46 protein-coding genes (2 of these 46 running past the window's edge) are annotated in these 57671 nt (G+C 72.3%); 24 read left to right on the forward strand and 22 right to left on the reverse strand.

What is annotated here, in order from left to right; genetic code table 11:
• On the forward strand, positions 1-39 hold the 3' portion of the coding sequence (locus tag B0I32_RS30095; protein ID WP_106245525.1) for a LysR family transcriptional regulator. It extends 873 nt beyond the left edge of the window; the window shows 39 of its 912 coding nt (coding positions 874-912); its start codon lies off the left edge, out of view; its stop codon occupies positions 37-39.
• A gap of 81 nt (positions 40-120) precedes the next feature.
• The gene (locus B0I32_RS30100; RefSeq protein ID WP_106245526.1) at positions 121-729 is read left to right on the forward strand and encodes an NAD(P)-dependent oxidoreductase; all 609 of its coding nucleotides are present in this window, start codon (positions 121-123) and stop codon (positions 727-729) included.
• Here the strand turns inward: B0I32_RS30100 and B0I32_RS30105 are convergent.
• From B0I32_RS30105 to B0I32_RS30115, 3 genes are all read right to left on the reverse strand, one after another.
• A complete protein-coding gene (locus B0I32_RS30105; RefSeq protein ID WP_106245527.1) occupies positions 726-1619 on the reverse strand; it encodes a LysR substrate-binding domain-containing protein in 894 nt (297 codons plus the stop codon). The genes B0I32_RS30100 and B0I32_RS30105 overlap by 4 nt on opposite strands.
• A gap of 46 nt (positions 1620-1665) precedes the next feature.
• Complete coding sequence (locus B0I32_RS30110) at positions 1666-2625, reverse strand: ornithine cyclodeaminase family protein (RefSeq protein WP_106245872.1); 960 nt, start codon at positions 2623-2625, stop codon at positions 1666-1668.
• Between the two features lie 128 nt (positions 2626-2753).
• Positions 2754-3347, reverse strand: a complete 594-nt coding sequence (locus tag B0I32_RS30115) for a TetR/AcrR family transcriptional regulator (protein ID WP_106245528.1) — start codon at positions 3345-3347, stop codon at positions 2754-2756.
• A 77-nt stretch (positions 3348-3424) separates the two neighbouring features.
• Between B0I32_RS30115 and B0I32_RS30120 the strand changes: the two genes are divergently transcribed.
• Complete coding sequence (locus B0I32_RS30120; RefSeq protein WP_106245530.1) at positions 3425-4918, forward strand: carboxylesterase/lipase family protein; 1494 nt, start codon at positions 3425-3427, stop codon at positions 4916-4918.
• Here the strand turns inward: B0I32_RS30120 and B0I32_RS30125 are convergent.
• Positions 4915-5628, reverse strand: coding sequence for a GntR family transcriptional regulator (locus B0I32_RS30125; RefSeq protein ID WP_106245532.1), 714 nt, complete (start codon positions 5626-5628; stop codon positions 4915-4917). The genes B0I32_RS30120 and B0I32_RS30125 overlap by 4 nt on opposite strands.
• Before the next feature lie 195 nt (positions 5629-5823).
• Here B0I32_RS30125 and B0I32_RS30130 point away from each other — a divergent pair, with 195 nt between their 5' ends.
• The 6 genes from B0I32_RS30130 to B0I32_RS30155 are packed head-to-tail and all read left to right on the forward strand — an operon-like array spanning position 5824 to position 12354.
• Positions 5824-6861, forward strand: a complete 1038-nt coding sequence (locus B0I32_RS30130) for an autoinducer 2 ABC transporter substrate-binding protein (protein ID WP_106245533.1) — start codon at positions 5824-5826, stop codon at positions 6859-6861.
• Between the two features lie 7 nt (positions 6862-6868).
• Positions 6869-8365 carry a sugar ABC transporter ATP-binding protein gene (locus tag B0I32_RS30135; protein ID WP_106245535.1) on the forward strand — a complete coding sequence of 499 codons (1497 nt, stop codon included), beginning with the start codon at positions 6869-6871 and terminating at the stop codon, positions 8363-8365.
• Positions 8362-9348 carry an ABC transporter permease gene (locus B0I32_RS30140; protein WP_106245537.1) on the forward strand — a complete coding sequence of 329 codons (987 nt, stop codon included), beginning with the start codon at positions 8362-8364 and terminating at the stop codon, positions 9346-9348. Before B0I32_RS30135 ends, B0I32_RS30140 begins: the two co-directional genes overlap by 4 nt.
• Positions 9345-10328, forward strand: coding sequence for an ABC transporter permease (locus B0I32_RS30145; RefSeq protein ID WP_106245539.1), 984 nt, complete (start codon positions 9345-9347; stop codon positions 10326-10328). The genes B0I32_RS30140 and B0I32_RS30145 overlap by 4 nt, the downstream gene beginning before the upstream one ends.
• On the forward strand, positions 10325-11299 hold the full coding sequence (locus B0I32_RS30150) for a carbohydrate kinase family protein (RefSeq protein WP_106245541.1): 975 nt from the start codon (positions 10325-10327) through the stop codon (positions 11297-11299). The genes B0I32_RS30145 and B0I32_RS30150 overlap by 4 nt, the downstream gene beginning before the upstream one ends.
• A complete protein-coding gene (locus B0I32_RS30155; protein ID WP_106245542.1) occupies positions 11299-12354 on the forward strand; it encodes an ADP-ribosylglycohydrolase family protein in 1056 nt (351 codons plus the stop codon). Before B0I32_RS30150 ends, B0I32_RS30155 begins: the two co-directional genes overlap by 1 nt.
• Here B0I32_RS30155 and B0I32_RS30160 read toward each other — a convergent pair.
• Genes B0I32_RS30160 through B0I32_RS30175 form a run of 4 tightly spaced genes read right to left on the reverse strand, consistent with a single transcriptional unit; the run spans position 12341 to position 16831 of the window.
• Positions 12341-13711, reverse strand: a complete 1371-nt coding sequence (locus B0I32_RS30160; RefSeq protein ID WP_106245544.1) for a glycoside hydrolase family 5 protein — start codon at positions 13709-13711, stop codon at positions 12341-12343. The genes B0I32_RS30155 and B0I32_RS30160 overlap by 14 nt on opposite strands.
• Positions 13712-13719: 8 nt before the next feature.
• Positions 13720-14517 carry a carbohydrate ABC transporter permease gene (locus tag B0I32_RS30165; RefSeq protein WP_219912071.1) on the reverse strand — a complete coding sequence of 266 codons (798 nt, stop codon included), beginning with the start codon at positions 14515-14517 and terminating at the stop codon, positions 13720-13722.
• On the reverse strand, positions 14501-15439 hold the full coding sequence (locus B0I32_RS30170; protein WP_106245546.1) for a carbohydrate ABC transporter permease: 939 nt from the start codon (positions 15437-15439) through the stop codon (positions 14501-14503). Before B0I32_RS30170 ends, B0I32_RS30165 begins: the two co-directional genes overlap by 17 nt.
• 15 nt (positions 15440-15454) lie before the next feature.
• Complete coding sequence (locus B0I32_RS30175; protein WP_106245547.1) at positions 15455-16831, reverse strand: ABC transporter substrate-binding protein; 1377 nt, start codon at positions 16829-16831, stop codon at positions 15455-15457.
• Positions 16832-17264: 433 nt separating this feature from the next.
• Here B0I32_RS30175 and B0I32_RS30180 point away from each other — a divergent pair, with 433 nt between their 5' ends.
• Positions 17265-18374 (forward strand): LacI family DNA-binding transcriptional regulator, encoded by a 1110-nt coding sequence (locus B0I32_RS30180; RefSeq protein ID WP_245956115.1) that lies wholly within the window; start codon positions 17265-17267, stop codon positions 18372-18374.
• A 74-nt stretch (positions 18375-18448) separates the two neighbouring features.
• Here B0I32_RS30180 and B0I32_RS30185 read toward each other — a convergent pair whose 3' ends face one another.
• Positions 18449-19321 (reverse strand): NAD-dependent epimerase/dehydratase family protein, encoded by an 873-nt coding sequence (locus B0I32_RS30185; RefSeq protein WP_219912072.1) that lies wholly within the window; start codon positions 19319-19321, stop codon positions 18449-18451.
• 303 nt (positions 19322-19624) lie between these two features.
• On the opposite strand from B0I32_RS30185, the gene B0I32_RS30190 reads away from it, so the two are divergent.
• Together B0I32_RS30190 and B0I32_RS30195 are read left to right on the forward strand one after the other, a co-directional pair.
• Entirely contained in the window at positions 19625-20644 is a 1020-nt protein-coding gene (locus B0I32_RS30190) for an NAD-dependent epimerase/dehydratase family protein (protein WP_106245550.1), read from the forward strand.
• A 30-nt stretch (positions 20645-20674) separates the two neighbouring features.
• Complete coding sequence (locus B0I32_RS30195) at positions 20675-22996, forward strand: beta-glucosidase (RefSeq protein ID WP_106245552.1); 2322 nt, start codon at positions 20675-20677, stop codon at positions 22994-22996.
• Positions 22997-23047: 51 nt separating this feature from the next.
• Here B0I32_RS30195 and B0I32_RS30200 read toward each other — a convergent pair whose 3' ends face one another.
• The 4 genes from B0I32_RS30200 to B0I32_RS30215 form a co-directional block, all read right to left on the reverse strand.
• Complete coding sequence (locus B0I32_RS30200; RefSeq protein ID WP_219912073.1) at positions 23048-24061, reverse strand: Gfo/Idh/MocA family protein; 1014 nt, start codon at positions 24059-24061, stop codon at positions 23048-23050.
• Complete coding sequence (locus B0I32_RS30205) at positions 24049-24987, reverse strand: aldo/keto reductase (protein WP_106245553.1); 939 nt, start codon at positions 24985-24987, stop codon at positions 24049-24051. The genes B0I32_RS30200 and B0I32_RS30205 overlap by 13 nt, the downstream gene beginning before the upstream one ends.
• A 101-nt stretch (positions 24988-25088) precedes the next feature.
• Positions 25089-26246 (reverse strand): mandelate racemase/muconate lactonizing enzyme family protein, encoded by a 1158-nt coding sequence (locus tag B0I32_RS30210; RefSeq protein WP_106245555.1) that lies wholly within the window; start codon positions 26244-26246, stop codon positions 25089-25091.
• A gap of 29 nt (positions 26247-26275) precedes the next feature.
• The gene (locus B0I32_RS30215; RefSeq protein WP_106245557.1) at positions 26276-27073 is read right to left on the reverse strand and encodes an RraA family protein; all 798 of its coding nucleotides are present in this window, start codon (positions 27071-27073) and stop codon (positions 26276-26278) included.
• Positions 27074-27443: 370 nt separating this feature from the next.
• Here B0I32_RS30215 and B0I32_RS30220 point away from each other — a divergent pair, with 370 nt between their 5' ends.
• Genes B0I32_RS30220 through B0I32_RS30235 form a run of 4 tightly spaced genes read left to right on the forward strand, consistent with a single transcriptional unit; the run spans position 27444 to position 32968 of the window.
• Positions 27444-29033 (forward strand): ABC transporter substrate-binding protein, encoded by a 1590-nt coding sequence (locus B0I32_RS30220; RefSeq protein WP_106245559.1) that lies wholly within the window; start codon positions 27444-27446, stop codon positions 29031-29033.
• A gap of 5 nt (positions 29034-29038) precedes the next feature.
• Entirely contained in the window at positions 29039-30076 is a 1038-nt protein-coding gene (locus B0I32_RS30225) for an ABC transporter permease (protein WP_106245561.1), read from the forward strand.
• Between the two features lie 2 nt (positions 30077-30078).
• Positions 30079-31980 (forward strand): dipeptide/oligopeptide/nickel ABC transporter permease/ATP-binding protein, encoded by a 1902-nt coding sequence (locus B0I32_RS30230; protein ID WP_106245563.1) that lies wholly within the window; start codon positions 30079-30081, stop codon positions 31978-31980.
• 43 nt (positions 31981-32023) lie between these two features.
• Positions 32024-32968: an ABC transporter ATP-binding protein gene (locus tag B0I32_RS30235; protein WP_106245565.1), complete on the forward strand. Its 945-nt coding sequence runs from the start codon at positions 32024-32026 to the stop codon at positions 32966-32968.
• 4 nt (positions 32969-32972) lie between these two features.
• On the opposite strand, the gene B0I32_RS30240 is transcribed toward B0I32_RS30235, so the two are convergent.
• The 3 genes from B0I32_RS30240 to B0I32_RS30250 form a co-directional block, all read right to left on the reverse strand.
• Positions 32973-34007: a LacI family DNA-binding transcriptional regulator gene (locus tag B0I32_RS30240; RefSeq protein ID WP_106245878.1), complete on the reverse strand. Its 1035-nt coding sequence runs from the start codon at positions 34005-34007 to the stop codon at positions 32973-32975.
• Between the two features lie 162 nt (positions 34008-34169).
• Complete coding sequence (locus B0I32_RS30245) at positions 34170-34979, reverse strand: SDR family NAD(P)-dependent oxidoreductase (RefSeq protein ID WP_106245567.1); 810 nt, start codon at positions 34977-34979, stop codon at positions 34170-34172.
• Positions 34976-36082 (reverse strand): alcohol dehydrogenase catalytic domain-containing protein, encoded by a 1107-nt coding sequence (locus B0I32_RS30250; RefSeq protein ID WP_181307933.1) that lies wholly within the window; start codon positions 36080-36082, stop codon positions 34976-34978. Before B0I32_RS30250 ends, B0I32_RS30245 begins: the two co-directional genes overlap by 4 nt.
• Before the next feature lie 411 nt (positions 36083-36493).
• On the opposite strand from B0I32_RS30250, the gene B0I32_RS30255 reads away from it, so the two are divergent.
• From B0I32_RS30255 to B0I32_RS30275, 5 genes are all read left to right on the forward strand, one after another.
• Positions 36494-37873 (forward strand): MGH1-like glycoside hydrolase domain-containing protein, encoded by a 1380-nt coding sequence (locus B0I32_RS30255; protein ID WP_146178360.1) that lies wholly within the window; start codon positions 36494-36496, stop codon positions 37871-37873.
• 143 nt (positions 37874-38016) lie between these two features.
• A complete protein-coding gene (locus B0I32_RS30260) occupies positions 38017-39342 on the forward strand; it encodes a purine-cytosine permease family protein (RefSeq protein ID WP_106245571.1) in 1326 nt (441 codons plus the stop codon).
• A 36-nt stretch (positions 39343-39378) separates the two neighbouring features.
• Positions 39379-40974 (forward strand): hydantoinase/oxoprolinase N-terminal domain-containing protein, encoded by a 1596-nt coding sequence (locus B0I32_RS30265; protein WP_106245573.1) that lies wholly within the window; start codon positions 39379-39381, stop codon positions 40972-40974.
• A complete protein-coding gene (locus B0I32_RS30270; protein WP_106245575.1) occupies positions 40959-42077 on the forward strand; it encodes an S-methyl thiohydantoin desulfurase family protein in 1119 nt (372 codons plus the stop codon). The genes B0I32_RS30265 and B0I32_RS30270 overlap by 16 nt, the downstream gene beginning before the upstream one ends.
• A gap of 17 nt (positions 42078-42094) precedes the next feature.
• Positions 42095-42313, forward strand: coding sequence for a cold-shock protein (locus B0I32_RS30275; protein ID WP_106245577.1), 219 nt, complete (start codon positions 42095-42097; stop codon positions 42311-42313).
• A gap of 12 nt (positions 42314-42325) precedes the next feature.
• On the opposite strand, the gene B0I32_RS30280 is transcribed toward B0I32_RS30275, so the two are convergent.
• The 4 genes from B0I32_RS30280 to B0I32_RS30295 all read right to left on the reverse strand — a co-directional run bounded on the left by B0I32_RS30280 (position 42326) and on the right by B0I32_RS30295 (position 48344).
• Positions 42326-43585 carry a cytochrome P450 gene (locus B0I32_RS30280; RefSeq protein ID WP_106245579.1) on the reverse strand — a complete coding sequence of 420 codons (1260 nt, stop codon included), beginning with the start codon at positions 43583-43585 and terminating at the stop codon, positions 42326-42328.
• Positions 43586-43644: 59 nt separating this feature from the next.
• Entirely contained in the window at positions 43645-44865 is a 1221-nt protein-coding gene (locus B0I32_RS30285) for a site-2 protease family protein (RefSeq protein ID WP_245956116.1), read from the reverse strand.
• Positions 44866-45032: 167 nt separating this feature from the next.
• Positions 45033-47642 carry a rifamycin-inactivating phosphotransferase gene (gene rph, locus B0I32_RS30290; protein ID WP_245956117.1) on the reverse strand — a complete coding sequence of 870 codons (2610 nt, stop codon included), beginning with the start codon at positions 47640-47642 and terminating at the stop codon, positions 45033-45035.
• A gap of 126 nt (positions 47643-47768) precedes the next feature.
• Complete coding sequence (locus B0I32_RS30295) at positions 47769-48344, reverse strand: hypothetical protein (protein WP_146178361.1); 576 nt, start codon at positions 48342-48344, stop codon at positions 47769-47771.
• Between the two features lie 237 nt (positions 48345-48581).
• Here B0I32_RS30295 and B0I32_RS30300 point away from each other — a divergent pair, with 237 nt between their 5' ends.
• The 3 genes from B0I32_RS30300 (at position 48582) to B0I32_RS30310 (ending at position 52705) form a co-directional block, all read left to right on the forward strand.
• Entirely contained in the window at positions 48582-50180 is a 1599-nt protein-coding gene (locus tag B0I32_RS30300; RefSeq protein ID WP_106245883.1) for an ATP-binding protein, read from the forward strand.
• A 414-nt stretch (positions 50181-50594) separates the two neighbouring features.
• Complete coding sequence (locus tag B0I32_RS30305) at positions 50595-52133, forward strand: pectate lyase family protein (protein WP_106245584.1); 1539 nt, start codon at positions 50595-50597, stop codon at positions 52131-52133.
• A gap of 134 nt (positions 52134-52267) precedes the next feature.
• A complete protein-coding gene (locus B0I32_RS30310) occupies positions 52268-52705 on the forward strand; it encodes a hypothetical protein (protein ID WP_106245586.1) in 438 nt (145 codons plus the stop codon).
• Positions 52706-52743: 38 nt separating this feature from the next.
• On the opposite strand, the gene B0I32_RS30315 is transcribed toward B0I32_RS30310, so the two are convergent.
• Together B0I32_RS30315 and B0I32_RS30320 are read right to left on the reverse strand one after the other, a co-directional pair.
• Positions 52744-54975 carry a tetratricopeptide repeat protein gene (locus B0I32_RS30315; protein ID WP_106245588.1) on the reverse strand — a complete coding sequence of 744 codons (2232 nt, stop codon included), beginning with the start codon at positions 54973-54975 and terminating at the stop codon, positions 52744-52746.
• A gap of 69 nt (positions 54976-55044) precedes the next feature.
• On the reverse strand, positions 55045-57671 hold the 3' portion of the coding sequence (locus B0I32_RS30320; RefSeq protein WP_146178362.1) for an nSTAND1 domain-containing NTPase. It continues 1033 nt past the right edge of the window; the window shows 2627 of its 3660 coding nt (coding positions 1034-3660); the start codon falls outside the window, past its right edge; it ends in the stop codon at positions 55045-55047.

Here is a 57671-nt window from a genome sequence, read left to right on the forward strand (position 1 = left end):
ATCAGCCACATCATGGCCGCCCTCGCCGGCCTGGAGTGACATGCGGATTGCGCTGCGGTAAATCATCCGTTGTGATACTTGCACTTGCCGTTATCCGGGCGGGTGCCTAGCGTTCCCGGCATGCATCTCACCGTTCTCGCGGCCTCGGGCCGTACCGGACTCGCCCTCACCCGGCAGGCGCTGCGGCGCGGCCACACCGTCACGGCGATCGCGCGCGATCCCGCGCGCATCGACCTGCCCGGCTCCCCCGGCCTGACCAAGGTGGCCGGCGACGTGCACGATCCGGCGAGCATCGCCGCGATCGTCGGCGCGGACTCCGTCGTCCTGTCCGCACTCGGCACCGACCAGGCGGGCGTCCTCCTGGCCGGCGCCAAGGCGGTCCTCGCCGCCGGGCCGCGCCGCGTCATCTGGCTCGGCGCCTACGGCACCGGCGAATCCGCCGCCGCGGCGGGAGCGGGCGCGAGCGTCCTCGTGCGGTTGCTGGGCGACCGGCTCGCGGACAAGGTCGCGGCCGACGGCGCCGTCCTCGCGGCCGGGGGCACGGTCTTCCACGCCGGGGTGCTCGGCGACGGGCCGGAGGATCCCGGCAGGCGCACGGTCGGCCTGGACGCCGCGCCGCCGTTCGACCTCGGCGCGAAGGTCAGCCGCGAGAGCGTCGCCGCGGCCATGCTGGACGAGGCCGAGTCGCCCCGCTTCCCCGGGGCCGTGGCCCTGCCGCTGCCCGGTTAGACGATCTCGGCCAGGCAGGCCCGTACCTGGTCGCGCAGCCAGGCGTGGGCGGGGTCGGAGTCGTAGCGCTGGTGCCAGTCGCAGCTGATCACCGCCGCCGGGAACTCGACCGGCAGCGGCCGGGTGACCAGCCCGAACGCCTCGACGTACGGACGGCTGAGCAGGTTCGTGCAGGTGACCAGCACCTCGCCGCCACGGGCCATCAGCAGGGCCACGGGCAGGCTCGCCACGGCCGCGACCACCTGGCGGCGCAGGCCCTGGGCGGCCAGCACGTCGTCGATCGGCGCGGTGAGGCGGCCCCGCCGGGAGACCACCACGTGCGGCCGCGCCGCGTACCCGCCCAGGTCGAGGCCGCCCGCGCACGGGTGGTCCTGGCGCATCGCCACGACGAGCGGATCGTGCCCGAGCGTCTCCGACCGGAACTCGGGCTGGCCGGGCCGGCCGCCGCCGAGCTCCAGGTCGACGCGCCCGTGCCGCAGGTCGTCGGTGTCGGCGGAGTGCTCGCCCAGGAATCGGAGCCGTACGGCGGGGGCCCGCTCCTGGATCCTGGCGACCAGCGCGGGCACGAGCGGGGCGGCGAGCGCGTCGTGGCACTGGATCGTGAAGGTGCGCTCCAGCGTGGCCGGGTCCGGCCGGCGGGCCGGCGCGAGCACGTCGTGCGCCTGCCTGACCAGCCGGTGCACGTCCTCCCTGATCGCCAGCGCGTACGGGGTGGGGGTCATGGTGTGGCCGGTGCGGACGAGGAGGTCGTCGCCGGTGACCTTGCGCAGCCGGCCGAGCGTACGGCTGACCGCGGGCGACGACAGCCCCAGCCGCCCGGCCGCCCCCATCACGCTGCCCTCTTCGAGCAGGGCGTCGAGCACGGTGAGCAGGTTCAGATCCACGTGCATGCCAGTGATTCCCCTCCCGGCGGCGGACGTCGGTGATCGGCCGGGCTCAGGACCCGCCGAGGAAGTCGACCGTGCGGCCGAGGTCGCGGCGTTCGGCTTCGCGGTAGGCCAGCCAGGCGAGGGCGAGGTCCTGCCAGGGCAGGCCCACCGGACCGTACACCGTGAGCTGTTCGGGGCCGGTGCGGCCCGGGTGGTCGGCGCGCAGGATCTCGCCGAGGGTGGCGTGCGCCGCCTCCGCCGGCAGGCCGGTCGCGGCGAGGACGCCCATGGCGGCGGCGAGCGGCCGGTCGTCCACCGCGAGCACCCCCGCGGCCTCCAGAACGGGGCGCGCCAGCTCCTGCTTGCCCGGTTCGTCCACACCCAGCGTGGTCAGGTGCCGGCCGGGGCGGACGTCGGCGAGGGTCAGCAGCGGGGTGCGGGACCAGGTGGCGAGCACCACGACGGAGGCGTGCGCGGCGACCTCGGCCGCCGATGCCGCGACGCGGCCGCCGTGCCGGTCGCGGAAGGCCGCGGCCCGCTCAGGGGACACGTCGTGAATGATCAGATCGCGTACGGGACGCAGCCGCCGCAGTCCGGTCACCACGAGGTCCGCCTGGGCCCCCGCACCGACGACTCCCACGACGTCACCCGCATCGTCGCTGCTCCGGGCGGCCAGCGCGTCGGTGCCGAGGGCGGCCGCCAGGCCCGTGCGCCACGCCGTGACGGTGGCGCTGTCGAGCAGGGCGAGCAGTTCGCCGTCCTGGCCACCGTGCAGGCAGATGACGCCGCGCAGCGCCGGGCTGGCCGCCGGGAACTTCGCGTTGACCTTCACCGTGTACGCGTCGATCCCGGGCAGCAGACCGGGGATCAGCGCGGTGGCCGTACCGGGGAACGGCAGCTCCGCCCGGATCCTCTGCCCGGCGAACGCCCCGCCGCCGTCCTGGACGAAACCGTCGCGCAGGGCCGCGAGACAGGCGTCAGGATCGAGCAGGGTGAGCAGGTCGCCACGGGTGAGGATTCTGGTCATGCCGGCCATGATGACAGGCGCGGTCCTTCCGGAGGATCGTCGCCCCCGTCAGGGCGAAGCAGCCGGTCGGAGTACGCGTCGGCCGCCGGTCGGCGAAGCAGCCGGTCGGAGCGAACGCCGGCCGCCCGTCAGCGGAACAGCCGTTCCAGGTGCGCGTCGATGGCGGTGAGCGCGTCGCCTGGCTCGATCACCCCCAGTTCGAGCAGCGGCGTCAGGCCGGTGAGGGCGAGGAGCAGGTTGGTCTCGGTGGCGGGATCCCGATCGGGGCCGATGTGCCCGTCGGCGATCGCCTGCCGGACCAGCTCCTCGACGAGCGCGCGTCCCCGGACGAGGCCGCGGCGGGCCTGCTCGCGCACGGCCTCGTCGTGCAGCGCCTCAAGGACGTAGGCGGCGCTCATCCGGCTGGTCGCGCGGGCGTCGGCGTGCAGGGGGAGCATCTCCGCGAGCGTCACGCGCAGCACGTCACGCGGGTGCGGACGGTCGCCGAGCCGGGTGAGGCCCTGGCCGACGCGCAGCGAGGTCTGCTCGGAGGCGAAGTCCATGGCGAAGGAGAGCATGGCGCTCCGCGAGGCGAAGTAGTGCTGCAACTGCCCGAGGGAGATGCCCGCCTCCTGCGCCACCACGCGCATGGTCAGCTGGCTGACGCCGCGCCGCTCCACCACCCGCCACAGGGCGCGGGCGATCGTCTCGCGGCGGTCGCGGTGATCCACCTGTTTCGGCATGCCCGGCCCTCCCGGATGTCTTTCCCATACAACTGACATAATACAGTTGACCTATAACCGGACGGAAGGGGATCGTCATGCCGGAACAGCCGAAGGTGCGCACCACGGAAGGTGTGGTGCAGGGGCTCTGGCGAGAGGGACACGCCGTGTTCCGCGGCATCCCCTACGCCCGGCCCCCGGTGGGAGAGCTGCGTTTCCAGGCCCCCGCCCCGCCGCCGCGCTGGGAGGGGACGAGGCAGGCGACGGAGTTCGGTCCTCCGGTGCCGCTGTCCCTGCCGATCGACACGGGCCCGCCGCAGGGCACGGACTGGCTGACGCTCAATGTGGGCACCCCGGATCCGGGCGCGGCGGGTCTGCCGGTGCTGGTGTGGCTGCCCGTGGGCGGCTACGTGTCGGCGGCGTCGAACGACCCGATGTTCGACCCGGCGGCGCTGGCCGAGGCGGGGCTCGTCGTGGTGAGCGTCAACTGCCGCGTGGGCGCGGAGGGTTTCGCGTTCCTCGACGACGCGCCGCCCAACCGCGGGTTCCTCGACCAGATCGCGGCGCTGGAGTGGGTGCGGCGCAACATCGCCGCGTTCGGCGGCGATCCCGGCCGGGTCACCGTGGGCGGGACGTCCGCGGGGGCGGGGTCGGTCGCCGCCCTGCTCACGATGAAGCCGGCCCGCGGCCTGTTCCGGCGCGCCATCGCCCACTCCGTACCGGGGCTGCACAGTACGCCCGCGCTGGCCCGGGAGATCACCGCCGCGTTCGCGGAGCGGGCCGGCGCGCCGGCCCCCACCGCGGCGGCCCTGCGTGACGTCGAACCCTGGCGGCTGGCCACGGAGCTCACCGCCTTCAACGCCGGCCTCCACGCCTACCGGGAGCGCTGGGGCCGGCTCACCGAGTCCGGCACCGCCCTGTGCCCGGTCGTCGACGGGGAGATCCTCCAGGAGACGCCGTGGTCCGCGCTGACCGGCGCGCGGGCGAGTGGGATCGAGTTGCTCGCCGGCCACGCACGGGACGAGTTCCGGCTGTTCAGCGTCATGAGCGGACGCCGGGGCACGTTCACCGGGCAGCACGCCCGCGACGCGCTGGACCTGCTCGCCCCGCGACCGCACGGCGCGGATGCCTACCGTGCCGGGTTCCCGCAGGCCGGTCCGGAGGAACTGGTGGAGACGGTGTACGCGGACGCCCTGTTCCGCATGCCGTCGCAGGGGCTGGCCGAGGCGAACACCGCGGCCGGCGGCACCTCCTACCTGTTCGAACTGTGCTGGACCGCCCCCGCCCAAGGTGGGGCCTTGGGCGCCTGCCACAGCCTCGACATCCCCTTGGCGTTCGGCACGCTGGACAGTCCCGTCGGCGCACAACTCCTCGGCGGCGAAGCCACCCCCGAGGCCGTCGCGGTCTCCGGCGAGCTCAAGGGAGCATGGGTCCGCTTCGTCACCACCGGTGACGCGGGATGGGCGGCCTACCGGCCGGACCTGCGGCTCACCCGTGTCCTGGACGTCGAGCCGGACACGCGGCCCTACCCCGAAGAGGCGTCCCGCCGGATCTGGGCGGGCCACCATCCCGACCCCTTCGATCTCCCCTAAGCGCGCAGTTTGACCACGTAGCGGTAGCGGTCGCCCCGGGCCGCCGAGCGGGTGTACTCGACCGGCCGGCCCGCCCGGTCGTACGTCCACCGCCTGATCACGATGAGCGGGCTGCCGACCGGGACGCCGAGCACGCCCGCCTCCCGCTCGTCGGCGGCCTCGGCGTGGATGCTCTCGGTGGCCTCGGCGACCCTGGTGTCGAGGTCCTCGGCGAGGGAGGCGTACAGGGACTGGCGCTCCGACAGCACCTCGGGGTCGATGCGGGAGCCGATCCGGTCGGGCAGCCAGGAGTCGAGCAGCGCGAAGGGAGAGCCGGAGCCCGTGCGCACCCGGCGGACCAGCCACACGGCCTCGGAGGGGAGGAAGCCGAGGATCTCCAGCGGCGGGGCGGGGTCGCGGCGGATCTCGACCCCGGTGATGCCCGGCTCGAGGCCCAGGTCACGCAGCAGGGTGGTGAAGCTGCGCAGGCTGCCGAGCGAGTGGCTGATGCCGATCTCCACGTTGACGTAGCTGCCCGAGCCGCGGCGCCGGGTGATGAGGTTGGCCGCGGCCAGGCGGTCGAGCGCCACTCTGACGGTGTTCCTGCTGACGCCGTACTCGTCGGTGAGCGCCTCCTCGGACGGCAGCCGCTCGCCTGGTTTGTACCGGCCGTCCAGGATCTGCGTGCGCAGAGAATCGGCGACGATCTCGTGCGCATGGCGCTTGGTCATGCGGGTCTCCCCTCGCTCACAAAGCCGGCGCAGACCGAAGTATCAGTAACAGTCGACCAACACAACTTATACCTACAGGAATCAGATTAGTACCTACAACTCTTGACATTGTTAGGTACTGATTTCTAGCCTGGGGCCCACAGGCGGCACGGGGCGCGCCTTCGTGACCAGTCAGTCGTCTCGTGAGGATGCGATATGCGAAACATCAAGGCCGGGATCGTGGCCACCCTGACAGCGTTCGCGCTGGCGGCCTGCTCGACGGTGGGCGGCTCGGCGAGCCCGAGCGCCGCTCCGGACGGCGGCGGTGGCGGCGACGGCGACGGGGGCAAGAAGGTCGCCTTCGTCTCCCAGGTGGAGGGGGTCCCCTACTTCTCCGCCTTCAAGCAGGGCGCCACGGAGACGGCGAAGTCGCTCGGCATGTCGTACACGCAGGCGGGTCCCGCCACCGCGGACGCGACCGAGCAGGTCCGCATCTTCAACAGCCTGGTCCAGCAGGGCTACGCCGCGATCGCGGTCTCCCCGCTCGACCCCCGCTCGATGAACCCCGCCATCGCGGCGGCGCGGAAGAAGGGCATCGTGGTCATCACCTCCGACGCCGACGCGCCCGACAGTGAGCGCCAGGTCTTCGTGCAGCAGGCCACCGACGCCGCGCTCGGCGCGACCGTCATGGACCAGATCGCCGCGAAGATGGGCGGCCAGGGCGAGTACGGCATCGTCTCCGGCGCCGCCGACACGCAGACGTTCAACAGCTGGGTGGCCGAGGCGCGCAAGCGGCAGGAGGCCGCGTACCCGAAGATGCAGCTCGTGGGCGGGGTGCGCTACACCACCGACACCGCGCAGGCGCTGAAGGAGGCGCAGGACCTCATGACCGCCAACCCCGACCTCAAGGGCCTCATCGCGGTGCCCTCGACGGCGGTGCCCGGCGTGGCGCAGGCCGTCCAGAACGCCGGCAAGGCCGGGCAGATCGCCGTCTCCGGCTTCGGCTCGCCCAAGACCGCGCGCACGTACGTCGAGTCGGGCGCGATGACCTCCACGGTCCTGTGGGACGTGCCGCAGCTCGGCATCCTGACCGTCTGGGCGATGAAGCAGCTCCTGGACGGCAAGCAGATCGCCGCGGACAACACCGTGCCGGGGCTCAAGCAGCCGGTGAAGTACGACGCCGGCGACAAGACTCTGGTGCTGGGCCCGCCGATGGTCTTCACCAAGTCGAACATCGCGCAGTTCGACTACTAGGAGCGACGTGCGGACGATCCTCTCGGTGACCGGGCTCTCCAAGAGCTTCGGAGCCACCGCCGCGCTCACCGACGTCGGCTTCACGCTGGCGGCCGGCGAGCGGCTGGCCCTGCTCGGCGAGAACGGCGCCGGCAAGTCCACCCTGATCAAGCTCATCGCCGGCGTGCACCGGCCGGACGCCGGTGAGATGACGCTCGACGGCGAGCCGCACCGGCCCGCCTCGCCCGGCGCCGCGCTGGCCGCCGGCGTCAGCGTCGTCTACCAGGAGCCGTCGTTCTTCCCGCGGCTTTCCGTGCTGGAGAACCTCTTCGTCGGCCGCGAGCCGCGCGACCGCCTGACCCAGGTCGACTGGGGCGAGATGCGCACGCGCGGCGTGGAGCTGTTCGGGCGGCTCGGCCTGCCCGTGGAGCTGCTGAACCGGCGGATGGACGCGCTCAGCCTGGCCGAGCAGCAGCTCGCCCTGATCGCCAGGGCCGTGGACGTGGACGCCAAGGTGCTGATCCTGGACGAGCCCACCTCGATCCTGACCGACGCCGAGGCCCGGCGGCTCTTCCGCGTGGTCCAGCGGCTCTCGGAGGCGGGCGTGGCCATCCTCTACATCACCCACCGCTTCGAGGAGCTGGAGCACGTCGCGGACCGGTTCATCGTGCTCAAGGACGGCCGCCTGGCCGGCGACCTGCCCGCCGCCGCGGCCGACCACGACCGGATCCTGGAGATGATGTCCGGCCGCCCGGTCAACGCCACGATCAGCCGGTCGGTCGCCGACCCCGGTGCCGTGGTGCTGGAGGCGGACGGGATCACGGTGCCGGGCTCGCTGTCCGGCGTCGGCCTGACCGTGCGCGAGAGCGAGGTCGTCGGCCTGTACGGGCTCGTCGGCGCCGGGCGCACGGAGCTGGCCCTGACCGTCTTCGGCATGCTGCGCCCCACGGCCGGATCGATGCGGGTGCGCGGCGAGCCGTACGCGCCGAAGAGCCCGCGCGACGCCATGGCGCGCGGCATCGCCTACCTGCCCGAGGACAGGAAGACGCAGGGCCTCTTCCCCGGCATGGACACGATGAGCAACCTCACCGCCGTCCTGCTGCCCGCCCTGCTGGGACGCTTCGGCGTCATCCGGCGGGCCAAGGAGCGCGAGCTCGCCTCCACATGGGTGCGCTCGCTGCGGATCAAGGCCCCGACGCTCGACTTCCCCGTCACCGGCCTGTCCGGCGGGCACCAGCAGAAGGTGCTCTTCGCCCGGCAGCTCGTCACCGGCCCGGAGATCCTCATCCTCGACGAGCCGACCCGCGGCATCGACGTGGCCACCAAGACCGACATCCAGCAGCGGCTGGTGGAGGTCGCCCGCGAGGGCACGGCGGTGCTGGTCATCTCCAGCGACCTGCCGGAGCTGCTGGCCGTCTCCGACCGCGTCTACGTCATGCGCGAGGGCCGGATGGCCGCCGAGCTGCACGGCGACGACCTGACCGAGGACGCCGTGCTGCGCGCCACGATGGGGGTGAACCGGTGAGCGCCGTGTCCGCCGTGACGGCCCCGTCGCCGCGCCTGCTGACCCTGCTGCGCGACGCGCTGCTGCCGATCCTCCTCGTCGCCGAGGTGATCTTCTTCGGCCTGGCCGCCCCCGACTTCCTGTCCGCCTCCAACCTCGCGAACGTGGTGATCAACTCGGCCGACCTGGCCCTGCTGGCGGCCGGGATGACGCTGGTCGTGCTGCTGGCCGGGATCGACGTGTCGGTCGGCCCGATGCTGGGCGTGGTCGCCTGGGTCGGCGCCTCACTGTTCGTGGCCGGCCTGCCGCCGCTGCTCGTGGTGCTGGCCTCGGTGCTGCTCGGCGGGCTGCTCGGCGCGGTCAACGCCGGGCTGATCGTCGGCGGGCGGATCTCCCCCATCATCGCCACGCTGGGCACCGCCGCCGTCTTCAAGACCGTGCTGTTCGTCCTGTGGAACAGCACCGACGTCTTCGCCGGGCCCGTCGTGCCGGTGCTCGGTCCCGCGCGGGCGGGCGGCTTCCCGCTGGTCGGCGTGGTCGTCCTGGTGGTGTTCGGGATCTTCGCGTACGTCCTGCGTCACCGCGTGTTCGGCCGGCGGCTGTTCGCCATCGGCAACGACGCCGAGGGCGCGCGGCTGCTGGGCGTGCCCGTCGGCCGCACCTCGTTCGTGGCGTACGTGCTGGTGGGAGCCCTCGTCGGCATCGCGGCCCTGATCTACGTGGGCCGGGTCGGCGTGGTGCAGGCCACCGCCGGGCAGGAGCTGACCCTGCCCGCCATCGCCGCCGTGGTCGTCGGCGGCACCAGCATCCTGGGCGGCGAGGGCGGCGTGCTGCGCACCCTCGGCGGCCTGGTCTTCATCGCGCTGCTGCAGAACGGAGTCGTCCTCATGGGCGTGCCTCCGCTGTGGAACGGGGTGCTGGTCGGCCTGGCCGTCGCCCTCGCGGTGGCCTTCGACGTCCTGACCAGACGCACCCTCGACAAGCGGATCGGAGCGCGGAAATGACAACGACAGCCGTGGCCAGGCGCTCGCTGCGCGACCGGCTGAGCGACCGCCGGGTGTTCCTCGCGGTGCTCGTCGTCGCGCTCGGCGCCCTGATGAGCGTGCTGTCGCCGTACTTCCTCCAGGTGGGCAACCTCCTGGCGATGACGCAGTACGGCGCGGTCATCGGCCTGCTGGCCCTCGGCCAGGCGCTCGTCATCCTGGGCGGCAGGGGCGGCATCGACCTGTCCGTGGGGTCGGTGCTGAGCCTGTCGGGCATCGTCATGGGGCTGCTCGCGCAGAACGCCGGGCTCAGCCCGTGGGTGGCCGCGCTGGTCACCGTCGTCTTCGGCGGCCTGCTCGGCTCGGTGAACGGCTTCATGATCGCCCGGCTCGGGTTGCCGCCGCTCATCGTCACGCTGAGCACGCTCTTCCTGTACGGTGCCCTCGCGCAGGTGCTGACCGGCGGCGGCCAGCTCGGCGGGTTCGACGGAGGCGGCTTCCCCGCGCTGGGGCAGAGCGCGATCCTCGGCGTCCCCACCCAGGTGCTCCTGGTCCTGGCGCCGATGTACGCGCTGGCCATCTGGGCGCAGAACCGCACGGCGTTCGGCCGCCGCCTGCACCAGGCCGGCACCAGCGACCGGGCCGCGGGGCTGGCCGGGATCGACGTGCGGCGGCTGCGGTTCCGGCTCTACGTCCTGTCGGGCGCGCTGGCCGCGCTCGGCGCCGTGGTGACCAACGCCTGGCTGCTCACCGCCAGGCCCAGCGCGGGCACCGGCATGGAGCTGCAGGCGATCACCATCGCGGTGCTCGGCGGCATCGACATCTTCGGCGGCCGGGGGCACCTCAGCGGGGTCCTGCTGGCGCTCGCCGTCGTGGTCGTGCTGTCGTGGGGGCTGCAGCTGGCGCAGGTCGGCAACTCCGTGCAGACCGGCATCCTCGGCCTGGTCCTCGTCGGCGCGGCCCTGCTGAACAACCTGATCGGCAGGAAGGCCGCCGGATGACGACCCAGAACGACCGGCCCGCGGACGACCGGCGCGTGGACGTGCTGGCCGTCGGTGATGCCAGTGTCGACTACTTCGTGCATGTGCCGCACATCGCGGTGGCCGACGACAAGGCGATCGGCCGGCTGGCCGGCGTGCACGGCGGCGGCATGAGCGCCAACCTGGCCGCCGCGGCGAGCTTCGCCGGGGCCAGGGCGGCGCTGGCCACGGCGGTGGGCGCGGACGACCTCGGCCGGCAGGCCCTCGACCGGCTCGCGGCCCAGGGCGTGGACGTCTCCGCCAGCGTCACCGTACCCGGCGGGCACACCTGGTTCTGCGTGATCCAGCTCGACCCCAGCGGCGAGAAGTCCCTGGTCGGCGCGGTGACCGAGGTGAAGATCCCGGCCGTGGGCCAGATCTCCGACGAGCTGCTGCGCACGGCGCGGCTGGTCGCGCCGCTGGCGGACGACCTCGACTGGGCCATCGCCCTGGCCGGACGGGCCGGGGCGGGCGGCGCGAAGGTGGCCGTGGACCTGGAGCCCGACGCGGTCGCCGGCCGGCTCGACCAGGTGCGGGAGCTGGCCCGGCTCAGCGACCTCGTCTTCTGCAACCAGCGCACCGCCGACGTGCTGGCCGGCGGCGACCCCGCGCGCTGCGCCGCGCTGCTGCTCGCGGCCGGCGCCGGCGCCGTCGTGGTGACCAGGGGGCGGGCCGGCGCCCTCTGCTTCGCCCCCGGGCAGAGCTGGTCGGCGCGCGGGCCGGAGATCGAGGTCGTGGACACCACCGGCGCGGGCGACACGCTGGCCGGGGCGTTCACCGGGTCCTGGATCCGCGGGCGGTCCCTGGCCGACAGCCTGCGCGCCGGGGTCGCCGCGGCCTCGCTCTGCGTCGGGCGGCTCGGCTCACGCGCCTATCTCGATGCCGGGACCGGCATCGATTCTCTCGTGCGGAACGTCACTCTCGACGCCGCTCCTCCCCTGCAAGGATTCTGATGATCACTCTTCTGGACCGCATCCACGGCAGCCTGGCCGCCGCCTGCATCGCCGACGCCCTCGGCGCCCCCACCGAGGAACGCTCCATCCCCGAGATCCGGCGGCTGTTCGGGCACCGGGTGGAGAGCTTCCACGCGCCGCTGCCCGACGCGCCGTACGCGGTCGGGCGCGGGCCGGCCCAGATCACCGACGACTCCAGCCAGATGCTGCTGCTGGCCGAGGCGTTCATCGCGCACGACGGGGACGTCACGCCCGAGGTCATGGCCGACCTGCTCATCGGCTGGTCCGGCAATCCCGACTACTTCCCCCACTTCGCCGGCCCCACCACCCGCCGGGCGATCGAGCGGCTCAAGGCCGGCGAGGATCCCTGGGAGGTCGGCCGGTCGGGCCGCATCATGAGCGAGGGCGCCAGCAACGGCGGCGCCATGCGGGTCGCCCCCGCCGGCCTGGTGCACCCCGGCGACATCGAGGGCGCGGTGCGCGCCGCGCACCTGACGTGCGTGCCCAGCCACCACACGAACATCGGCGTCGCCGGCGCCGCGGCCATCGCCGCCGCCACCGCCGCGGCGTGCGTGGACGGCGCCGACCTGTTCCAGGTCGTCCGGGCCGCGCGGCACGGCGCGGAGCTCGGCGAGCGGCTGGGCTCCGAGCAGGGCCGGCACGTCCCCGGACCGTCGGTCGCCGAGCGGATCGACCTCGCGGTCACGCTCGCGGTGCAGTCGCGCGACCTGGACGACGCCATCGAACGGATCGCCGCCGTCATCGGCACCGGGCTGCCCGCGGCCGAGGCGTGCCCGGCCGCCATCGGTTTGCTCGTGGCGGCCGGCGGCGACCCGTTCCAGACCGCGGTCGCGGCGGCCACCGCCGGCGGCGACTCCGACACGGTGGGCTGCATGGCGGCGGCCGTCGCGGGCGCGCTCAACGGCGTCGCCGCGCTGCCCGCCGAGACCGTCGCCCGGGTCGAGCAGGCCAACGGGCTGGACCTGGCCGGCGTGGCGGCCCGCCTGACGGCGGTCGCCCGCCCGGTGCCCGCGGGCCTGGTCAGCCGGTCCTGAGCTGGTCGAGGAGCGGGGTGCGGACGTCGCAGTTGGCGAGGGCGAACGAGTCGGCGAGGGCGATCAGGTCGTCGTCGCCGAGCCCGCGGAACAGCTCGGCGTACTCGTACGCCAGCGGCTGGGCGACCGCGATGTTCAGGATGAGCGTCCTGACCCAGTCGAAACGGCCCCACGGGTAGGGATCGAAGCCGGGGACCTCGCGGGCGATCAGCTCCTGGAACGGCTCGGTCACCTCGGCGACGCCCCGGCCGTCGCTGCCCCACTGGTCGGCGCCCAGGCGGTTCTTCTTCGCCACGAAGTCCCCGAACCTGGTCAGGTACGCCGAGTCCGGCCGGACCATGACCACGCCCTGCCGGCCGAGGTCCTTGTACATCCAGATGGACCAGCCGGCCCCGTCCCGGCGGTAGATGTCGAGCTGGTCGTCGAGGAGCCGCCGGCGCATGGCGTCCACCCGCTCGTCACCGGTGTAGATGGGACCGAACTCCCCCACCCAGACCGGCGTCCCGGTCCGGCGGCAGTACGCGGTGCGGTCGGCGTACTTGGCCTCCAGCGCCGCCCTGTCGTAGTGCCGGCCGTCGGTGACACCCGGGTAGTCCCCGCCGCGGCCCAGGCCGGGGGCGGCGTAGTCGTGGCAGACGTAGACGGTGTTCTCCCACGGCTCGGCGAAGACGTCGAACTCCGTCGAGTACGTGTTGCCGTCGAGGAACAGTATGTGGCGGTCGTCCACCTTCCTGATGGCCTCGACCAGGCGGCGGTAGAAGGGCCCGACCACCTCCCGCGACTCGTCCGCCGGCTCGTTGATCGGGTTGTACCCGGCCACCCACGGGTTGTCCTTGTAGTGGTCGGCGATGTGCTCCCACATGGCCACCACCCGGTCCTGGAAGTGCGGGTGCTCCCAGAACGCGGCCCGGTGCGTGGGGTTGTCGGAGTGCCAGTGGTGGTTCTGCCCGCCCGGCAGCGCGTGCAGGTCGATGACCGAGTAGACGCCGTGCCGCGCGCACGCCTCGACGGCCCGGTCGAGGTGCCGGAACCCGTCCTCCTTGAACACGAACGGCGCGCGGTCGTCCTCGAAGTGGTGGTAGTTGACCGGGATCCGGACGCAGTTCAGGCCGGCCCCGGCCAGCAGTTCCGCGTCGGCGTCGGCGAAGAACGCGCTCAGCAGCCGGTCGAAGAAGAGCTCGTAGCGCTCCTCGCCGAGCACGGCGCGGACGGTGGCGCGCATCAGCGACTCGTTGCCGGAATAGCCGGTGATGAAGTTCTCCATGTTGAGCCAGCCGCCCACGGCGACGCCGCGCAGGCGTACGGTGGCGCCGCTCTCGTCGACGAACCGGCGGCCCTCGGTGCGCAGAAACGTCATGCCCTCTCCTACTTCAACGCGCCGGCCGCCAGGCCGCGCTCGAACAGTCCCTGCAGGCAGAGATAGGCCGCGATCTCGGGGATCGCGGTGATCACCGCGCTGGCCAGGACCTTGGTCTGGTCGTTGCTGAACTGGCTGACGAAGAACTGCGGCAGCAGCGTGATCGTCTGCTTGGCCGGGTCCTGGATGAGGACCAGCGGCAGCAGGTACGAGTTCCACGCCCCGATCAGCGTCAGCACGACGATCGCCGCGCCGATCGGCCGCGTCATCGGCAGCACGATGTAACGGAAGGCCGTGAAGACGCCGGCGCCGTCGACCCGCGCCGCGTCGAACAGCGAGTCGGGCACCCCGTCGATGAACTTGCGGGTGAGCAGCACGGCGAAGGGGATCTGCAGCGCCGCCAGCGGCAGCACGACCGCCCAGTACGTGTCGTACACGCCGAGGGCCAGGGTGGTCGCGAACAGCGGGGTGAGCAGGACGACCTCGGGCAGCGTGAGCGCGGCCAGGATCAGCCAGAAGTAGACCTCCTTGGCGCGGATGCGCAGCTTGGAGAAGCCGAACGCGGCCAGCATGGTCAGCACGTACACGATCACGATCGTCGAGACGGCGATGATCGCGCTGTTCCTGAAGAACGTCCCGACCGCGCCGACCGAGAACACCGCCTGGTAGTTGCCCAGCCCCTCGCCCGCCAGCGACCCCTGGACCATGGCGACCAGGGGGAACACGTACGGGATGATCATCAGGGTGGCGACGAGCTGGAGCAGCAGCCGCGTCGAGCGGCGACGGGCCTCAAACACCGGGCTCACGGTCCTTCCTGTTGGCACGGGCGGCGACGGCGATCGCGCCGAGCAGCGCCAGGACGAGCAGCATCACCGACAGGGCCGCCCCGTAGCCGACGTGCGCCTGCGGGATGCTCACCCGGTAGATGTAGGTGCCGAGGAACTCGGTGCTGTAGTTGGGCCCGCCGATCGTCACCAGGTACGGCACGTCGAACGTCTTGAGCGCCCCGATCACGCCGAGCATGGCGAGGGCCACCGTCGTCCCCCTGACGCCGGGCCAGACGATGCTGACCAGGATCCGCAGGTTGCCCGCGCCGTCGGTGCGGGCCGCCTCCAGGACCTCGGGGTCGATCTGCCCCATCGCCGCGTAGTAGAGGACGAAGGTCAGGCCGGTGAACTCCCAGACGGTGATGAACATGATGACCGGCATCGCCGTGCTCGACTGGGCCAGCCACGGCTGGGCCAGGAAGCCGAGCCCGATGTGCTCCAGGGTCCAGTTGAGCTGGCCGTCGGCGGCGAACATCTGCCGGAACACCGGCGCCATCGTGGCCGGGGCGATGACGACCGGGGTGAACACGAGCACCTTGTAGACGGCGGTGAGCCTGATCTTCGAGTGCAGCACCGCCGCGAAGACGAACCCGATGAGGGTCTGCACGGTGAACGTGACCACGAAGAACAGCACCGTGTGCCAGAGGGCGAGCCAGAACACCGGGTCGGCCAGGATCTCGGTGTAGTTCTGCGCCCCCACCGGGGTCGGGGTCGGGCTCGTGCCGTCCCAGTCGAGCGTCGAGAGGTAACCGGTCTCGATGATGCAGTAGTAGATGAGGCCGACGACGAGCACGAAGGCCGGGGAGATCCACGGCAGGCCGGAGGGACGCAGGTTCTTCCTGTTCCGGCGGGCCGTGGGAGTCGTGGCGGACGGGGGACGGGTTTCGGTGATGGAGGTCATGAGCTTCCCGCGCGGCTACTTGATCTTCTCGGCGGTGCTCTGCAGGGTCTTCGCGGCCTGTTCCGGCGTGGCCTGCCCGGCGGCCACGGTGGTGGAGGCGACCCCGATCGCGGTCTGCAGGTCGGCGCTCACCGTCGCCAGCCGGGGTTCGCTCGACTTGCCCGCGTCGGTGATCAGCTTCTCCAGTGCCGGCCGCTGCACCTCCGGGTTGACCAGCTTGACGGCGTCCCAGTTCGGCTGGGCGGTGGTCAGCGCGGGGATGTCGTTGAGGATGTCGGCCACGGCCTGCTGGCCCTCCTTCGAGGTGCCGAGCCAGGTGACGAAGGTGGTGGCGGCGGCGATGGACTTGGATCGCTTGTTCACGGCCAGCCCGAAGTCCGCGTCGCCGTAGAGGGCGCCGACGTTGCCGGTGCCGGCCACGTCGGGGAACGGGATCGGGAGCTGGGTGAACGGCTTCGGGTTGGCGACGCCGGCGCCTGAGATGGCGTTCGTGCTGCCCTCGACCGTGGAGTACTGCATGTACCAGGTGCCCATCATCACCATGGCGTACTTGCCGGACATGAAGCCGTTGTTGGCGTCCGGGTACTGCTGCACGCCGAGCGCGCCCTCCTGCATGATCCCGTCGTCGAACAGCTTCTTCCAGATGCTCAGCGCCCGCACGATGGCCGGGTCGGTCCAGGAGACCTCGCCCTTGAGCGCCTTCTCCCACACGCCGGGCTTGACGTTGTCGGTGATCGCCTGCAGCGTGTCCTCGTTGAACGCGGGCTGGCCGGCGCCCTGCACGAAGCAGCCGACGTCGTGGGACTTGAAGGTCGCGCAGACCTTCTTCCACTCGTCGTACGTCTTCGGCGGCGTCAGCTGGTACTTGTCGAACAGGTCCTTGTTGACCCAGACCGTGCCGGCGAAGACCGAGCCGACCGACAGGCCGGCGAGCTTGCCGTCCGTGGTCAGGCTCGATACCCCGATCGGGGCCAGCTTGGACTCCCAGTCCGCTCCCAGGGCCTTCTCCACGGCGGGCTTGAGGTCGACGGCGTTGACCCCGTAGATGCCGACCGCGCCGTTGGCCGCTCCCGGCGCGACGGCGAAGACGTCGGGGCCGACGGTCGAGGCCAGCGCGGGCCGGATGGCGGCGTCGTAGCCGTCGATGGTCAGCTTCTTGAAGGTGACCTTGATCTTCGGATACGCCTTGTTGAACGCCTTGATGTACGTTTCGGCGGGCGCGGCGTCGGGCGTCCACCCCCACCAGGTGATCTCGCCCGAGTCGGCCGCGCCCTTGTCCGCGGTCTCGGTCGAAACTCCGCCCGCGCACCCGGCGAGCGCCAGCCCGGTGGCCACGAACAGGGCCGCGGTTCTGCGGAGGCGGCGATTCCTGGGTCGAGGGGATCCCAGCATGTGATCTCTCCTTGCACGTGATGGCACGTACGGGTCGTTTCGACGCCGGGCCACCCGCCGGGAAACGACGCGGGTCGGGCTCGGGCTCGGGGGAGACAGAGCGGCCGGACGACGAGGCCGGGGGCTCTGCGGTATCAGAAAGTTTCGAAAAAGGGTCTGTGCTCGTGAGCAGCGAAACACCGGACGACGTACAGTGTCAAGAACCTCACTCGAATTCGTTTCCGAGAAGTTTCGAAGAACGCACGGCCGCAGACGCTCGTTTCGGCGAGCTGGCGACGGACGTACAGGGCGGCGCTGCTGCGAAGAGATCCGGCGATCATCCGCTCCACCTGGGATTATTCACGCTTTCGCCAGACCGTCGGCGCTGTCGGCGGCGATGCTACGGTGGAAGAAAGTTTCCGAATCTTCGAGCCTGAGAATGATGAGAGGTGTCGTGGCGACCGAGCACGAGGACACCGGCGCGCGGAGGCAGGCGCGGCACGTGACGCGGCGCGGCGGCGGCGACCGGGTCACGATCGCGATGGTCGCCCGCGCGGCGGGCGTGTCCGTGCCGACCGTGAGCAAGGTGCTCAACGGGCGTGACGCGGTCGGCCCGCGGACCCGGCGCCGGGTGGAGGACGCCCTGGCCGCGACCGGCTACCGGCGCCGCGGCAGGTCGGAGCCCGGCCGGGCCGGGCTGGTGGACTTCGTGATCACCGAACTCGACACCGCGTGGGCCTGTGAGCTGCTGCGCGGCGCCGAGCACGAGGCGTACCGGCTGGGCGCCCGCCTGGTCCTGACCGTCACCCACGACCGTCAGGCCCACCCGCGCGAGTGGTTCAGGAGCCTCGCCTCGCGGCGCACCGACGGCGTGGTCCTCGTGCTGTCCAGCCGCACCCGCCTGATCGCCGCCGAGCGGCTGCGCTCGATCGACGCGCCGGTCGTCGTGATCGACCAGATGGGCGGCTACGAGCACGACGTTCCGGCGATCGGGGCCACCAACTGGGCGGGCGGCTTCGCGGCCACCGAGCACCTGACCGGCCTCGGGCACCGGCGGATCGGCATGATCACCGGCCCCGACGACGTGCCGTGCGGCCTGGAACGTCTCGACGGCTACCGCGCCGCGCTCGGCCGGGCCGGGCTGTCGCCCGACGAGGACCTGGTGCGGCGGGGCGACTTCTACGCCGGGGGCGGCCGCCGCGGCGCGGCCGAGCTGCTCGACCTGCCCGATCCGCCCACCGCCGTCTTCGCCGGGTCCGACCAGCAGGCGATGGGCGTGTACGACGAGGCCCGCGCCAGAGGTCTGCGCATCCCCGCCGACCTCAGCGTGGTCGGGTTCGACGACGTCGACATGTGCGAGTGGGTGACGCCGCGGCTGACCACGGTCAGGCAGCCGCTGGCCGAGATGGCCGTGCTGGCCGTGCGCGACGTGCTGGAGCGCGCGCACGCGCCGGGCGAGCCGCCGCCGCGTCTTGAGCTGTCCACCCGGCTGGTGGTGCGGGAGAGCACCGCGCCGTGGCGACCACCGCCGGCGCGCGCACGGGCCGCACGCCGGCGAAGGTAGGCAGGTCAGGGGCTTGCGGGATGCGGGTCAGGGGCTCTCGGGGGCCCGATGTGCTCGGGGCAAGGGCTCGCGGGTCAGGGCTGGGGGACGCCGAGGGCTTCGCGCCAGGTGTGGCGGGGTTCGTAGCCCAGCTCTTCGCGCGCCTTCGCGCTGCTCAGCAGGCTCTCGTACCCCTCCAGGGGACGGCGCGCCGGCACGCCCGGGAACATCGACTCGGCCAGCTCGGCCGAGGGCCGGTCCATGAGCGTGTCACGCGCGGCGATCACGTACGCGGGCGCGCCCGTGACCTCGGCGGACAGCGCCAGGCGGCAGGCCAGCGCGGCGTCGCGGACGTCCACGTAGCTCCACAGGTTGAACGCCCGCGCCAGCGGGTCCTCCCAGCAGGACGGGAGCTTGCGGTAGTCGGCGGCGTCGTGCACGTTCGACAGCCGCAGGCCGACGATCGGGATGCCGGACCACGCCGAGACGTGCTCGGCCAGCGTCTCGCCGATGACCTTCGACAGCGCGTACGCCGAGTGCGGATGCGGGTAGTGCGCCTCGTCCACGGGCAGGTAGCGCGGCGGGGCCTGCGGCCCGAACGGGAATCCGAGCGTGGTCTCGCTCGACGTCCACACCACCCTGCGCAGGCCGAGCTTGGCCGCGGCCAGGAAGACGTTGCTGTTCATGGCCGTGTTGTCGGTGAACGTGCGGGCCTCGGGGGCGAAGCCGGGCGCGGGGATGGCGGCGAGGTGGACGACGGCGTCCATGCCGGTCAGCGCGTCGACGGTGTCGCCGTAGTCCGTCAGGTCGGCGCGCATCAGCGAGGTGCCCAGCTCCTCGTAGAAGGGGCCGCGGTCGCCGGGCGCGCCGGTCACGTCGACGGCGCGGACGTCGTGCCCGTGGGCGAGCAGATCCTGGACCACGGCGCGCCCTGCTTTGCCGTTCGCCCCTGTCACCGCGATGTTCACGGCCGGCCTCGCTTTCCCGATGGTGTCGATGGCTGCGGGTGAGTCGTCGATGCAGTGTCGCAGACCCGGACACTTCATCGAAACTCCCCACCCCGGGTTCGGTCCCCGCCGGAAGCGCTCTGACCGGCGGAGACACGGCTGGAGCCGGGGAATCTCGATGGGCCGGGTCCCTTGACGTGCTTCGACATCCGGCTCTACGTTGTGAATGAGCTGTAGAAGTTTCGGAGACATTTTCGAAATGTTTCGACGCGATTCGGATCCCGATCCGGGCGCGTCAGGACCCACAGATTCCGGAGACTCGTAGTGAAGGTTCTCTACATCGGCGGCACCGGCACGATCAGCTCGTCCTGCGTGGCCGAGTCGGTACGCCAGGGCATGGACGTGCACGTGCTGAACCGCGGCCGCACCGCCGGTGTCCGGCCGCTGCCCGACGGCGTCACCACCGTCACCGGCGACGTCCACGACCCGGAGTCGATGCGCGCCGCCCTCGGCGGTTCCTCGTACGACGTCGTGATCAACTTCCTCAGCTACGGCGCCGAGGACGCGGCGGCCTGGGTGGACCTGCTGGCGGGCCGGATCGGCCAGTACATCCACATCAGCACCGCCTCGATGTACCACAAGCCGGTGCGGAAGGTGCCGTTCGTCGAGTCGACCACCCGGTACAACCCCTACTCGGCCTACTCCCAGGACAAGATCGCCGCCGAGGACGTCCTGCGGCGCGCGTACGAGGAGCGCGGCTTCCCCGTCACCATCGTGCGGCCCTCGCACACCTATGACGACGCCCGCCCGCCGCTGCCCGGCGACTGGACGGCCTGGGACCGGATCGTGCGCGGCGACGAGCTGGTCGTGCCCGGCGACGGCACCAGCCTGTGGACGCTGACGCACGCGTCGGACTTCGCCGTGGGCCTGGTCGGCCTGGCCGGGAACTGGCCGGCGATCGGCGAGGACTTCCACATCACCTCCGACGAGGTGCTCACCTGGAACGAGATCTACGACGTCATCGCGAAGACGGCGGGGACCGAGGCGCGGCTGCTGCACCTGCCTTCGGAGTTCCTGCCGATCGTGGCTCCCGACTGGTTCTGGTCCAGCCTGATCGTCGGCGACCTGTCGCACAGCGCGGTGTTCGACAACAGCAAGATCAAGCGGTTCGTCCCGGCGTTCCGGCCGGTGATCACCTGGCCGGCCGGCGCCAGGCGGCTGCTGGAGTGGCGGGCCGGGCACGCCGAGCAGGCCCGTCCCGACGCCGGGACGGACGCGCTGCTGGGCCGCCTCGTCGAAGGACACCAGGCCGCGGTGTCCGCGGTGCGCAAGCTGGCGCCGTGACCCGGCGTACCGGAGAGGAATCGATCTGACATGGCAGGTGACCGCACCTCCCGCGAGGAGATCGTCGAGAGCCTGATCGCCCGGATGAGCCTGGCCGAGAAGGTCGCACAGCTCTACGGCGTCTGGGTGGGCATCGACGGCGCCGACGGCGAGATGGCTCCGCACCAGCACGAGTTCGCCGAGCTGCACACCGCGTGGGACGACCTGATCCGCGACGGCCTCGGCCAGATCACCCGGCCGTTCGGCACCACGCCCGTCGGCGTGCGCCAGGGCGCGGCCACGCTGGCGAAGACGCAGCGCTCGATCATGGCGGCCGGGCGGTGGGGGATCCCCGCCCTGGTGCACGAGGAGACCCTGACCGGGCTGGCCGCGTGGCGGGCCGCCGTCTATCCGTCCCCGCTGTGCTGGGGCGCGAGCTTCGATCCCGGGCTGGTCGAGCGGATGGGCGCGCAGATCGGCGCCGCCATGCGCCGGCTCGGCGTGCACCAGGGGCTGGCCCCGGTCATGGACGTCGCCCGCGACCTGCGCTGGGGGCGGGTCGAGGAGACCATCGGCGAGGATCCGCTCCTGGTGGGCACGATCGGCAGCGCCTACGTCCGCGGCATGCGGTCGGTGGGCGTGCTGGCCACGCTCAAGCACTTCGTCGGCTACTCGGCGTCGAAGGGCGGCCGCAACCTGGCCCCGGTGTCGGCCGGCCGGCGCGAGATCGCCGACGTGCTGCTGCCGCCGTTCGAGATGGCGCTGCGCGCGGGCGCCGACTCGGTGATGAACTCCTACGCGGACGTGGACGGGATGCCGGTCGCGGCCGATCCCGCGCTGCTCACCGACCTGCTCCGCGACACCTACGGCTTCACCGGCACGGTCGTGGCGGACTACTTCTCGATCGCCTTCCTGCAGACCCTGCACAACGTGGCGGGCTCCCCCGGTGAGGCGGCCGGGCTGGCGCTCGCCGCCGGGATCGACGTCGAGCTGCCCACCGTGCACTGCTACGGCCCGCCCCTCATCGAGGCGGTCGAACGCGGAGAGGTGGACGTCGCCCTGGTCGATCGTGCCCTGCGCCGGGTGCTGGAGCAGAAGGCCCGGCTCGGCCTGCTGGACGAGGACTGGACGCCGGAACCGGAGGTGCTCGACGCCGAGGGGGACGCCGAGCTGGACGAGACGGGCGACGTCGTGCTGGACGACGCGGAGGCGCGGGCCCTGGCCGGGGAGCTGGCCCGCCGCTCCGTCGTGTTGCTGCGCAACACCGGGACGTTGCCGCTGGCGCCGGGCCTGCGGCTGGCCGTCGTCGGGCCGCGCGCCGACACCCCGCAGGCCATGATGGGCTGCTACTCGTTCCCGATGCACGTCGGCGTGCACCACCCGGACGTCGGTCTCGGCATCGAGGTGCCGACGCTGGTCGAGGCGCTGCGTGGCGACGCGGCCGGCTACGACGTCCGCTACGAGCAAGGATGTCCGGTGGTCGGCGGGGACGACGCCGGGATCGCCGCCGCGGCCGGGCTGGCGGCGGACGCCGACGTCTGCGTGGCCGTCCTCGGCGACCAGGCGGGGCTGTTCGGCGGCGGCACCTCGGGCGAGGGCTGCGACGCCACCAGCCTGCGCCTTCCCGGCCGGCAGGAGGAGCTGCTGGAGGCCGTCCTCGCCACCGGCACGCCGGTGGTGCTGGTGCTGCTGGTCGGGCGGCCGTACGAGCTGGAGCGGCAGGTGGACCGGCTGGCGGCCGTGGTGTGCGGGTTCTTCCCCGGCGAGGAGGGCGCGCACGCCCTGGCCGACGTGCTGTCCGGGCGGAGCGACCCGATGGGGCGGCTGCCGGTGAGCTTCCCCGGCTCCGGCGGCAACCAGCCGGCCACGTACCTGTCCGCGCCGCTGGCCCGGCGCAGCAAGGTGAGCACCGTGGACCCGACGCCGCTGTTCGCCTTCGGCCACGGGCTCTCCTACACGCCGGTCGAGTGGACGGGCGTCGCCGCGGACCCGTCGGGGACGTGGGCCACGGACGGCACCTTCGACGTGCGCGTCACGCTGCGCAACGGCGCGGCCGGCCCGGTGTCGGAGGTCGTCCAGGTGTACCTGCACGACCCGGTCGCCGAGGTGGCCAGGCCCGTGCAGGCGCTGCTCGCCGCGCCCCGGGTGGACCTGGCGCCCGGGGAGACGCGTGAGGTGACGATCACCCTGCACGCCGACCAGACCTCCTATACCGGGGCGTCAGGACGGCGGCAGGTGGATCCGGGCGCGGTCGAACTGCGGGTGGGGGCGTCCAGCGCCGACATCCGCGAGACCATCCCCGTCACGATGACCGGCCCGCGCCGGCACGTCGGCTTCGACCGGGTGATGGAGGCGACGGTCGGTCAGGACTGAGAACACGGTGTACGGCCGGCGTCCCCGCACGGGGCGCCGGCCGTACGCGTGTCATTCGCCCGGGTAGCGCAGGCCGATCTGGGCGCGGACCTCGTCCATCGTGCCCATGATCTGGCAGACCTCGTCCGACGGCAGCACCGGGCTCTCCAGCAGTCCCGCCCGCACGCACCGCGCCACCTCCTCGGTCTGGAAGCGCAGCCCGCTGCCCGGCACGGAGAACTCGTAACGCTCGGTCGCGCCGCTCCGCGTGGTCAGGGTGAACGTCGTCGCCCGGTACCACATGGTGTCGACGTCGATGCGCGCCTCCGTGCCCGCGATCGTCGCCCGGTTGGGCAGCCACGCCTCCATGGAGGTGGTCGCCACCGCCTGGCGGCCCTCGTCGTACCCCAGGACGACCGCGGTCTGCGCGTCCACCCCGGTGTCGCCCGCGTGCGAGGTGGCCAGCACGGACGAGGGGCGGCCGAGCACCATGGACATGAAGGACAGCGGATAGACCCCCAGGTCGAGCAGCGCGCCGCCGCCGAGGTGCGGGTCGAACATGCGGTGCGCCGGGTTCCGGCGGAACCACACCCCGTGCTCGGCGGTCACCAGCCTGACGTCCCCGAGCCGCCCCTGCGCGAGCAGTTCCCTGATCCGGACCATGTGCGGCAGGAACCGCGTCCACATGGCCTCCATCAGGAACACGCCGCGCGAGCGGGCCAGTTTCACCAGCTCCTCCGCCTGGGCGCGGTTGACCGTGAACGGCTTCTCCACCAGCACGGCCTTGCCGGCTTCGATCGCCGCCACCGCCACGTCCCTGTGCGCGGTGTGCGGCACCGCGACGTAGACGGCGTCGACGTCGTCCGACTCCAGCAGCGCCGCGTGGGTGCCGTGGGAGCGGGGCGCGGCGGTCCGCGCGGCGAACGCCTCGGCCCGCGCGGTGGAGCGGGAGGCGACCGCGACCAGCTCACCCTCGCCGGAGTGACGCAGGTCGTCGGCGAACTGGCCGGCGATGCCGCCGGTGCCGATGATCCCCCACCGCAGCGGCCCCGGCTGGTACGTCTTCGTGCCCGTCAACGCAACCACGTCCCGCTCGCCGGAGTCAGCTTGTCCAGTTCGGCCCACAGGTCGTCAGGAATGTCGAGCGCGGCCAGCTCCAGTGTGTGGGCGAGACGTTCCGGCCGGGTGATGCCCACGACGGTCGTGCCGATCCGCGGGTCGCGCATGGAGAACTGCAGCGCCGCCGCTGCCAGCGGCACCCCGGCCTGTTCGCAGGCGCGCCACATCCCGGCGGCGCTCTGCTTGACCTCGTCCGACGCCATCCGGTACGCGTACCGCGGAGCCGTGTCCGGGCCCTTGACGAGCATGCCGCCGCCGAACGGCGCGGCGTTGAGCACGGCGACGCCGGCCTCGGCGCACTGGTCGAGCAGCGGCTCGGCCGACCGGTCGAGCAGCGTGAACCGGTTGTGCGTGATCACCGCCTCGAACACGCCGAGGTTCACGAAGCGCCGCAGCAGGTCCACCGGCCCGCCGGCCACCCCGAGGTGACCGACGAGCCCCTCCTCCTTGGCCTGGACGAGCGCCTCGACCGGGCCGCCGGCGGCCGTGGCCTGGTCGAAGGTGATGCGTTCCGGGTCGTGCAGGTAGACGAGCGGCAGGTGGTCCATGCCGAGCCGTTCCATGCTCTCGGCCAGCGACGCCCTGACCCGTTCGCCGGAGAAGTCGCCGCTCGCGTCGGGGTCGACCTTGGTGCTCAGCAGGAAGTCCGCCGGCACGCCGCCGATCTCGCGCAGCACCGCGCCGATCCGTCTCTCGCTCTCCCCGCCGCCGTAGCCGTTGGAGGTGTCCAGGAACCGGATCGGCCCGTCGAACACCGCCCGCAGGGTGCGCAGGGCCTGGTCGCGGTCCACCTCGTAGCCGTAGATGCCGGGGATGCTGCCGATCGCGCTGGTGCCGATGCACAGCGGCGGGGCCAGCAGCCCGGTGGAGCCCAGGGGGCGCTTGGTGAGCATGCTCCTCGTCCTTTCTTCGCGTCCCGCCCCGGCCGTGCGGGAGGTTCTTCGCGTCCCGTCCTCGCCGCCCGTCCCAACCCTGCGGCGGGTCAGGACGGGGGTCAGCCGCCGAAGCCGTCCTGGGCGTGGGCGCGCAGGTAGTCGATGTCGAAGTCCAGGCCGAGCCCGGGGCCCGCGGGCAGCTTGAGCCGGCCGCCGCTGTTGTCCAGCGGCGTACGCAGGAACCTGTTGTAGGACCCCAGGTCGTGGCTGCTCGACTCGATGCGGTAGAAGTTCGGCACGGTGATCATCACGTGGCCGCCGGCGACCAGGTTGACCGGCCCGCTCGCGTCGTGGGGGGAGACCGGCACGTAGTACGCCTCGGCCATCGTGGCGATCTTCTTGAGCTCGGAGATGCCGCCGGTCCAGGTCACGTCGGGCATGACGAAGTCGGCGAGCCCGTTCTCCAGGACCGGGACGAAGTCCCACCGGGTGTGCAGCCGCTCCCCCACCGAGATCGGCACCCGGACCCGGTCGCGCACCTGCTTGAGGGCGTGGTAGCTCTCCGGCGGGACCGGCTCCTCGTACCAGTGGATGCCGCCGGCCTCGTCCAGCGACTGGCCCAGGCGGATGGCCGTGGGCACGTCGAACCGGCCGTGCGCGTCGATCAGCAGCTCCACGTCGGGTCCGGCGACCTCGCGGATGAGCGCGGTCAGCTCCATCGCCTCGCGCTCGTGCGCGCGGCTCAGCCGGCCGTCGAGGTAGCGGTCGTTGCTCTCCGGCTCGCCGGGCGCGTGCGGGAACGGGTCGAACTTGATCGCGGTGTGGCCCGAGTCGACGATCTTCCTGATCTCGTCCTCGACCCCGTCGCGGGTGCCGAAGCGGCTCTGGTCGGGGTGGGTGTAGAGGAGCAGGTCGTCCCGTACGGTGCCGCCGAGCAGGTCGCAGACCGGCTGACCGAGCACCTTGCCGCGGATGTCCCACAGGGCGATGTCGATGGCGCTGGTCACGTTCGTCCCGGCGCCGCGGCTGCCCATGTAGGTGAAGGCGCGGAACACCTTGTGCCAGATGTCCTCGATCTTGGCGGGGTCGTCGCCGGCGAGCAGTTCGGTGGCCTGGCGCACCATGGCGGCGATGCCGCGGTTGGCCGTGCGCGTGGTGGTGGTGATCTCGCCCCAGCCGTCGACGCCCTCGTCCGTGCGGACCTGGACGAACAGGAACTCACCCCAGTAGGAACCGCCCGACCGGATCAGCCAGGGCACGAGCTCCACGATCTTCATCCGCGCCATCCTCTCACTCGTCCGCCGCCTCAGGCGGAAGCGCCGCCGTCCGTGTCCCGGCCGTTCGCGCGCGCGTCCAGGCTCGCGCCGCCGTTGGCCTGGGCGTCGCGCCAGCGCTCGTACTCGGGGCGGGCCTCCTCCGACAGCGGGTAGTAGGTGCGCAGGTCGCCGCCCTGCGACAGCCGTAGCCGGGAGAACTCCTCCCACTCCGCGTGACTGCCCGCCTCCGCCAGCAGCGCGGGGGCGAGCTTGATCGGTACGACCACCGCGCCGTCGTCGTCGGCGACGATGATGTCGCCGGGTTCCACGACGGTGTTGCCGCACGCGACCGGCACGTTGACGGCCGTGGGGAAGATGTCGGTCTGCGAGTGGAAGTTCGGCGTCGTGCCGCGCAGCCACAGCCCGAGTCCGAGCTCGCGCACCTTGCCGAGGTCGCGGATGCAGCCGTCGACGACCACGCCTACGCCGCCCCGCTGCTTGAAGTAGATCATCATCATCTCGCCGAAGACGCCGCTGGCCATGTCGCCGCGGGCGTCCACCACCACGATGTCGCCCGGCCTGGTGTGGTAGAGCACGTGCCGGTGCAGCTGCTTCTCCGGCTCGGCGTACTCGTCGACCTGGTAGAGGTCCTCGCGCTTCGGCATGAACTGCAGGGTCAGCGCCGGTCCGGCGACGCAGGTGCCCGGGGTGAACGAGACCGGGCCGCGGATGTGCGCGCTGCGGACCCCGAGCCGGTTGAGCTCACTGCTCGCGGTCGCGCTCCCGATGGCCGCCAGAGCGCTGACGAGCTCCTCGGGAGGGCGAACGATGTCGTGGGTCTCGATCACGTCGGTTCTCTTTCGGGTCGTGAGCCGGGCGGCGGCCAGGATTAGTTTCGGAGAAGTTTCGATACTGGCGTTGCAGGTCATCGTAACGCGATCGGCGCCCGAGCGCGATACCCGTGGATCATTCCTCCAGGTCGCCGGGCTGCCCGGGCAGCTTTCCCGCAGGTCGATGTCGGTTCCGCAGCGCCGTGTAGAGCGGCGATCCGGCCTCCATACGGCTAGGTGAGGTCTTGACGTCGTATTTTCGCCGCCGTAACTTGGCTCGAACGCAGTCGAAACTCCAACCGACCGCTTCGAAACTTCAGCCGAAGTCCGTCCGGCGGCTCCCTCTCTCCTTCTCCTCCACCCTCCCCCTTCCAAGAAATGGGTCGACATGAAGCGCAAACATCCGGTCGCGCTGACGATCGTGGCGGTTTCGGTCCTGCTCGGCGGATGCGGTGGTGGTGGCGGCGGCTCCCCCACCGGCGCCCCGGTGACCGGGGGAACGTTCACCATGAACCTCGGCACCGACCCGGGGACGATCAACCCGTACAAGACGACGGGCGGCACCAACCGGCAGATCTTCGCCTTCAGCTACGACACGCTCGTCGGGCGGATGCCCGACGGCAGCGTGGCGCCGCAGCTGGCCACCGAGTGGAAGGTGGCGCCCGACGAGGTCACCTACACCCTGCGCAAGGGCGTCACCTGCGAGGACGGCACCCCGCTCACGGCCAGTGCCGTCGCCGCTGACTTCGACTACGTCAAGGATCCCAAGACGCTCTCCGCCTGGGTCAACCTCACCATCCCCGTGCCGTACACGGTGACCGCGGACGACGCGGCGGGCACCGTGACCGTCAAGACGAAGACGCCGTTCGGGTTCCTGCTGGAGGGCGCGGGCTCGCTGCCCATCGTCTGCCCGGCGGGGCTGAAGGACCCCGGCTCGATCGAGCACGCCTCGAACGGGACGGGCCCGTACAAGGTGACCGACTACGTTCCCGGCGACCACTACACGCTCGAAGCCCGGCCCGGCTACGCGTGGGGCCCGAAGGGGGCCGGGAACGCGGCCGCGGGCAGCCCGAAGACGGTGAAGATCGCCTTCGTGCAGAACGAGTCCACCTCCGCCAACCAGCTGCTGTCCGGCCAGGTCAACGCCGCGCAGATCACCGGCCCCGACCGCGCCCGCCTGGACGCCACCCCCACGCTGAAGAAGTTCGACGTGCCGGTGATGGTCGGCGAGATGAACCTGAACGAGGCGAAGGGCCGCGTGTTCGCCGACCCCGAGGTGCGGCTGGCCATGGCGGCGGCGCTCGACCGCGAGCAGGTCACCAAGGTCGGCACCAGCGGCAACGGTCAGGTGGCCGACAACATGATGGTGGAGAAACCCGTCTCCTGCCCCGGCGACGAGACCACAGGGACGCTGCCCGCGTTCGACCCGGCCGCGGCGAACCAGCGGCTCGACGCCGCCGGATACGCCAAGGGCGCCGACGGCGTCCGGGCCAAGGACGGCAAGAAGCTGACCGTCAACCTGATCTACCAGGTCGGCGCGCCGCAGACGGTGTCCGCGGTCGAACTGATCGGCCAGCAGCTCATGGCCGTCGGCATCGGCACGAACCTCAAGGGCCTCACCCAGGCGGCGTTCCTCGAGGCGCTCTACACCACACAGGACTTCGACGCCTACTACAGCGGGATCAACCTGGAGTTCCCCTTCATGATGACCGCGTACTGGGGCGGCGCCACCCCGGACAAGGGCGGCCGCAACACCGGCAGCATCCGCAACGAGGAGTTCGACACCCTGTCGGCCAAGGCGCTGGCCGCCTCCGGATCGGAGGGCTGCGAGCTGTGGAAGCAGGCGCACCAGGCGCTGCTGAAGCGGGTCGACGTGCTGCCGATCTCCGTCGGCAACCGGCCCTTCTACACCGCGAAGGCCTCGCTGCAGACCGTCGGCCTGTTCGCGGTGCCGACGAGCCTGCGGCTGTACCAGTGACCGGTATGAGCGCGGGCCACGAGGTCGCCGGGACGCCGCCGGCCAAGGACGGGGCGGAACCCCCGGCGCGTGAGGGGGCGCGCCGGCGGGCCGGGGCGGGCCGCTGGGTGGTGTTCGCCGGCCGGCGGCTGGTCCGGCTCGTGCTGTCCCTGCTCGTCCTGCTGGCGGCGACGTTCATCATGGTCCATCTGATCCCCGGCGATCCGGTGCAGACCGCGCTCGGCGACCAGGCCACGCCGCAGATGGTGGCCCAGCGCCGGCACGAGCTGGGCCTCGACCTGCCGCTGCCCGAGCAGTTCTGGCGCTACGTGACCGGCGTCGTGACCGGAGACTTCGGGCGCTCCATCGTCACCGAGGCGCCGGTGGCCGACCTGCTGACCACCCGGTTCCCGAACACGCTACGGCTGGCCGGGCCGGCCTTCCTGCTGGTCGTGCTCATCGCGATGCCGGTCGGGCTGTTCACGGCGGTGCGCACCAGGGGCGGGCGCGGGCGGCACGTACGCGGCTGGTTCGTGAACGTGACCGGCCTGCTCAACTCGATCCCCGACTACGTGCTGGCCACCGTGCTCAGCCTCGTGTTCGTGGTGACGATCAAGGCGTTCCCGGCGGCGGGCGACGAAGGGCTCAGCTCGTACGTGCTCCCCGTCCTGGCGCTCGTCGCGGGCCCGGCGGCCTCGCTGTCCAGGATCGTCAGGGTGGAGGCGCTCAAGGTGCTGGACGCGGAGTACGTCAGGGCCGCCAAGGCCCGCCGGCTGCCGACGGGCCTGCGCTACTGGCGTTACGTGCTGCCGAACATGATGACCGCCTCGCTGACCTACGGCACCATGATCCTGGCCGGCCTGATCGCCGGGACCGTGCTGGTGGAGAACGTCTTCGGCTGGCCCGGGGTCGGCACGGTGATCTCGCAGGCGGTCATCCAGAAGGACTATCCGCTGATCCAGGGCATCCTGCTGGTCCTCGGCGCCGCCGTCCTGCTGCTCAACATGGTCGTGGACGTCGTGCTCGGCGTGCTCGACCCGCGATCCCGGCTGGGGGAGCTCTAGACATGACCGCTGCCTTCCGGGGTCCACGTCCCGGCCGCCTGTTGTCGGGCGGCGTACCCCTGCTGCTGATCCTGCTGTTCGTCTTCCTCTCGGTCGCGGGACCGTCGATCTGGGGGGAGGCGGCGTCGGCGAGCAACGTGGCCGAGGCCAACCAGTCGATCAGCGCCGCGCACTGGATGGGCACCGACGACCTGGGGCGTGACATCCTGGCCAGGACGCTCGTGGCGACGCGCAACTCGCTGGTGCTCGCCGTGGTCGCCACGATCGTGGGCGGCTGCGTCGGCATCGGGCTCGGGCTGCTGTCCGCGATGTCGCGCCGCCTCGGCCGCGCGCTCGGCGCGCTGATCAACGTGCTGATCGCGTTCCCCGCGCTGCTGCTGGCGATCTTCTTCGCGGTGTTGTTCGGGATCGGCTCCGTGGGCAGCGTGCTGGCGGTGGGCGCCTCGTTCGCGCCGGGCTTCGCCCGCATCACGCAGACGCTCACGGCGTCGGTGGTGTCCAAGGAGTACGTCGAGGCGTCCCGCGTGCTGGGCAGAGGCCCGATCTACCGGACGTTCCGCCACATCCTCCCCAACATCGCCGAGCCCGTCGTCCTGTACTCGACCATCCACATCGGCACGGCCGTCCTGGCGCTGTCCGGCCTCAGCTTCCTCGGGCTGGGCGTGCAGCCACCCGTCTACGACTGGGGCCGGCTGCTCAACGACGGGCTCACCCGCATCTACGTGACCCCCGGCGTGGCCATCGCGCCGTCCATCGCGATCGTGCTGGCCGGCCTGACGTTCAACCTGGCCGGCGAGCGGCTGTCGGACCTCATCGCCGGCCGCCGATCCGCGCCGTCCGCCCGGCGCTCCCAGCCGCGCCCGGCCGAGCCGGCGCCCGATCCGGCCGGGGACGGCGGCGGCGCGCTCGTGGACGTCCGCCACCTGCGCGTCACCTACGCCTCGGCGGACGGCCGCGTCACCACGCCCGTCCGGGACGTCTCCTTCACCCTGGCCCCGAAGGAGAGGGTCGGCATCGTCGGCGAGTCCGGGTCGGGCAAGAGCCTGACCGCGGCCGCCATCGCCCAGCTCATCGAGGAGCCCGGCCACGTGGAGGCCGAGCGGCTGCGCTTCATGGACGCCGACCTGCTCACGCCGGACGACTCCACCCGGCACGTCCTCGGCCGCAACATGGCCATGGTCTTCCAGGACCCCGGCGAAGCGCTGAACCCCGCCATCAAGATCGGCACGCACCTCATCGAGCCGGCCGTCATCCACCTGCGCGAGTCCAAGCCGGACGCCAAGCGCAAGGCGCTGGACGCCCTGCGCGCGGTGGCCATCACCGACCCGGCGCGCCGCTTCGAGCAGCACAGGCACGAGCTGTCCGGCGGCATGAAACAGCGGGTCGGCATCGCCATCGGCCTGATGGGCGAGGCCCGGCTGCTCATCGCGGACGAGCCGACCACCGCGCTCGACGTGACGGTGCAGCGGCAGATCCTGCGGCTGGTCGACCGGCTCGGCGCGCGGACGGAGGCGGGCCTGCTGTTCATCTCGCACGACATCGCCGTCGTGTCCGAGCTCTGCGACCGGATCATCGTCATGTACGCGGGCTTCATCGTGGAGGAGGCGGCGACCGCGGACCTGCTCGAATCGCCCGCGCATCCGTACACGTCGGTGCTGCTCGCGGCCAGCCCGCGCATGGGGCTGGACAAGAGCCGGCCGCTGGTCGCCATCGACGGCCGCATGCCGGGCCCGGACGCCGACCTGCCCGGCTGCTACTTCGCGGCGCGCTGCCCGCGCGCCGACGCCACCTGCCTGTCCGACCGCCCGCCCCTGCGCGAGCTGGCCGACGGCCGCCGCGCCGCCTGCTGGCATCCGCTCACCGAACCCGGCGACGTGCCGACCAGCGAAGGAGCGACGATCTGATGGCCGCGTCTGACGCGTTGACCTGCGAAGGAGTGTCGATCTGATGGCCGCCCTGTCGGTCGGGGACCTCATGGTCCGGTACGGCTCCGTCACGGCCGTCCGCGGCGTCTCCTTCGACGTCGCGGCCGGCTCCGTGCTCGGCCTCGTGGGCGAGTCCGGCTCCGGCAAGAGCACGGTGGCCCGCGCCCTCGTGGGGCTGACGCCGGCCACGGGAAGCATGCGGATCGACGGCGCCGACCTGTCGTCCCGCCAGGCGCGCCGCCGCGTGCAACTGGTGTTCCAGGACTCGCGCAGCTCGCTGGACCCCCGCTACACCGTGGAGCAGTGCGTGGCGGAGGGGCTCACGGGGGTGCGCGGGCGGGCCGCCTCGGCGCGGGTGGCCGAGCTGCTCGACCTGGTCTCGCTCGATCCCGCCGTCGCCGGGTCCCGTCCCGGCGACCTGTCCGGGGGTCAGCGGCAGCGGGTGGCCATCGCCAGGGCGCTCGCGGCCCGGCCCGACGTGGTGATCGCCGACGAGGTGACCGCCTCGCTCGACGTGTCGGTGCAGGCGGTCGTGCTGAACCTGCTCCGCCGGCTGCGGGCCGAGCTGGGGCTGACCATGATCTTCATCAGTCACAACCTCGCCGTCGTCGAGTACATGTGCGACGACCTGGCCGTGATGTTCGACGGCCGCATCGTCGAGTACGGGGCCGTCGGCGAGGTGATCGGGCGGCCCGAGCATCCGTACACGCGGTCCCTGCTGGCGGCCGTACCGGAGATCGGGCAGCGCCGGCTGCTGTCGGAGTCCGACGTGGAGGCCTCCGCGGTCACCGACCCCGCCTCGGCGGGAGGCTGCGCCTACCGGCTGCGCTGCCCGATCGGGCCGGCCGCGAACCCGGAGCGGGAGATCTGCGTGACCACGGAGCCGGCCGCCACGGCGGCGCACGCGCACCACGCCGCCTGCCACTTCGCCCGCGAACTGGACCACCCGGTCGGCCCGCGCGGCTGAGCCGTCAGCGGGCCGGTGGGGCGGTGCTGGCGCGGACGATGAGTTTCGTGGACAGCTCGACGCGGCCCTGCGGCAGGTCGGCGCCGTCCTCGTGGGCGAGGAGTGTGCGGATGGCCAGCGCGCCCAGCTCCGCGATCGGCTGCCGCACCGTCGTCAGCGGCGGCGAGATCCACTGCGCCACCGGCACGTCGTCGAAGCCCACCACGCTCATGTCGTGCGGCACGGACAGGCCCCGCTGCTGGATCGCGGCGTAGACGCCGGTCGCCTGCTCGTCGTTGGCGGCGAAGATCGCCGTGGGCGGCTCGGGCAGGTCGAGCAGGGTCAGCGCCGACTTCAGGCCGGAGGAGTAGTGGAAGTCGCCGTGCTCGACGAGCCCGTCGTCCGGCGGGATGCCCGCCCGCTCCAGCGCGGCCCGGTAGCCGGCCAGCCTGGCCTGGCTGCACAGGAAGCGCATCGGCCCGGTGATCGCCGCGATCCGCCGGTGGCCGAGCTCGATCAGGTGCCGGGTGGCGGCCAGCCCGCCGCCCCAGTTGCCCGCGCCGATCGACGGGTCGTCGGAGTCGACGTCGCCGACCGGATCGACGAGGATCACCGGCACGCCGAGCTGCGCGATGCGCTTGTGGTCGGCCGGCGACAGCTCCGACAGCGCGAGGACGATGCCGCGCGAGCCGCGGTCGGAGACGTCCTCCAGCCACTGCTGGGCCCGTCTCGGCCCGCTGTCCAGCACCGAGACGACGATGCCGACCCGCGCGGCCCGCGCCGCCGCCTCCCCGCCGCGGATCATCTCGGCGGCCCAGGGCGTGCTCGCGTCGTTGAACAGCATCTCGATCAGGCCGCCGCGCCGGCCCGCCGCCACGGCCCGCTTCGTCCGTTTGGTGGGGACGTAACCGCGCTCGACCAGCATCGTTTCGATCTGGGCCCGCGTGGCCGGCGCCACGTCCGCACGCCCGTTGAGCACCTTCGACACGGTGGCTCGCGAGACGCCGGCCGCGGCGGCGATATCGGCGACGGTGACCCGCCGTTCGACTGAGTCAGACACCAAGACATGCTCCATTGCGGAAACCGGGCTTCACTGTCGCAGCTACCATCGTAGGGGCCGCGAGACAGCCGGACCGAACCTCCAGAACGCCGCTACGACGGCGGCCCGTCGGCCGGCCACCGTCCGCCGCACGGCGCCGCGCCGGCCGCCCGGTCACCGCGTTCACATCCATCCGCCGTCGACGATCCAGTTCTGGCCTGTGCACATCGCGCTGTCGTCGGCCGCCAGCCAGAGCACCATGCGCGCCACGTCGGCCGGCATGACGTGCTCGCGCAGCGACTGCGCTCCGCGTACCTTCTCCAGCGTCTCCGGCGTGGCCCACAGCGCGAGCTGCCGCTCGGTGAGGACCCAGCCGGGGATGACGCAGTTGACCCGGATCCGGTCCGGGCCCAGCTCACGCGCCAGGGTGCGGGTCATGCCCTCGATGGCGGCCTTGGCCGCGATGTAGACGGGCAGCCCGACGAAGTCCGCGTGCGCGCTGATCGAGCCGAGGTTGATGATCGAGCCGCCGCCGAGCTCCCGCATGCCGGCCGTGACCGCCTGGATGGCGAAGAAGTGGTGACGCAGGTTGACCGCCATCCCGTTGTCCCAGAACGCCGCGTCGACGTCCCCGGTGTCGTGGCGTTCGTCGTTGGCGGCGTTGTTGACCAGGATCGAGATCGGGCCGAGCTCCGTCTCCACCGCCGCCACCGCCGCTCGTACCTGCTCGACGTCGCGCACGTCGGCGGGGACGAACACGGGCTTCGGGCAGTCCAGGGCGGCGATCCGGCCGAGCAGCCGTTCGGCGCCCTCGGCGTCGATGTCGGCGAAACCGACCCGGACGCCCTGCGCGGCCAGGGCGGTGACGAACTCCGATCCGAGCCCGGTGGAGCCGCCGCTGACGAAGGCGACGCGGTCGCGCAGGCTGGGATAGACGGCGTAGCGCGGCTCCCCGGCCTCGGTGGCCTCGGCGGCGGGTGATGCGATGGTCATGGCGACCCCCAGGGCAGTAGCACGCCTCGGCCGACCGAGCCGCCGGCCAGGTCGGCGAAGGCCGCGTTGACGTGGTCCAGCGGATAGCTCCGGCCGATGAGCTCGCCGAGCGGCAGGCGGCCGGCGAGGTACAGCTCGAACAGCCGGGGCAGGTCGATGAGCGGGTTGGCGGAGCCGTACAGGCTGCCGACCACCCGCTTCTCCCGCTGCACCAGCAGGTTCAGCGGGACGGCGAACGTGGTCCCGACCGCGCCCAGGCCGACCGCGACGAGCGTCCCGCCGGGGCGGAGCACGTCGAAGGCCGTCTCCAGCGTGGCCGGGCGGCCGATGGCCTCGATCGCCCATTCGGCGCCGCGCGGCCGGATGTCCCCGACGGCGGCGGCGACGTCCTGGCTGGAGGCGTCCACGGTGTGGGTGGCGCCCAGCCGGGCCGCCATGGCGAGGCGCTCGGCGACGACGTCGACGACGATGATCGGGTTGGCGCCGGCCAGCCGGGCGCCGAGCACGCTGGACAGCCCGACGCCGCCCGCGCCGAAGATCACGATGGCGTCGCCCGCGCACTCCCCCACGGCGTTGAGCACCGCGCCGACGCCGGTGATGACGGCGCACCCGGCGATGGCCGCGATCTCGGGCGGCACCTCCGGCGGGACCGGCACCACGGCGCGCTCGGAGACGACACAGTATTCGGCGAAGCAGGACACGCCGAGCAGGTGATGGACTCGCGTGTCGCCGTCCCTGAGCCGGGTGGTGCCGTCGAGCAGGCCGCCCGAACTGGCCTGGATGCCCGCCGCCTCGCACAGGGCGGGCCGTCCGGCCAGGCAGTAGGGGCACTGGCCGCACCGGGGCCGCCACATCAGGCAGACCCGGTCGCCGGCCCGCAGCCCGGTGACGCCGGGGCCGACCTCCTCGATCACGCCGGCGCCCTCGTGGCCCGGCACGACCGGGAGCGGGCAGCGCAGGTCGCCGGTCAGGTAGTGCTGGTCGCTGTGGCAGACGCCCGCCGCCTCGACCCGGACCAGGACCTCTCCCGCGTGCGGCGGATCGAGGCGTAGATCGCGGACGGCAAGGGGGGCTCCGACGTGTTCCAGCAGCGCGGCTCTCATCTGCCCCCTCCGGTCGCCCTCGCCAGCCGGCCGGCGAACGAGGAGACGGGGTCACTCGTCCGGCGACGTGCTGCTCGGGTCTGAGCTCGATCGTTGTAACGGTAGATGTCACGAACAGTTGACGTCAACAGTTTCGGAACTTTCGACCGTCCTGGTCGGGAAATGTCAGGCCGCCGTACGGGTGTCCCACCGGGCCGGAGGGCGGTGATCCGTCGCGGAATGGCCCGATGACATGGGGATATGTCGGGCATGGGGCGAGCGTTCGCCGCCCGGCGCTTGGGTCGTGATGTCTCGAAACTCGCTTCGACAGGATCGGAACTGCTCGGCTGGAAGAGTCGGACGCCAGCCGTCGACCGCGGCCCGGACTCGGGCGTCCGGGAGTAACAGGGACATCATGGGTATCCTCCGGAAATGCCCCCTAGGACCGTGCTGACCTGCCCCCAGTCCGAACTCGTCGCGGTCTACCAGGCCGCCCTGCGCAACCTGCTCGACGTCAACACGAACGGCGGGATCATCCGCGCCGGCGGCGGCTACCCGACCCCCTGGACCAGGGACGCCTCGATCAACTCCTGGTACGCGGCCAGCCTCCTGTCCCCTGACGCCGCCCGTGACACCCTCATGGCCGTCACCGGCGGCGGTCTCGTCCAGCAGGACGACCAGTGGTGGGACCAGATCATCTGGGCCGTCGCCGCCTGGCACCACGTGCTGGTGACCGGCGACGAGGAGTTCCTGGCCCGCGCGTACCCGATCGCCGCGGCGACCATGGAGGTCCTGGACAAGGAGCGGCTGGACGGCGGGTACGGGCTCTACCGCGGCGGCGCCGTCATGCAGGACGGCATCTCCGGCTACCCGGAGCCGCCCAACGACCCCGCCGTCGGCTCCAGCTTCGTGCTCGACTATCCGGAGGCGCACCGGATCATGTGCCTGTCCACCAACGCCGTCTACGCCGGGGCGCACCGGGCGCTGGCCCGGATGGCGGCCGCGCTCGGCGCCGACGCGCGGCCGCACCTGGAGCGCGCCGACGCCACCGCCGCCGCGGTGAACCGGTGGCTGTGGCGCGAGGAGGCCGGACTGTACGGCTACTTCCTGCACGAGGACGGCCGGCTGGATCCGCACCAGGAGGCACTCGGGCTGGCCATGGCGATCCTGTTCGGGGTGGCGGACGAACGGCGGGCCGCCCTCGTCGCGGCCAACACGCACCGCGAGCCGCGCGGCGTGGTCAACGTCTGGCCGCACTTCGACCGGTACGGCCCCGAACGTCCCGGCCGCCACAACGCGATCTGCTGGCCGATGGTGATGGGCGTGTGGGGCGACGCGATGGCGCGCGGCGGTCATCAGGACCGCTTCCTGGAAACGCTGACGGACCTGCTCGGCCTGTACGGCGGCGGCCCGGCCGACGGCGCCCCGGCCGACGCGAGCCCGACCGGCGACACGGGGCTGTACGAGGTCTACCACGCGATCACCGGCGTCCCCGACGGCGGCTGGCAGCAGGGCCGGCGGTGGCCGTCGGAGCCCGACCAGACCTGGTCGGCCACGACCCTGCTCGGCCTGGTGCACCACGGCCTGTTCGGGATCAGGTTCGAGCCGGAGGGCCTGCGCTTCTCCCCCGCCGTACCCGCGCACTGGACCGAGGCCACGCTGAGCGGCCTGCGCTACCGCGGCATGACCCTGGACCTCACCGTGGTCGGGGGCGGCACCCGGGTACGCGACGCCCGCCTCGACGGACGCCCGGCGGACCTGGTCCCGGCGGGCCTCACCGGCCACCACGACGTCCGGCTCACACTCACCTGAAGAGCCTGGTGAGAAGCCCGATGCGGCCGCGGTGAAGGGAGCGAAAAAGCTCTCGGGGTATTCACGTGATCGCCTGCGCCACCTAACGTCTTTTCCTATCGGGGTCCTCCATCGGTCACACAGAAGGGGAGGAGATGGCCGATATGACGGATACGGCGGCGCAGGACGGCACCACATCCGACGACGGTTTAGCCCGCGACGACTACGCCCTGCAGCGGGTCCCCCACCACGCCCGATACGGCTGGCTCACCGTCGCCGTACAACGGTTCGGCATGTTGTCCGCGCTGTCGCAGTTCCTGCTCGGCGCCACCCTCGGCATGGGCATGCGCTTCTGGGACGCCGTGCTCGCCATCACCCTCGGCGCGGTCATCCTCGAAGTGGTGGCCATCGCGATCGGCATCGCCGGCATGCGCGAGGGCCTGTCCACCGCCGTGCTCGCCCGCTGGTCGGGCTTCGGCCGGTACGGCTCCGGGATCATCGGCGTGGTGATCGCGGTGTCCCTGCTCGGCTGGTTCGGCGTGCAGTCCGGCGTCCTCGCCCAGGGGCTCGCCTCCCTCCTCGGCGGACCTCCGGTGTGGGTGTGGGCGATCCTGTCCGGGCTCGCCATCACCGCCATCGTCGTGCACGGGTTCGCCGGCATGGCCTGGACCGCGTGGATCACCGTCCCCGCCTTCCTCGCGCTGGCCGGCTGGGCCATCGCCGTCGAGCTGGGCCGGCAGGACCTCGGCGCCCTGATCGCCTCGGCGCCGCCGGGCCCGGCACTCAGCCTGGCCGAGGCCACCACCATCGTGGCCGGCGGTTTCATCGTCGGCGCGGTCATCTCGCCCGACATGACCCGGTGGAACCGCAGCGCCGCCGACGTCGTCAAGCAGACCGTGCTCGGCATCACCCTCGGCGAGTACGTGATCGCCCTGGTCGGCGTGCTGCTGGCGCACGCGCTGCGCACCGGCGACGTGATCGCCATCGTCACCACCACCTCCGGCGCCGTCGGCACGATCGTGCTGGTCAGCGCCACCCTCAAGATCAACGACTGGAACCTGTACGCCGCCAGTCTCGGCACCACCAACGCCCTGCACACCGCGTTCGGCGTGCGCGCCAACCGCGCGGTCGTCACCGTCGCGCTCGGCGTCGTCGGCACGGGCCTGGCCGCCGCCGGCATCCTCGACCACCTCATCGGCTTCTTCACCCTGCTCGGCGTGGCCATCCCCCCGATCGCGGGCATCATGGTCGCCGAGTACTACGTGGTGCGCCGCTGGCGCGGCGACCTCGACGCCTCCCGGGCCTCGGGACAGCTGCCCGCGTCCGCGCCCGGCTGGGTTCCGGCCGCGCTGCTGATCTGGCTCGTCTCCTCCCTCGTGGGTCACTATCTGACGTGGGGCATCCCCGCGCTCAACGCCCTGCTCGTCGCGTTCGTCCTGTACGCCGTCGCGGGCCGCCTCCGCCGCACCGGCTCCCCCTCCTCCCCCTGACCGGACCTTCACTCCCCCTTCAGACAGGAGCTCTTCGTGCGCGTTGGGATCGACGTGGGCGGCACCCACACCGACGCCGTCCTCATGGACGGATCCACGGTGGTGGCCGAGGTCAAGGCGGCGACCACGGCCGACGTGACCGGCGGCATCGTCGCCGCGTCGCGGCGGCTGCTCGACGGTGGCGGCGTCGACCGGAGCGCCGTCGACGGCGTCATGATCGGCACGACGCACTTCACCAACGCCCTGGTGACCGGCCGCCGGCTGGCGCCGACCGGGATCGTCCGGCTGGCGCTGCCGGCGACCGCCGCCCTGCCGCCGCTGGTCGACTGGCCGGAACGGCTGGCCCAGGCGATCCGGCCGAGCGTCCATCTGTGCCACGGCGGCCACGAGTTCGACGGCCGCCCGATCTCGCCGCTCGACCCGGACGAGCTCAAGCGCGTGGCCGCCGACCTGGCCGCGCGCGACATCCGTACCGTCGCCGTCAGCTCGGTGTTCTCCCCCGTCAACGCCGAGCTGGAGGAGGCCGCGGCGGCGATCCTGCTCGCGGAGCTGCCGCACCTGCACGTCAGCCTCTCCCACCAGATCGGCCGGATCGGGCTGCTGGAGCGCGAGAACGCCACCATCGTCAACGCCTGCCTGCGCGACCTGGCCGGTGAGATCGTGGACGCCTTCGCCCAGGCCCTGGCCACGGTCGGCGTACGCGCGCCGCTGTTCCTGTCGCAGAACGACGGCACGCTCATGGACGCCGGGCACACCCGCCGCTACCCGGTGCGCACGTTCGCGTCCGGCCCCACCAACAGCATGCGCGGCGCGGCGTTCCTCTCGGGGCTGAGCGACTGCGCCGTGGTCGACATCGGCGGCACCACCACCGACGTCGGCATGCTGTCCGGCGGCTACCCCCGGCAGGCGAGCGGCGAGGTCGACATCGGCGGCGTACGGACGAACTTCCGCATGCCCGACGTGCTGTCGATCGGGCTCGGCGGCGGCAGCCGGGTCGCCTCCACGCCGGAGCTCACCATCGGCCCGGACAGCGTCGGGTACCAGCTCACCGAGCACGCGCTGGTCTTCGGCGGCCAGGTGCTGACCGCGACCGACCTGGCCGTGGCCGCCGGGCTGGCCGACGTCGGCGACGCCTCCCTCGTCCGCGGCCTGGACCCCGGCCTGGTCCGGCGGGGCGTCGCCCGGATGTCCGCGACGGTCGCCGACCTGGTCGACCGGATGCGGGTCACCCCCGAGCCGCTGCCGGTGGTCATCGTGGGCGGCGGCGGCGTGCTGATGCCGCCCGACCTGCCCGGCATCCCCGCCACGCACCGGCCCGAGCACGGCGCGGTGGCCAACGCCATCGGCGCCGCCATCGGGCAGATCGGCGGGGACGTCGACCGGCTGTTCGCCGTCACGGCCTCCGCCACCCGCGAGGACATCCTCGAACAGGCCCGTGCCGAGGCCATCGAACGGGCGGTCGCGGCCGGCGCCTCCCCCGGCAGCGTGCGGATCGCCGACATCAGCGAGGTGCACGTGCCGTACCTGCCGGGCAACGCCGTCCGGGTGCGCGTCAAAGCGGTCGGCGATCTCGACCTGAGGGTGATGGCCTCTCCCGACGAGGAACAGGAGCAGCAGTGGGCTACGAGCTGACCGTGGAAGGGCTGCGCGATCTCGCCGAGGGCGCCGCCGTGCTGGGCACGGGCGGTGGCGGCGATCCGTACATCGGCCGGCTGCTGGTGGAACAGCAGCTCCACGCCGGGCGCGGCATCCGCGTCATCGGCGTGGACGAACTGCCCGACGACGCGCTCGTGCTGCCCAGCGCCATGATGGGCGCTCCCACGGTGTTCGTGGAGAAGGCGCCGTCGGGGGCGGGCAACGTGATAGCACTGCGGGCGCTGGAACGGCACCTGGGCCGTACGGCGGCCGCCACGATGCCGATCGAGTGCGGCGGGATCAACTCCATGATGCCGCTGCTGCTCGGCGCCCAGACCGGACTGCCCGTCGTGGACGCGGACGGCATGGGCCGGGCCTTCCCCGAGTTGCAGATGGAGACGTTCGCCGTCTACGGGGTGCCGGGCTCGCCCATGTCGATCGCCTCCGACCACGGTGACAGCGGCATCATCGACGCCGTCGACAACCGGCGCATGGAGCGGCTGGCGCGCGCGATGACGGTGGAGATGGGCGGGGCCGCCTACATCTGCGACTATCCGATGGACGCCGCGACCGTACGCCGTACCGCCATCCCGGGGACGCTCTCGCTCGCCATGAAGCTCGGCGCCGCGCTGCGCGTGGCCCGCGCCGAGCACGCCGACCCGTTCGAGCGGCTGAGCGAGGCGCTGGCCGGCACGATCTACACGCACGGCATCGTGCTGTTCACCGGCAAGGTGGTGGACGTCGACCGCCGCACGACCGGCGGCTTCGCCCGCGGCACGGTCACGCTGGCCGCCAACGACGACCCGGCCGACGAGATGGTGATCACGTTCCAGAACGAGCACCTGATCGCCCGCCGCGGCGGGCGGGTGGCCGCGATCGTGCCCGACCTGATCTGCACCCTCAACAGCGAGACCGGCCGGCCGGTCACCACCGAGGCGCTCGCCTACGGCCAGCGGCTGGCCGTCTACGCGATCTCGACCCCCGGCCTCATGCGCACCCCTGAGGCGCTGGCCTGCTTCGGCCCCGAGGCGTTCGGGCTGAGCGAGCCCTACGTCCCGGTCGAGCAGCTGACCGGCGAGCCGTCCCCGTCGCCCGCGTGATCGGCCATCATGGGGCGATGACACGTGGCACGGTGAAGTTCTGGAAGGCCGACAAGGGCTGGGGAGCGATCTCATCCCCTGAGCTTCCGGCGGGACGCGACGCGTTCGCGCACTTCAGCGAGGTGGTGGGCAGCGGTTACCGGATCCTCGCCGAAGGCGACGAGGTCGAGTTCGACGTCGTCGAACGGTCACAGGACAGCTTCGACTACGTGGCCGAGAACATCCGCAAGCGGTGACGCCCGCGCCGGTCAGCCGTGCAGGGAGGACGCCGGTGGCTGGGTGGGGGTGGGCTGGGGAACGGTCAGGACGAAGCCGCTGGCGGGGCGGGTGGGGATGCGGCGCAGCGAGATGGTCAGGTCCTGGTCGGGGACGGCGTAGTCGAGCCGGGCCAGGCGGACGGCGAGGGTCTGGAGCAGGGCGAGGGTGATCTGCTCCCCGGGGCAGCGGTGGCCGGTGCCCGGGTCGCCGCCGCCCTGCGGGATCAGCTCGTACGGCCCCAGCTCGCGCCCGGCGAAGCGCCCCGGGTTGAAGGTGTACGGCTCGGCCCACAGCTCGGGGTCGTGGTTCTGCCCGTAGACGTCGAGCAGCACCAGGGTGCCCTCGGGGATGCGTTCCCCGGCCCAGGCCAGGTCACGGGCCGCGATGCCGCCGACGAACGGCGCGAACGGGTAGAACCGGCGCACCTCCTGGGCGAACGCCTCGGTGTGGGCCGCGTCCCCGTCGCGCAGCGCCTTGCGGTGCTCCGGCCAGCGGTGCAGGGCGTGGGCGGCGAACGTCACGTACCAGGCCACCGCCGTGGTCGGGCGGATGATGTTGAGCAGTTCCACCGCCGCCGTCCCGGCGTCGAGCGGCTTGCCGCCGGCGCCGCGGTAGTTGACGACCACGTCGAGGGCCGAGCCCGCCGGCGCGGTGTCGGTGCCGTCGCGCAGGTCGCCGACCAGGTCGGCCAGCCACGCCTCGCGCCGGGCCCTGGCCAGCCGGCCGCGCCAGTGCCGTGGGCCGCCGCCGCCGAACCCGTCCACCATCGCCGTGAGGTCGGCGGCCAGGTCCGGCACCTCGGCGTCGCTGATCGGGATGCCCGCCCACCGGCACACGCCCGCGGTCAGCACCTCCGCGGCCTGCTCGAAGAGCACGACCCGGCGGCCGGCTCCCCACCTGCCGGCCGCCTCGTCCCAGGCCGCGCCCGTGTGCGCCGCCAGCGAGCCGACGCCGACCCCGGTCAGCAGCGACAGGAACATCGCCTTGCGCACGCGATGGCCGGCGCCGTCCAGGGTGTGCACCGCGCCGCGCCCGACCAGCGTGCTCCTGATCGGCTCGGGCAGCGCCGTACGGCGGCGGACGTTGTCGTCGTCGTAGAAGAAGCGCGCCGCCTCCGGCCCGCGCAGGCCCACGGTCCGGTGACCGAGCAACCGGGTGTGCGCCACCGGCCCATGGGAGCGCCGCAGCAGGCCGGGCAGCCACCCGTACCCTTCGAGGAGGAGGAAGAGCGTGTCGTCCAGCACCAGCATGAGATCAGTCCCTGCCCTCGAGGTCACCGGCGAAACGACCGCGCCCGGCCGCCCGCCGGTCAGACGGTGTCATGATCGGAACCGCCGCGTCCGTCCCGAGGGCGGGCCGCGGGGACGAGATCCGCGCCGCGCAGCCCCGAGTACGGGCCGGCCGCGCCCAGCCCCGCGGTCTGGATGACCCGGCTGATGTCGGTGGGGGTGATCAGGCCGATCAGGCGGCCGGCCGGGTCCAGCACCACGGCGCGCCCGTCCGTGCAGCCGCCCATCCGGTCGAGCAGGTCGGTCAGCGGTTCCTCCGGAGCCGCCTGCGGCACCTCCCGCGGCGGGCAGGCGATGTCGCGCAGCCGGGTGTCGGGCCGGCGCTCAGGGCTCACCCGGCGGATGCGGTTGAGCGTCACCAGCCCGACGAACGCGCCGTTCTCGTCCACGAGGGGGTACGTGGACAGGCGCTGACGCATCACGACCCCTTCGATGAGGCTCGACACGGTCTCGTCGGGGTGGGCGGCGACGGGCGGGCCGGACATCACGTCGCCCACCCGCACGCCGTACAGTGCCGTGCCCAGCCGGGCGTGCTGCTCCTCGGCGCTGGCCGCGTTCACCAGGAACAGGCCGATCAGGGCGAGCCACAGTCCCTCGAACCCGCTGCCGGTGACGACCTGGAGGAAGCCGAGGGCGATGAGCACGTAGCCGAACACCCGGCCGGCGCGGGCCGCGGCGATCGCCGCCCGCGCCCGGTCTCCCCAGCGCGCCCACAGGGCCGCGCGCAGCACCCGGCCGCCGTCCAGCGGCGCCGCGGGGATGAGGTTGAACACCGCGAGCAGGACGTTCACCGCGGCGAGGTAGGAGAACATGCCGGCCAGCAGGGCCGGGCCTCCCGCGCCCGCGACCAGCCCTGCCAGGACGCCGAAGACCACGCCGGCGAGCAGGCTCGCTCCCGGCCCCACGACGGCGATCTTGAGGTCGGCGCCCGGCGAGCGCGGCTCACCGCGCAGCTCGGCCACCCCGCCGAGCAGCCACAGCGTGATCCGCTCGACCTCGATGCCGTGGCGCCGCGCCGTCACGGCGTGGGCCAGCTCGTGCGCGAGCAGGGACGCCAGGAACAGCACCGCCGAGGCCAGCCCCGCCAGCAGGTAGACCACCGGCAAGTAGCCGGGGAAGACCACGGGGAAGCGCCCGAGGGCCAGCCCGGCCACCAGGATCACGACGATGACGAGCACGCTCAGGTTGAGGCCGACCTGGACGCCGGCTATGCGGCCCAGAGGGATCGAGGAGCGCATCATTCCTCCTGCCGTTCGGTGCCGCATCCCGTACCCGGACGTGACGGGATGTCACGCGGCGTGAACGTCTTCTCCCCCTACCCCGGCATAACGGGAGGTCACACGGCATATCCGCATTCCTTGGACGGACGGCGCTGTCCGGGGTCGCGTTCTTCGGGCCTACGGCGGGCTCAGTCGAGGAACTCGACGTAGCCGTCCGTTCCGTGCACGCGGATGCGCTGACCGTCCTTGATCAGCCGGGTGGCCCGTTCGACCCCCACGACGGCCGGCAGCCCGTACTCCCGCGCGATCACCGCGCCGTGCGTCATGAGGCCGCCCACCTCCGTCACCAGCCCGGCGACGGTCACGAACAGCGGGGTCCAGCTCGGGTCGGTGAAGGCGGTGACCAGGATGTCGCCCGGCTCCAGGTCGGCCCGCGCCATGTCCGTGACGACACGGGCCCGGCCCTCGACCGTCCCGGCCGAGACCGGCAGCCCGGTCAGCGCGCCTTCGGGCGCGTCGTCACGCCGGTACTCGCCGGTCAGGGCCTCCCCGTCCGAGGTGAGGACTCTGGGCGGGGTGAGCGTCTCGTACGAACGGAACGCCTCCCGCCTTTCCCGGACGAGTCCGGCGTCCACCTCACCCGTGCCCACGACCTCGCGCAGCTCCTCGAACCGGAGGAAGAAGATGTCCTCCCGCTCGCGCAGGACGCCCGACCGGACGAGGCGGTCGGCTTCGCGGAGCAGCGCCTGCTTGTAGACGAAATAGCGGCTGATCATGCCGTACTTCGGATATTCGCGGTAGCCGGCGAAGGCGCGGACGCGGTCGATCATGCGCTTGGTCTCCGCGGCCTTTCCCGCACCGTCCGGCAGGGCGCGCAGGCGGGCCAGCACGTCCCGCTCCTTGCGCAGCGCCTCCTCCAGGCCCTGCTCGAAGTGCCGCTTGGCGGCGCCGGGCGGGAAGTTCCTGACGTTGCCGAGGAGGGCGGGCAGGAGCATGGCCGGGTTCTCGCTCCAGCGTGTCCTGGTGATGTCGATCTCGCCCGCGCACCGCATGCCGTACTTGTCCAGATATTTCCGGATAGCGTCCCGTGCCTCCGGTCCGCCGTCCAGCGCGGCCAGCTCGTCCAGGAAGGCGTCCCCTTCCCGGCCCTCGTCCGCGACGCGCTGCAGGAACGCGACCAGCCCGGAGTGCGGCCGGATCGTGTCCGCGACGTCGAGCAGTTCCAGGCCCATCTCGGACGTGACGTTGTGCGGGACGGACTGCGTGAGCACGTCGGCCGCGTTCTTCTCGCCCAGCCACTCCTCAAGGTGCTCGTTGAGCCACCAGCTCGCCTCCATCCCCGTCATGATCAGCGGAAGGCCCCGTGGGTCGAACAGGACGCGCCTCAGCTCGGTGATGTCGTCCGCGACGTAGTCGAACAGCGCCGTCCCCGACCTGTCCTCGATCTCGCGCCGCAGGGTGAGCAGGGACTCCTCGCTGCGCCGGATCAGCTCGGTGACGAGGGCCGGATCGGGCTCGGGCGCGTCCTGGCCGACCCCGGCCGGCACCGCGGTGGGGGGCGCGGCGGCGGGATCGTCGTCCGGCGCCGTGCGGATGAAGTCGCCGCGGCCGAGGACGGTCTGCAGCGCGTCCCGCATGAGCGGATCCGACTTCCCGATCATCTCCAGCATGTTCGCGCGGCTGGTCGGCGTGGCCAGATAGGGGGCCATGTCGACGAACAACCGCCCGCCCGCCTCGTACATCGGGCGCAGGGTCGTCCGCTGCCACATGGACAGCCCCAGCGGCTTCATCGCGTCCGTCATCATCTGCTGGTGACCGACGGAGACGTAGACGTGGTTCTCCTCGTCGGCGGCCTCGGGGATGGGGAACAGGGTGGTGATCGGCCGGCTCTGCACGATGTGGAAGTCGTCGCCCGCCAGGCACCACTCGATGTCCTGGGGGCGGCCGAAGTGCGCCTCGATGTGCCGGCCGAGCCGTACCAGCCGCAGAATCTGGGCGTCGGTCAGCGCCGGCCGCGTCTGCCGCCCGGCCTCGACCGGCACGTCCTCGACGCCGCCGTCGCGCGACGCCTGGACGGAGCGCGTCTTGGTGGCGACCGCCGTGCTGACGACCTGGTCGTCGCGCACCGTGTAGACGTCCCCGGCGACCAGGCCCGCGACGAGCGCCTCGCCGAGCCCCCAGCCGGCCTCCACGGTGGCGACCTTACGGTTCGAGGTCACCGGGTCCGCGGTGAACAGGATCCCGGCCGCGTCGGGGAACACCATCCGCTGGACGACGACGGCCATCCGTACCTTGCGGTCGTCGAAGCCGTTACGGCGCCGGTAGGTCACCGCCCGCTCGGTGAACAGCGAGGCCCAGCACCGCCGGACGTGCAGCAGGACCGCGTCCAGGCCCACGACGTTCAGATAGGAGTCCTGCTGGCCGGCGAAGGACGCGGTCGGCAGGTCCTCGGCCGTGGCGCTGGAACGCACCGCGCAGGAGGTCCCCTCCCCCAGCCGGGCGAGCGCCGCGCCGATCTCCGCCACCAGGTCGCCGGGCAGCGTGACGCCTTCGACGACGCGGCGGATCTCGGCGCTCAGCGCGCCGATCGCCTCGCGGTCGCCCGGATCCACCCGCGACAGCAGGTCGAGCTGGGCGTCGAGCGACGGCGTCCCGGCCATGATCCGCTGGAACGCGTCCGTCGTGACGCAGAAGCCGTCCGGCACGCGGACGCCCTCGACCGCGGAGAGCTCGCCGAGGTGCGCCCCCTTCCCGCCGGCCTCCGCGACCTTCGTCGAGTTGATCTGGTCGAAATGCATGACGTAAGCCAATTTCCGTCGCTCCATCGCTCGTCTGGTCGATTGGCAACGGGCAGTATGGAGCACTTTTCGATTTCTCATGAGGTACGGGGATCTGCTATACAGTGAAACTGGGGGAGGGTGCGGTCACGCCCCGGCTCGACGCCCCTCGTACGAACCGCCTCGATCCTTCCGGCGCCCGTACGACCAGGCCCCCACCACGAGCGCGCAGCCCAGCCCGCCGAAGGCCAGCCCGCCGAAGAGGATCATCCACGTCACGTCCCCGCTGCTGGTGAACGGCGCCGGCGGCGCGAACGGCGGGATCACCCCGACCAGGCTGAGCGGCACCATGACCAGCAGGACGATCCCGTACCCGCCCAGGCACACCCCCACTCCCCAGGCCGGGACCAGCGGCAGCAGCGCGGGCACCCGCCGCCCGGCGACCAGCGGCACCCACCGCGGGAACACCCTCCCCCACCGGTACACAAGCCCGAGGGCGAGGAACACGCCGAGCAGCGCCGCCACCACCGTCAGATCCACGCCGACGGCCGCCAGCGCCCGGTAGACGGCACCCCCGTCACTCTCGATCCCCCGCCGCCAGGTCTGCCCGGTCACACCCAGGACATCACCCCCGAGCGTCCACACGCTCTTCACCACCGCCCACGGCACCAGCCCGCACAGCAGCAGCCAGACCACCACCCTGACCCGCGACGAAGCAGCCACATCACCCTCCAGCCCTCGAACACCGCACCAACCCTCCAGCCCACGGCGCGGGTCGCGCCTCCCCCGCAAGGGGGGAAGCATTCACCCCTGGGCACCTGGCTCATGCCGTCCGCGCGCGTTATGGAGCCCCGACGCCACCTCTCCTCCGGCCCGACAGCGGACGTGCACCTCCGCATGTCGAGCCCTCTTCATCTGGCAACAGGCACCATGACGCGAGGTTGATGACACAATGTGATCATGCGGCCACCCCCAGCGAAGTACTTCAACACCACCGGTCCCTGTGATCCGCGGCTGCACTACATGCTGCCTCCCACGCCACGGCTTCCCGAGGCGCGGACGCTGATCGAGATGGACCGCTACTTCGTGCTGCACGCGCCCCGGCAGACCGGCAAGACGACCATGCTGCGCACCCTGGCCGCCGACCTGAGCGCCGAGGGCGACATCGCCGCCCTGACGTTCTCCTGCGAACGCGCTGGAACCACCGGCGATGACATCGGCGCCGCCGAGACGATCCTGCTGCAATCCATGCGACGGGCCACCGAGGTGCTGGAATGGCCGAAGGAACTGCTGCCCCCAGACCCCTGGCCGCAGTTCCCGGTGAGGACACAGTTCGGAGAGGCGGTGAGCGCGTGGAGCCGCCGCTGCCCACGCCGGCTGGTGCTGCTCATCGACGAGATCGACGCCCTGCAGGGCAACAGCCTGGTCAGCATCCTCAACCAGCTCCGCGACGGCCACAACATCCGGCCGGACGGCTATCCGTTCCCCGCGTCCGTGGTGCTGTGCGGGCTGCGTGATCTGCGTGACTACAAGATCGCCTCCGGCGGCGCCCCCGACCGGCACAACGCGGCCAGCCCGTTCAACATCCTCGCCGACTCACTGCGCCTGGGCGACTTCTCCACCGATCAGATCGCTGAGCTGTACGACCAGCACACCCAGGCGACCGGCCAGGGATTCACCAAGGACGCGGTGGACCGAGTTTTCGAGCTGACTCAGGGACAACCCTGGCTGGTCAACGCCCTCGCCCACGAGATCACCTTCAAGATGAAGATGACCGGCACCATCACCGTCGAATCGGTGGACATCGCCAAGGAACGGCTGATCCGCGCCCGCGCCACCCACCTCGACTCCCTGGCGGCCCGGCTGCAGGACCCCCGGGTCAAGCGGGTGATCGAGCCGATCGTGGCCGGCATGCCGCCCGGCACGGACATGTCCTTCGACCAGGACGTCGCCTACGTCCATGATCTGGGCCTCATCCAAGACACCCGAGCCCTGGAGATCGCCAACCCCATCTACCGGGAGGTCCTGCTCCGGGTGCTGGGCGATCGCACAGAGCGGTTCGTACGCGCTGATCCGCGCAGTTTCGTGCTGCCCGACGGCCGGTTCGACCTGATGCGGGTGCTCGAGGAGTTCGTCGTCTTCTGGCGTGAACACGGCGAAGTGCTCATTCAGCAGGAGGGCTATCACGAAGCCGCCTGCCAGATCATCCTCATGGCCTTCCTGCACCGCCTCGTCAACGGCGGCGGCCAGCTCGACCGCGAGTACGCCGTGGGCACCAAACGGCTGGACATGCTGATCCGCTGGTTCTACCCCGGCCCCGACGGCGAGCGCCTGGTGCAGCGTGAGGCCATGGAGCTCAAGGTCTGGCGGCCCGGCGAGAGCGACCCCACACCCGACGGCCTCACCCAGCTCGACCGCTACCTCGACCGCCTCACCCTCGACACCGGCGTGCTGGTGGTCTTCAACCGACGCTCCAAAGCCCTGCCCTGGGCGGAACGAGGCGCCTTCGAGCAGGCCACCACGCCCTCCGGCCGCCAGGTCACCCTCCTTCGCGTGTGAGGCCATCCGCCTGGGACGGGTTCGGCCCGGAACGGGGTCACGGTGGCAGCTCGCGGCCGAGTTGTTGCAGTATCTGGTCGGCCGTGGGGTGGACTGAGCCGCGTCGGAGGACAGTCCGTCACCGCACGGCCGCAGCACGCCTTGGCCGGTGCTGACCAGCGCTTTCACAGGCTCGGCCGGGACGGACGTGCCGGTGTTCCGGGGTGCGGGGAAGCGCGGGTCGCCGGGTGCCGAGGCCGGGATGAAAGTTTCACCGCTCGTTGACATGAGGAAAGCGCTTTCCTACGGTCACCCCGGGCACTGAAGCGATCCCGACGCCGGCCCGCCGCCGCGAGCCCCGCGGCGATCCGCCCACGCCGGGGACCGCGCCAGTGAGACCCGCGTGCGGCATCCGACGACGAAGGCGGGACGAGCATGAGACGAGCAGTCGTGTTACGACTCGGGGCGGCGCTGGCCGCGGCGGCCACGGCGGCCGCCGCCGCGGTGGCTCTGCCGATGATCCAGGCGTCGGCGGCGGTCGGCACCGTCACCGGGTACGCGAGCGCCAACGGCGGCACCACCGGCGGCGCCGGCGGGCAGACGGTGCGGGCCACCACGGGGACCGCGATCCACGCGGCCCTGTGCGGCCGGGCCAGCAGCAGCACCCCGATCACCATCGAGGTCGAGGGGACGATCAACCACGGCAACACCTCCAAGGTGTCGGGCGGGAGCTGCAACACCGCCGCCGGCGTGATCGAACTCAAGCAGATCAGCAACGTCACGATCATCGGCGTCGGCAACGGCGCCGTCTTCGACCAGCTGGGCATCCACATCCGCGAGGCCCGCAACATCATCATCCAGAACGTGACCGTCAGGAACGTCAAGAAGTCGGGCTCCCCCACGTCGAACGGCGGCGACGCCATCGGCATGGAGAGCGGCGTGCGCAACGTCTGGGTCGATCACGTCACCCTGGAGGCCTCGGGCGGGGAGTCGGAGGGCTTCGACGGCCTCTTCGACATGAAGAACGACACCCAGTACGTGACCCTGTCCTACAGCACCCTGCGCAACTCCGGTCGCGGCGGGCTCATCGGGTCCAGCGAGAGCGACCGTTCCAACGGCTACGTCACCTTCCACCACAACCTGTACCAGAACATCGACTCCCGCACGCCTCTGCTGCGTGGCGGCATCGCCCACATCTACAACAACCACTACGCGAACCTGCACGAGTCGGGCATCAACTCCCGGGCCGGCGGCCGCGCCAAGGTGGACAACAACTACTTCGAGGACTCCAAGGACGTTCTCGGCACGTTCTACACCGACGAGGCCGGCTACTGGCAGGTCAGCGGCAACATCTTCGACAACGTGACCTGGTCCAGCCGCAGCGGCGACAACAACCCCGCCGGCCCCAACCCGCAGTCGAACACGTCCGTCAGCGTCCCGTACTCCTACCGCCTCGACGGGGCGAACTGCGTGCCGGACGTCGTCCGGCAGACGGCGGGCGCCAACAAGGGGCTGCGGGTGTCGGACGGCTCCTGCACACCCCAGACGCCCACGACGACCCCGACCGTGACGCCCACCGTGACGCCGACGGTCACCCCTCCTCCTGGCGGGACCAACCTCAGCATCGGGGCCGGCTCCGACGGCTCCAGCAAGGCGAGCGGGACAAGCTACGGCAACGTGCGCGACGGCGACATGAGCACGTACTGGTCGCCCTCCGGCTCGACCGGTGACATCTCGATCAAGTGGGGCTCCGCCACGACGGTCTCCCAGGTCGTCATCCGCGAGCCGTCGGGGTCGACCGGCGGCATCGGGTCCTGGCAGCTGCTCAACGCCGGCAACGGCGCGGTGCTGAAGTCGGGCAGCGGGGCGGGCGCGATCACCTTCACGCCGGTCTCCCTGAGCAAGATCACGTTCCGGATCACCGGCTCGAACGGCACGCCGAGGGTCGCCGAGTTCGAGACCTACGCCGGGTAGCGGGGTCCTCCTTGACGGGGGTCGTCGGTCCGGCGGCCCCCGCCCCTTTTTTCGAAATCGGGTACGTGGCGTTGAACCCGGGCCGGGCCGGCTGCGTATCCAGGGGAAACGGGTACGGACAGACCGGGTACGAGGTGACACGCGGACTGCGTCGGCTGCGTTCGATCGTCGCCTGCTGCCTGACGGCGCTGGGCGTGGGCTTCGCCGTGTCCTCGATCTGGAATCCCCATCCGCTCAGCGCGACCGGTCACGGCGGTCACCGGTCCGAGCCGGTGGCGCGGCCCGCGATGACCGCGGAGCGTCTCATCGCGGCGGCGCGGTGCGGGCGGACGCAGGAGCAGGGGCACTCGGCCGAGCTGCGTCAGGTCGTGTGCCTGTCACCCCAAGGCCGGTACACGATCATGACCTTCGCCACGGCGGCCGGTGAGGACGCCTGGCTCGGCGAGGCGCGGCCGTACGGCGGGACCTATCTGGCCGGCGACCGGTGGGCCGTCGTCGCTGAGCCGGCTCTGCTGGACGAGCTGCGCGACCGGCTGGGTGGCGAGATAGAGAACCACCCGCACGGATCATGAGCCGAAGCCGTCCATCCAGCCGTCGGGGCGTGTGCGGGTCACTGTTGTAGCAGCGCGAGCAGGTGTCTCAGCCTGCGGAACTGCGGCAGCTCCTCGCCGGCCCCGTGGGACTTGTCCAGAAGGTCCTTGGTGGCGGCGATCCGGGCGGCCTTCGCCGAGTCGTAGTCGGGTTCCCCGCGGGCCCGCGCGTGCAGCCGTTCCATGTCCTCGTCCGGCCCCACGAGCGCGTACTCGCCGGCCAGCTCCAGCAGCCCGGCGGCGGCGCCCGCGCTGCCCGCGGCGATCCGCCGTTCCCTCCTGCGCAGGTCCGCGCGCATGACGTCGGTCAGGTGGTCGGGCCCGTCCGCCAGCGCGATCGCGCACATCACCTCAAGGGAGGCCGGCAGCCCCAGGTGGTAGAGCCGGTACGCCCAGTCGAAGTCGTCGTCCTCGTCGGGCCGCCCGCCGTCGAACTGGGCGGCACGCCGCAGGCCGAACGCCCACCTGTTGTCCGGTTCGACCGCGAGGACGCGGTCGAGGTCCGTCAGCACCGCCTGGTAGCGGCCGGCCGCGCGGTGCAGCAGGGCCCGGGAGGTCAGGGCGACGACGTCGCCTGGATCCTCCGCGATCGTCCGGTCCAGGGTCCTGAGCTCCTTCGCGCGGATCTCCTCGTCCCCGGCGATCCGCCAGAGGTTCGCCCAGCCGTCCAGGGCCTCGACGAACTCCTCGGGGTTGTCGCCCGCGAGCTCCCACGTGCCCATCACCAGGTAGTGCGCGAACAGCGAGAAGCTCTCGGCGGGGCTGAGCAGCAGCAGGAACAGGTGGTCGCGCAGCTCCGCGGCCTCCTCGTGGCCGGGGTCGAGCTCGGCCGCCCGGTCGAGGTCGGCCAGCGCCTCCTCGTAGCGGTGCAGCTCGACGTAGGCGAGACCGCGGGCGACCAGGGCGCGCACGTGGCCCGGGTCCAGTTCGATGGCGCGGTCGAAGTCGGCTATCGCCTCCTCGCGCCTGCTCAGGTTCAGCAGGCTGCGACCGCGCACCAGGCGGGTCAGGGGGAAGTCGTAGCCGAGGGCGATGGCCGTGGTCAGCTCCGCGCACGCGTCCTCGTCGCGGCCCAGACCCGAGTAGAGGATCCCGCGGTTCTCCCTGGCGAAGCCGTCGTCGGGGTCGAGCTCGACCGCGCGGTCCAGGTCCGCGAGCGCGTCCTCGTTCCGGTTGAGGAAGATCAGGACGTCGCCGCGCTCGGCGTACGCCCTGGCGGTGGGGTCGAGGGCGACCGCCCGCTCGACGTCGGTCAGCGCCTCCCGATAGCGGCCCAGATCCTTCAGTACGGTGCCCCGCAGCAGGATGAGCTTGGCGTCGTCACGTTCGCGGGCGATCGCCTTGTCCAGTTCGGCCAGCGCCTCCTCCTCGCGGTCCAGGTAGTACAGGGCCCGGCCGCGAAGGCCGCGCGCCCAGCCGGACTCGGGGTCGAGCGCGATCGCCCGGTCCAGGTCGGCCAGCGCCTCCTCCAGGTCTCCCCCGGCCAGGTGGATGTCACCGCGGGCGGCGAAGGCGTAGGCGATCCGGGGGTCGAGCTCGATCCCTCTGGTGAGGTCGGCGAGGGCCTCCGCCCGGCGTCCCAAGGTGTTCAGCAGGGAGCCGCGCCCGGTGTGACTCCAGTAGCGGTGCGGCTCCAGCTCGATCGCCCGGGTGTAGTCGGCCACCGCCTCCTCGGGGCGGGTGCTCCACGACACGTCCGCGCGGTTCTCGTACGCGCCGGCGTTGCCCGGGTCGAGGTCGATCACCCGGTTCAGGTCGGCCAGCGCCTGCTCCATCTGCCCGAGCTGCCGGTGGATCTGGCCGCGCTTCCAGTAGCCCTCCGGGTCGTCCGGGTCGTGCGCGACGAACAGGTCCAGGTCGGTCAGCGCGTCGCCGTACCGTCCCAGTGACTCCTTGACGAGGGCCCGGTGCCAGGGCACGTACGCGTTGCCGGGGTCGGCCAGGATGGCGCGGTCCAGGATCTCCAGCGCCCGCTCGTCGTCGCCGGCGTCGGAGGCCATCAGCGCCCGTTCGATGCTCACCCAGCCCAGTTCGGGCGCCAGCTCGATGGCGCGGTCGAGGTCGGCCAGCGCCTCCGCCTCCCGGCCCAGCGCCCGGTACGCCTGGCCGCGCGAGCCGAGCGCGTACGCGTGGTCCGGGGCGAGCTCGACGGCCCGCGAGAAACACTCGACCGCCTCTGCTAAGCGGCCTTCCAGGCGGTGGGCCTCCCCCTGGTCCGCCAGGTTCTCCGGGTCCTGCTCGGCGAGATTCATCACATCACCCCTGCCGGGTGAACGATCGTGCCCGCAGAATCGTCCCCGTTCGGCGCCCCGAGGCCCGCGTCACTCCCTGGCGAGCCGCCGGTCGGCGCGGACGAGCAGGTCGCCGATCGGCTCGCACGCGGTGCACCGCCACAGGCGCGCGGTGCCGTCGCCGTGCGCGGTCAGCAACAGCTCGTCGTCGCCGGAGAACTGGACGCTCTCCACCGGCGCGGCGAAGCCGCCCACCGTGATGGGCGGGGCGCTCACGTCGGTACGCCAGATGCGAGCCGTGCCGTCGTTGCCGGTGCCCGCCACCCACCGCCCGTCGGCGCTGAAGGCGACGGCCCACACCATGCTCTGGTGGCCGCGCAGCACCTGCGGCTCGCCCCGGCCGGTCGTGGGCCAGATCCTGACGGTGCCGTCGGTGCCGGCGCTGGCCAGGCGCCGCCCGTCCGGGCTGTACGCGACCGCCCACACCAGGCCGCGGTGGCCGCGCAGGACCAGGGGCGGCAGGTCGCGGTGGGCGTCCCAGATCCGTACGGTGCCGTCCTGCCCGCCGGTGGCGACGTGGCGGCCGTCCGGGCTGAAGGCGGCGTGGCGGATCTGGTTCGTGTCGGCCCACCGGGTCAGCGGGGGCACGGCGCCGGTGAGGTCCCAGACGCGCAGCGCGCCGTCCTTGCCGGCGCTGGCCAGCCACCGGCCGTCCGGGCTGAAGGCGGCGGTCCACGCCGGGCCCTTGTGCCCGCGCAGCACCAGGGGCTTCGCGTCGCCCTCGACGTCGGTGACCTTGATCAGGCCCTCCATGCCGGTGCTGGCCACGCGGCGGCCGTCGGGGCTCACGGTCAGGCCGGTCACCTGGGCGTCGTGCCTGGTCAGCACCCGGTCCTGCTCGGTCGGCCGGTCCCAGACCCGTACGGTGCCGTCCACGCCGCCGCTGAACACCCGCCGCCCGCCGGGAGCGAACGCCGCCACCCACGCCTCCCCCTCGTGCCCGCGCAGCACCGAGACCTGGCCCATACCTCGCGAGTCCCAGATCCGCAGCGTCCCGTCGTCGCCCGCGCTGACGAGGCGGGTCCCGTCGGCGCTGAACGCCGCGCCCCACACGACCCGGTCGTGGCCGCGCAGCACGAGCGGATCGCCTGTCCCCGTGGGGGACCAGAGGCGGATCGTGGAGTCGTCGCTCGTGGTGGCCAGCCGGTGCCCGTCGGGGCTGAAGGCCAGCCCTTCGACCGCGCCCAGGTGCCCGTGCAGCACGACGGGCGGCAGGTCGCCCGAGGTCCGCCAGACGCGTGCGGTGCCGTCGATGCTCACGCTGGCCAGCAGGCGCCCGTCGGGGCTGAACGCCACGGTCTTGATCGCGGCGGTGTGCCCGCGCAGGACCCGGGTCTCGCCGTCCCCGATCCGGCGCAGCCGGATGACGGCGTCGTGGCCGGCGCTGGCCAGGGTCCGGCCGTCCGGGCTGAACGCCACGGTCGTGACCTCGCCCTCGTGCCCGCGCAGCACCCGCGGGCTGCCGGTGCCGTCCGGGTTCCAGAGGCGGACGGTGCCGTCCCTGCCGGCGCTGGCCAGCAGGCGGCCGTCGGGACTGTAGGCGACGTTCCAGACCGCGCCGTCGTGCCCGGTGAGCGCGATCCGCGCATCGCCGCCCGACAGGTCCCAGATCCGGATCGTCGCGTCGGTTCCCGGCACCGCCAGCCGCCGCCCGTCCGGGCTGAACTTCGGGCTCAGCGCCTCACCGCGGTGCCCCCGCAGCACCACGGGCTCGGCCGGCGGGCCGCCCTGCCGCCACGGCCACACCCGGACCAGGCCGTCGGCCGAACCGGCGGCCAGGCGCGTGTTGTCCGGGCTGAGCGCCACCCCCATGGCCCGCCCCAGCCCGGGCACGGTCGCGAGCAGGTGGTCCTCGACGATGCCCTGACGCAGCACCGACTCGGCCTCGACCGTCGGCCACAGCGCGTACGCCCTTCTGGCCAGGGCCAGCCCGCGCCCTGGGCTCAGCTCCAGCTCGGCCCGCGCCTCGGCGGCGAGCTGGCGGGAGAGCGCCACGTCCCGCTGCTCGCGCGCCTGGCGGCCCTCGATCAGGGCGATCGCGCCCAGCACGCTGACCACGGCGGTGGTCGCGGCGAGCACCGTCCAGGCCAGACGGGTGCGCCGGCGCCGGCCGTCGGACTCGGCCCGCTCCCTGCGGCGGCCGGCGTCGAGGAAGTCGCGTTCGAGGTCGTTGAGCGCGTCCTCTCGCTGGTCCTGCCAGTCCGACAGGCGCCTGCCGCGGTAGAGGAACGCCTCGTCGCGGCCGTGCCGGTCCCATTCGGCGGCGGCCTCGGCCAGCCGCCGGTGGGCGTGCAGCCGCTCGCGGTCCTCCTCCAGCCAGCCGCGTAACCGGGGCCAGCCGCGGATCAGCGCCTCGTGCGCGATGGTCACGGTGTGCTCCTCGGCCACGACCAGCCGGGCCGCGATCAGCGTGTCCAGCACTCGGGACGTGCGCCGTCCCTGAGGGCTCGCCTCCAGCTCGGCGCGGAAGGCGCGCCTGCGGGTGTCCTCGGTGCCGTCCCCCGGCGTGGTCAGCCGCAGGAACACGTTCCTGGCGATCTCCTGCTCGACCGGTCCGAGCTCGCCGTGGACGCGTTCGGCGGTCTGGGAGACCGCGCCCTTCAGCCCGCCGGCCGAACGGAACGCCGCCGTCGTGAGGGAGGCTCCCGTACGGTGCC

The organism is Nonomuraea fuscirosea (assembly GCF_003001935.1).
In the GTDB taxonomy this organism is placed as follows: domain Bacteria; phylum Actinomycetota; class Actinomycetes; order Streptosporangiales; family Streptosporangiaceae; genus Nonomuraea; species Nonomuraea fuscirosea.

Excerpts from the sequence above, each read along its gene's own strand:
- B0I32_RS30280 (WP_106245579.1), bottom strand. The coding sequence starts at position 43,585 with ATGCTGGTGCTGGACGACACGCTCTTCCTCCTCCTCGAAGGGTACGGG.
- B0I32_RS30115 (WP_106245528.1), bottom strand. The coding sequence starts at position 3,347 with ATGCCGAAACAGGTGGATCACCGCGACCGCCGCGAGACGATCGCCCGC.
- B0I32_RS30105 (WP_106245527.1), bottom strand. The coding sequence starts at position 1,619 with ATGCACGTGGATCTGAACCTGCTCACCGTGCTCGACGCCCTGCTCGAA.
- B0I32_RS30250 (WP_181307933.1), bottom strand. The coding sequence starts at position 36,082 with ATGAGAGCCGCGCTGCTGGAACACGTCGGAGCCCCCCTTGCCGTCCGC.
- B0I32_RS30275 (WP_106245577.1), top strand. The coding sequence starts at position 42,095 with ATGACACGTGGCACGGTGAAGTTCTGGAAGGCCGACAAGGGCTGGGGA.
- B0I32_RS30235 (WP_106245565.1), top strand. The coding sequence starts at position 32,024 with ATGGCCGCCCTGTCGGTCGGGGACCTCATGGTCCGGTACGGCTCCGTC.
- B0I32_RS30155 (WP_106245542.1), top strand. The coding sequence starts at position 11,299 with ATGATCACTCTTCTGGACCGCATCCACGGCAGCCTGGCCGCCGCCTGC.
- B0I32_RS30220 (WP_106245559.1), top strand. The coding sequence starts at position 27,444 with ATGAAGCGCAAACATCCGGTCGCGCTGACGATCGTGGCGGTTTCGGTC.
- B0I32_RS30255 (WP_146178360.1), top strand. The coding sequence starts at position 36,494 with ATGCCCCCTAGGACCGTGCTGACCTGCCCCCAGTCCGAACTCGTCGCG.
- B0I32_RS30230 (WP_106245563.1), top strand. The coding sequence starts at position 30,079 with ATGACCGCTGCCTTCCGGGGTCCACGTCCCGGCCGCCTGTTGTCGGGC.
- B0I32_RS30150 (WP_106245541.1), top strand. The coding sequence starts at position 10,325 with ATGACGACCCAGAACGACCGGCCCGCGGACGACCGGCGCGTGGACGTG.
- B0I32_RS30100 (WP_106245526.1), top strand. The coding sequence starts at position 121 with ATGCATCTCACCGTTCTCGCGGCCTCGGGCCGTACCGGACTCGCCCTC.
- rph (WP_245956117.1), bottom strand. The coding sequence starts at position 47,642 with ATGCATTTCGACCAGATCAACTCGACGAAGGTCGCGGAGGCCGGCGGG.
- B0I32_RS30120 (WP_106245530.1), top strand. The coding sequence starts at position 3,425 with ATGCCGGAACAGCCGAAGGTGCGCACCACGGAAGGTGTGGTGCAGGGG.
- B0I32_RS30210 (WP_106245555.1), bottom strand. The coding sequence starts at position 26,246 with ATGAAGATCGTGGAGCTCGTGCCCTGGCTGATCCGGTCGGGCGGTTCC.
- B0I32_RS30205 (WP_106245553.1), bottom strand. The coding sequence starts at position 24,987 with ATGCTCACCAAGCGCCCCCTGGGCTCCACCGGGCTGCTGGCCCCGCCG.
- B0I32_RS30130 (WP_106245533.1), top strand. The coding sequence starts at position 5,824 with ATGCGAAACATCAAGGCCGGGATCGTGGCCACCCTGACAGCGTTCGCG.
- B0I32_RS30225 (WP_106245561.1), top strand. The coding sequence starts at position 29,039 with ATGAGCGCGGGCCACGAGGTCGCCGGGACGCCGCCGGCCAAGGACGGG.
- B0I32_RS30110 (WP_106245872.1), bottom strand. The coding sequence starts at position 2,625 with ATGACCAGAATCCTCACCCGTGGCGACCTGCTCACCCTGCTCGATCCT.
- B0I32_RS30170 (WP_106245546.1), bottom strand. The coding sequence starts at position 15,439 with ATGACCTCCATCACCGAAACCCGTCCCCCGTCCGCCACGACTCCCACG.
- B0I32_RS30305 (WP_106245584.1), top strand. The coding sequence starts at position 50,595 with ATGAGACGAGCAGTCGTGTTACGACTCGGGGCGGCGCTGGCCGCGGCG.
- B0I32_RS30300 (WP_106245883.1), top strand. The coding sequence starts at position 48,582 with ATGCGGCCACCCCCAGCGAAGTACTTCAACACCACCGGTCCCTGTGAT.
- B0I32_RS30125 (WP_106245532.1), bottom strand. The coding sequence starts at position 5,628 with ATGACCAAGCGCCATGCGCACGAGATCGTCGCCGATTCTCTGCGCACG.
- B0I32_RS30160 (WP_106245544.1), bottom strand. The coding sequence starts at position 13,711 with ATGACGTTTCTGCGCACCGAGGGCCGCCGGTTCGTCGACGAGAGCGGC.
- B0I32_RS30260 (WP_106245571.1), top strand. The coding sequence starts at position 38,017 with ATGACGGATACGGCGGCGCAGGACGGCACCACATCCGACGACGGTTTA.
- B0I32_RS30195 (WP_106245552.1), top strand. The coding sequence starts at position 20,675 with ATGGCAGGTGACCGCACCTCCCGCGAGGAGATCGTCGAGAGCCTGATC.
- B0I32_RS30285 (WP_245956116.1), bottom strand. The coding sequence starts at position 44,865 with ATGATGCGCTCCTCGATCCCTCTGGGCCGCATAGCCGGCGTCCAGGTC.
- B0I32_RS30175 (WP_106245547.1), bottom strand. The coding sequence starts at position 16,831 with ATGCTGGGATCCCCTCGACCCAGGAATCGCCGCCTCCGCAGAACCGCG.
- B0I32_RS30145 (WP_106245539.1), top strand. The coding sequence starts at position 9,345 with ATGACAACGACAGCCGTGGCCAGGCGCTCGCTGCGCGACCGGCTGAGC.
- B0I32_RS30315 (WP_106245588.1), bottom strand. The coding sequence starts at position 54,975 with ATGAATCTCGCCGAGCAGGACCCGGAGAACCTGGCGGACCAGGGGGAG.
- B0I32_RS30245 (WP_106245567.1), bottom strand. The coding sequence starts at position 34,979 with ATGACCATCGCATCACCCGCCGCCGAGGCCACCGAGGCCGGGGAGCCG.